Source organism: Limosilactobacillus sp. DJ3M12 (genome assembly GCF_947381695.1).
GTDB classification, from domain to species: domain Bacteria; phylum Bacillota; class Bacilli; order Lactobacillales; family Lactobacillaceae; genus Limosilactobacillus; species Limosilactobacillus kinnaridis.
Genome location: NZ_CANCWY010000011.1, coordinates 1 through 57,671 on the forward strand (window position 1 = coordinate 1; position 57,671 = coordinate 57,671).

The 57,671-nt window shown below is 38.4% G+C and carries 50 protein-coding genes, 2 tRNA genes and 6 pseudogenes (1 of these 58 running past the window's edge); 19 read left to right on the forward strand and 39 right to left on the reverse strand.

The window, feature by feature from the left end; all coding sequences use genetic code 11:
• Positions 1-286 precede the first annotated feature (286 nt).
• From QOS06_RS06735 to yycF, 12 genes are all read right to left on the reverse strand, one after another.
• Positions 287-1,459, reverse strand: a complete 1,173-nt coding sequence (locus QOS06_RS06735; protein WP_011953356.1) for an iron-containing alcohol dehydrogenase — start codon at positions 1,457-1,459, stop codon at positions 287-289.
• A gap of 218 nt (positions 1,460-1,677) precedes the next feature.
• Complete coding sequence (locus QOS06_RS06740; RefSeq protein ID WP_003669525.1) at positions 1,678-2,220, reverse strand: NADPH-dependent FMN reductase; 543 nt, start codon at positions 2,218-2,220, stop codon at positions 1,678-1,680.
• Positions 2,221-2,287: 67 nt separating this feature from the next.
• Complete coding sequence (locus QOS06_RS06745) at positions 2,288-2,506, reverse strand: hypothetical protein (protein ID WP_003669523.1); 219 nt, start codon at positions 2,504-2,506, stop codon at positions 2,288-2,290.
• A gap of 142 nt (positions 2,507-2,648) precedes the next feature.
• The gene (gene rlmH / locus QOS06_RS06750; RefSeq protein WP_011953354.1) at positions 2,649-3,128 is read right to left on the reverse strand and encodes a 23S rRNA (pseudouridine(1915)-N(3))-methyltransferase RlmH; all 480 of its coding nucleotides are present in this window, start codon (positions 3,126-3,128) and stop codon (positions 2,649-2,651) included.
• A gap of 468 nt (positions 3,129-3,596) precedes the next feature.
• Complete coding sequence (gene trpX / locus QOS06_RS06755) at positions 3,597-4,583, reverse strand: tryptophan ABC transporter substrate-binding protein (RefSeq protein WP_035159706.1); 987 nt, start codon at positions 4,581-4,583, stop codon at positions 3,597-3,599.
• Positions 4,584-4,891: 308 nt separating this feature from the next.
• A complete protein-coding gene (locus QOS06_RS06760; RefSeq protein ID WP_085679847.1) occupies positions 4,892-5,389 on the reverse strand; it encodes a phosphatidylglycerophosphatase A family protein in 498 nt (165 codons plus the stop codon).
• Between the two features lie 235 nt (positions 5,390-5,624).
• The gene (locus QOS06_RS06765; RefSeq protein ID WP_085679850.1) at positions 5,625-6,899 is read right to left on the reverse strand and encodes a S1C family serine protease; all 1,275 of its coding nucleotides are present in this window, start codon (positions 6,897-6,899) and stop codon (positions 5,625-5,627) included.
• Positions 6,900-6,999: 100 nt separating this feature from the next.
• Complete coding sequence (locus tag QOS06_RS06770) at positions 7,000-7,806, reverse strand: MBL fold metallo-hydrolase (RefSeq protein WP_003670229.1); 807 nt, start codon at positions 7,804-7,806, stop codon at positions 7,000-7,002.
• Positions 7,807-7,823: 17 nt separating this feature from the next.
• Positions 7,824-8,666: a two-component system regulatory protein YycI gene (locus QOS06_RS06775; RefSeq protein WP_003670228.1), complete on the reverse strand. Its 843-nt coding sequence runs from the start codon at positions 8,664-8,666 to the stop codon at positions 7,824-7,826.
• Between the two features lie 12 nt (positions 8,667-8,678).
• Entirely contained in the window at positions 8,679-9,974 is a 1,296-nt protein-coding gene (locus QOS06_RS06780; RefSeq protein WP_003670226.1) for a YycH family regulatory protein, read from the reverse strand.
• The gene (gene walK / locus QOS06_RS06785) at positions 9,952-11,817 is read right to left on the reverse strand and encodes a cell wall metabolism sensor histidine kinase WalK (protein WP_035159702.1); all 1,866 of its coding nucleotides are present in this window, start codon (positions 11,815-11,817) and stop codon (positions 9,952-9,954) included. The genes QOS06_RS06780 and walK overlap by 23 nt, the downstream gene beginning before the upstream one ends.
• A gap of 13 nt (positions 11,818-11,830) precedes the next feature.
• Entirely contained in the window at positions 11,831-12,538 is a 708-nt protein-coding gene (gene yycF / locus QOS06_RS06790) for a response regulator YycF (RefSeq protein ID WP_011953351.1), read from the reverse strand.
• A gap of 175 nt (positions 12,539-12,713) precedes the next feature.
• Here yycF and QOS06_RS06795 point away from each other — a divergent pair.
• Positions 12,714-12,786, forward strand: a tRNA-Lys gene (locus QOS06_RS06795).
• A gap of 94 nt (positions 12,787-12,880) precedes the next feature.
• Here QOS06_RS06795 and QOS06_RS06800 read toward each other — a convergent pair.
• Both QOS06_RS06800 and QOS06_RS06805 read right to left on the reverse strand, forming a co-directional pair.
• A complete protein-coding gene (locus tag QOS06_RS06800) occupies positions 12,881-14,602 on the reverse strand; it encodes an ABC transporter ATP-binding protein (RefSeq protein ID WP_013923911.1) in 1,722 nt (573 codons plus the stop codon).
• 87 nt (positions 14,603-14,689) lie between these two features.
• The gene (locus QOS06_RS06805; RefSeq protein WP_003670222.1) at positions 14,690-15,124 is read right to left on the reverse strand and encodes a MarR family winged helix-turn-helix transcriptional regulator; all 435 of its coding nucleotides are present in this window, start codon (positions 15,122-15,124) and stop codon (positions 14,690-14,692) included.
• 149 nt (positions 15,125-15,273) lie between these two features.
• Between QOS06_RS06805 and QOS06_RS06810 the strand changes: the two genes are divergently transcribed.
• Positions 15,274-15,346 (forward strand) — tRNA-Lys (locus tag QOS06_RS06810).
• A 42-nt stretch (positions 15,347-15,388) separates the two neighbouring features.
• Here QOS06_RS06810 and QOS06_RS06815 read toward each other — a convergent pair.
• From QOS06_RS06815 to dnaA, 19 genes and pseudogenes are all read right to left on the reverse strand, one after another.
• Positions 15,389-16,456, reverse strand: coding sequence for a Fic family protein (locus QOS06_RS06815; RefSeq protein WP_003670220.1), 1,068 nt, complete (start codon positions 16,454-16,456; stop codon positions 15,389-15,391).
• A 618-nt stretch (positions 16,457-17,074) separates the two neighbouring features.
• Entirely contained in the window at positions 17,075-17,959 is an 885-nt protein-coding gene (locus QOS06_RS06820) for a PPK2 family polyphosphate kinase (RefSeq protein ID WP_003670218.1), read from the reverse strand.
• Between the two features lie 99 nt (positions 17,960-18,058).
• On the reverse strand, positions 18,059-18,385 hold the full coding sequence (locus QOS06_RS06825; RefSeq protein ID WP_003670217.1) for a hypothetical protein: 327 nt from the start codon (positions 18,383-18,385) through the stop codon (positions 18,059-18,061).
• Between the two features lie 12 nt (positions 18,386-18,397).
• Complete coding sequence (locus tag QOS06_RS06830) at positions 18,398-19,600, reverse strand: MDR family MFS transporter (protein ID WP_003670216.1); 1,203 nt, start codon at positions 19,598-19,600, stop codon at positions 18,398-18,400.
• A gap of 121 nt (positions 19,601-19,721) precedes the next feature.
• Positions 19,722-21,113, reverse strand: a complete 1,392-nt coding sequence (dnaB, locus tag QOS06_RS06835) for a replicative DNA helicase (protein ID WP_003670215.1) — start codon at positions 21,111-21,113, stop codon at positions 19,722-19,724.
• A gap of 33 nt (positions 21,114-21,146) precedes the next feature.
• The gene (rplI, locus tag QOS06_RS06840) at positions 21,147-21,599 is read right to left on the reverse strand and encodes a 50S ribosomal protein L9 (protein WP_003665243.1); all 453 of its coding nucleotides are present in this window, start codon (positions 21,597-21,599) and stop codon (positions 21,147-21,149) included.
• Positions 21,600-21,604: 5 nt separating this feature from the next.
• The gene (locus tag QOS06_RS06845) at positions 21,605-23,623 is read right to left on the reverse strand and encodes a DHH family phosphoesterase (RefSeq protein WP_283595684.1); all 2,019 of its coding nucleotides are present in this window, start codon (positions 23,621-23,623) and stop codon (positions 21,605-21,607) included.
• 97 nt (positions 23,624-23,720) lie between these two features.
• Positions 23,721-24,452, reverse strand: coding sequence for a sugar-binding transcriptional regulator (locus QOS06_RS06850; protein WP_324295225.1), 732 nt, complete (start codon positions 24,450-24,452; stop codon positions 23,721-23,723).
• On the reverse strand, positions 24,431-24,655 hold the full coding sequence (locus QOS06_RS06855) for a sigma factor-like helix-turn-helix DNA-binding protein (protein WP_229411678.1): 225 nt from the start codon (positions 24,653-24,655) through the stop codon (positions 24,431-24,433). The genes QOS06_RS06850 and QOS06_RS06855 overlap by 22 nt, the downstream gene beginning before the upstream one ends.
• Positions 24,656-24,754: 99 nt before the next feature.
• A pseudogene (deoC, locus tag QOS06_RS06860) lies at positions 24,755-25,408 on the reverse strand (deoxyribose-phosphate aldolase).
• A gap of 81 nt (positions 25,409-25,489) precedes the next feature.
• Positions 25,490-25,726: a 30S ribosomal protein S18 gene (gene rpsR / locus QOS06_RS06865; protein WP_003665240.1), complete on the reverse strand. Its 237-nt coding sequence runs from the start codon at positions 25,724-25,726 to the stop codon at positions 25,490-25,492.
• Between the two features lie 33 nt (positions 25,727-25,759).
• Entirely contained in the window at positions 25,760-26,323 is a 564-nt protein-coding gene (gene ssb, locus QOS06_RS06870; protein ID WP_085680870.1) for a single-stranded DNA-binding protein, read from the reverse strand.
• Positions 26,324-26,360: 37 nt separating this feature from the next.
• Positions 26,361-26,657 (reverse strand): 30S ribosomal protein S6, encoded by a 297-nt coding sequence (gene rpsF, locus QOS06_RS06875; RefSeq protein WP_003665235.1) that lies wholly within the window; start codon positions 26,655-26,657, stop codon positions 26,361-26,363.
• Between the two features lie 202 nt (positions 26,658-26,859).
• Positions 26,860-29,364, reverse strand: a complete 2,505-nt coding sequence (gene gyrA, locus QOS06_RS06880) for a DNA gyrase subunit A (protein ID WP_085680872.1) — start codon at positions 29,362-29,364, stop codon at positions 26,860-26,862.
• A 42-nt stretch (positions 29,365-29,406) separates the two neighbouring features.
• Complete coding sequence (gyrB, locus tag QOS06_RS06885; protein WP_502868065.1) at positions 29,407-31,326, reverse strand: DNA topoisomerase (ATP-hydrolyzing) subunit B; 1,920 nt, start codon at positions 31,324-31,326, stop codon at positions 29,407-29,409.
• A gap of 26 nt (positions 31,327-31,352) precedes the next feature.
• Entirely contained in the window at positions 31,353-32,477 is a 1,125-nt protein-coding gene (gene recF, locus QOS06_RS06890; protein WP_283595688.1) for a DNA replication/repair protein RecF, read from the reverse strand.
• 8 nt (positions 32,478-32,485) lie between these two features.
• On the reverse strand, positions 32,486-32,707 hold the full coding sequence (gene yaaA, locus QOS06_RS06895; RefSeq protein ID WP_003665230.1) for a S4 domain-containing protein YaaA: 222 nt from the start codon (positions 32,705-32,707) through the stop codon (positions 32,486-32,488).
• 248 nt (positions 32,708-32,955) lie between these two features.
• A complete protein-coding gene (gene dnaN, locus QOS06_RS06900) occupies positions 32,956-34,098 on the reverse strand; it encodes a DNA polymerase III subunit beta (RefSeq protein WP_085680874.1) in 1,143 nt (380 codons plus the stop codon).
• Between the two features lie 177 nt (positions 34,099-34,275).
• Entirely contained in the window at positions 34,276-35,598 is a 1,323-nt protein-coding gene (gene dnaA, locus QOS06_RS06905) for a chromosomal replication initiator protein DnaA (protein ID WP_085680876.1), read from the reverse strand.
• 495 nt (positions 35,599-36,093) lie between these two features.
• On the opposite strand from dnaA, the gene rpmH reads away from it, so the two are divergent.
• The 11 genes and pseudogenes from rpmH to QOS06_RS11115 all read left to right on the forward strand — a co-directional run bounded on the left by rpmH (position 36,094) and on the right by QOS06_RS11115 (position 48,421).
• On the forward strand, positions 36,094-36,228 hold the full coding sequence (gene rpmH / locus QOS06_RS06910) for a 50S ribosomal protein L34 (RefSeq protein WP_003665227.1): 135 nt from the start codon (positions 36,094-36,096) through the stop codon (positions 36,226-36,228).
• Between the two features lie 138 nt (positions 36,229-36,366).
• Complete coding sequence (gene rnpA, locus QOS06_RS06915) at positions 36,367-36,720, forward strand: ribonuclease P protein component (protein ID WP_003665224.1); 354 nt, start codon at positions 36,367-36,369, stop codon at positions 36,718-36,720.
• Positions 36,721-36,723: 3 nt separating this feature from the next.
• Positions 36,724-37,557: a membrane protein insertase YidC gene (yidC, locus tag QOS06_RS06920; RefSeq protein WP_004562481.1), complete on the forward strand. Its 834-nt coding sequence runs from the start codon at positions 36,724-36,726 to the stop codon at positions 37,555-37,557.
• Positions 37,558-37,652: 95 nt separating this feature from the next.
• Entirely contained in the window at positions 37,653-38,420 is a 768-nt protein-coding gene (gene jag, locus QOS06_RS06925) for an RNA-binding cell elongation regulator Jag/EloR (RefSeq protein WP_085680878.1), read from the forward strand.
• Between the two features lie 156 nt (positions 38,421-38,576).
• Positions 38,577-39,965: a tRNA uridine-5-carboxymethylaminomethyl(34) synthesis GTPase MnmE gene (gene mnmE / locus QOS06_RS06930; RefSeq protein WP_035159695.1), complete on the forward strand. Its 1,389-nt coding sequence runs from the start codon at positions 38,577-38,579 to the stop codon at positions 39,963-39,965.
• An 11-nt stretch (positions 39,966-39,976) separates the two neighbouring features.
• Positions 39,977-41,920, forward strand: coding sequence for a tRNA uridine-5-carboxymethylaminomethyl(34) synthesis enzyme MnmG (gene mnmG, locus QOS06_RS06935; RefSeq protein WP_085680880.1), 1,944 nt, complete (start codon positions 39,977-39,979; stop codon positions 41,918-41,920).
• Between the two features lie 198 nt (positions 41,921-42,118).
• The gene (gene asnB / locus QOS06_RS06940; RefSeq protein ID WP_035159694.1) at positions 42,119-44,038 is read left to right on the forward strand and encodes an asparagine synthase (glutamine-hydrolyzing); all 1,920 of its coding nucleotides are present in this window, start codon (positions 42,119-42,121) and stop codon (positions 44,036-44,038) included.
• A 138-nt stretch (positions 44,039-44,176) separates the two neighbouring features.
• Positions 44,177-45,727 (forward strand): UDP-N-acetylmuramoyl-L-alanyl-D-glutamate--2,6-diaminopimelate ligase, encoded by a 1,551-nt coding sequence (locus tag QOS06_RS06945; RefSeq protein WP_078009496.1) that lies wholly within the window; start codon positions 44,177-44,179, stop codon positions 45,725-45,727.
• Positions 45,728-45,744: 17 nt separating this feature from the next.
• Positions 45,745-46,989, forward strand: coding sequence for a carboxylate--amine ligase (locus QOS06_RS06950; RefSeq protein WP_078009497.1), 1,245 nt, complete (start codon positions 45,745-45,747; stop codon positions 46,987-46,989).
• Positions 46,990-47,280: 291 nt separating this feature from the next.
• Entirely contained in the window at positions 47,281-47,886 is a 606-nt protein-coding gene (lepB, locus tag QOS06_RS06955; protein ID WP_078009498.1) for a signal peptidase I, read from the forward strand.
• A 37-nt stretch (positions 47,887-47,923) separates the two neighbouring features.
• Positions 47,924-48,421 (forward strand): annotated as a pseudogene (locus QOS06_RS11115) (GNAT family N-acetyltransferase).
• Between the two features lie 66 nt (positions 48,422-48,487).
• On the opposite strand, the pseudogene QOS06_RS06970 reads toward QOS06_RS11115, so the two are convergent.
• Positions 48,488-49,442, reverse strand: a pseudogene (locus QOS06_RS06970) (IS30 family transposase).
• Positions 49,443-49,532: 90 nt separating this feature from the next.
• On the opposite strand from QOS06_RS06970, the pseudogene QOS06_RS06975 reads away from it, so the two are divergent.
• Both QOS06_RS06975 and QOS06_RS06980 read left to right on the forward strand, forming a co-directional pair.
• Positions 49,533-50,249: pseudogene (locus tag QOS06_RS06975) on the forward strand (IS3 family transposase); the annotation flags it as partial.
• Between the two features lie 42 nt (positions 50,250-50,291).
• Positions 50,292-51,554: pseudogene (locus QOS06_RS06980) on the forward strand (amidohydrolase); the annotation flags it as partial.
• Positions 51,555-51,641: 87 nt separating this feature from the next.
• On the opposite strand, the gene QOS06_RS06985 reads toward QOS06_RS06980, so the two are convergent.
• Both QOS06_RS06985 and QOS06_RS06990 read right to left on the reverse strand, forming a co-directional pair.
• The gene (locus QOS06_RS06985; protein ID WP_349496569.1) at positions 51,642-52,532 is read right to left on the reverse strand and encodes an aminotransferase class I/II-fold pyridoxal phosphate-dependent enzyme; all 891 of its coding nucleotides are present in this window, start codon (positions 52,530-52,532) and stop codon (positions 51,642-51,644) included.
• Positions 52,471-53,031, reverse strand: coding sequence for a GntR family transcriptional regulator (locus QOS06_RS06990; RefSeq protein WP_283595690.1), 561 nt, complete (start codon positions 53,029-53,031; stop codon positions 52,471-52,473). Before QOS06_RS06990 ends, QOS06_RS06985 begins: the two co-directional genes overlap by 62 nt.
• A 105-nt stretch (positions 53,032-53,136) precedes the next feature.
• On the opposite strand from QOS06_RS06990, the gene QOS06_RS06995 reads away from it, so the two are divergent.
• The 3 genes from QOS06_RS06995 to QOS06_RS07005 all read left to right on the forward strand — a co-directional run bounded on the left by QOS06_RS06995 (position 53,137) and on the right by QOS06_RS07005 (position 54,889).
• Positions 53,137-53,829: an AzlC family ABC transporter permease gene (locus QOS06_RS06995; RefSeq protein ID WP_229288566.1), complete on the forward strand. Its 693-nt coding sequence runs from the start codon at positions 53,137-53,139 to the stop codon at positions 53,827-53,829.
• Positions 53,816-54,139, forward strand: coding sequence for a branched-chain amino acid transporter permease (locus tag QOS06_RS07000; protein WP_003669460.1), 324 nt, complete (start codon positions 53,816-53,818; stop codon positions 54,137-54,139). Before QOS06_RS06995 ends, QOS06_RS07000 begins: the two co-directional genes overlap by 14 nt.
• A 96-nt stretch (positions 54,140-54,235) precedes the next feature.
• A complete protein-coding gene (locus tag QOS06_RS07005; protein WP_085649834.1) occupies positions 54,236-54,889 on the forward strand; it encodes a glucose-6-phosphate 1-dehydrogenase family protein in 654 nt (217 codons plus the stop codon).
• Positions 54,890-55,179: 290 nt separating this feature from the next.
• Here the strand turns inward: QOS06_RS07005 and QOS06_RS07010 are convergent, their stop codons facing one another.
• From QOS06_RS07010 to hpt, 3 genes and pseudogenes are all read right to left on the reverse strand, one after another.
• Positions 55,180-55,779, reverse strand: coding sequence for a GyrI-like domain-containing protein (locus tag QOS06_RS07010; protein WP_229411646.1), 600 nt, complete (start codon positions 55,777-55,779; stop codon positions 55,180-55,182).
• A gap of 52 nt (positions 55,780-55,831) precedes the next feature.
• Positions 55,832-56,423: pseudogene (locus QOS06_RS07015) on the reverse strand (MgtC/SapB family protein).
• A gap of 217 nt (positions 56,424-56,640) precedes the next feature.
• Positions 56,641-57,177 carry a hypoxanthine phosphoribosyltransferase gene (gene hpt, locus QOS06_RS07020; protein ID WP_191335161.1) on the reverse strand — a complete coding sequence of 179 codons (537 nt, stop codon included), beginning with the start codon at positions 57,175-57,177 and terminating at the stop codon, positions 56,641-56,643.
• A 213-nt stretch (positions 57,178-57,390) separates the two neighbouring features.
• Here hpt and QOS06_RS07025 point away from each other — a divergent pair, with 213 nt between their 5' ends.
• Positions 57,391-57,671, forward strand: partial view of a serine hydrolase domain-containing protein gene (locus tag QOS06_RS07025; protein WP_191335160.1) — the start only. Its footprint extends 739 nt past the window's final position; only the first 281 of its 1,020 coding nucleotides appear in the window; it begins with the start codon at positions 57,391-57,393; its stop codon lies off the right edge, out of view.

Sequence of the window (57,671 nt, forward strand, 5' to 3'; positions counted from 1 at the left end):
CAGCTCCATCAACCAATAATCAATTGGTCAGTATTATTTATTTGAGTCCAGTGGCTAACTTATTCTTGAAATTTAGGTTTTATTATAGTTTCAAAAGAATACGCTTGCAAGTAACTTTGTGAAAAAAATTCAAAATATTAAGAATTAAAAGTAGACAAAAAAAGAGGGGGACAGAATTAGCTTGGCTAGTTCATAGTCCCACCTCCGTAAGGTTGGCTGGCAGTTTAATACGTAAAACAGCAAAGAGACTGAGCTGATTTCCAGCCTCTTTGTGTTTATTTAATTATTAGTAGATGCCATCGTAAGCCTTTTGATAAAGCTTTACAATATCTTCAACAGTACCCTTACGTGGGTTAGAGAAGGCATTACCATCCTTGAGGGCATTCTTGGCCATCATTTCAAAGTCTTCTGGCTTAGCACCAATTTCCTTGATTGATGATGGAATACCAACAAGCCGGCACATTTCACGCATACCGTCAATTGACTTTTGAGCGGCTTCGTAAAGGGTAAGACCAGTAGTGTCAAAGCCCATTACCTTAGCCAATTCAGCAAACCGCTCTGGACATGCGATTAAGTTATATTCTTCAACAGTGGTCAAGAGCAAGGCACAGCAAACACCATGAGGAGCATCATATTGACCACCGAGTTGGTGAGCCATTGCGTGAACATAGCCTAAGTTGGCATTATTGAAGGCCATTCCGGCAAGCATTTCAGCTTCAACCATCTTAGTCCGTGCTTCAATATTGTGACCATTAGCAACTACTTCTGGTAAAGCAGTTTGAATTAATTGAATAGCTTCTTTACATTGACTATCAGTAATTGGGTTATGGTCAACAGAAACGTATGGTTCAATAGCCTGAACAAAAGCATCACAACCAGTAGCAGCGGTAATGTCTTTTGGAATATCAAGCATCAACATTGGATCGTTGAATGATACCAATGGAATGTTACGCCATGAAACAACAACAAACTTCAAATGAGTCTTTTCGTTAGTAATAACAGCGTGACGAGTTAATTCAGAACCAGTTCCGGCAGTAGTGTTAACAGCCATCAATGGTGGAAGTGGATTCTTCAATGTTTCAATTCCGGCAAGCTTGGAAATGTCATCACCGTTAGTTAAAACAATACCGATACCCTTACCACAGTCGTGAGCAGAACCCCCACCAACAGTAATAATTGAGTCACAGTTTTCATCTTGGTACATCTTTTTACCAGCTTGAACATTCCGGATCTTAGGGTTAGGTTCAGCGCCAGTAAATACGGCATAGTCAACGCCAGCCTTTTCCAATGAAGCAACGGTTTGCTTTACAGGACCATTGTCAATCTTGGATAAACCTTCAGTAGTAACAATCAATGGTTTGTGCATATTGAGCATCTTTGCACGATCACCAATTTTAGCAATAACACCAGGACCAAAGAAGTTCACACTTGGCATTAAGAAATCAAATTGTCTATTCATTAAAAATACCCTCCTCATGGCATTTGAATACGATTCCATTATCATGCAAGCGTTTTAGTTTTGCAATAGAAACATTTTGATTTTTTATTCATTATCGCCCAATTTGTAATAATAATCTTGCCTAATCTGCTACAATATCACGATGTTTGTCATAATATTCACAAATTGAATCAATTTTATATTAATGTCCCACAATAATTTGCTACTTTAATCACAAATTAGCTTAATTCATTTTCAAAGGCAGTCTTTAATAACGCTGCTTGCGTATTATAAGTATTCAACTTCCGATCAGCGGTTGAAGTTGAATCATCTGGCAGCAAGTTAACTTGTAGATCAACAGGAAGCGCCGCCATCTTTAAGCCGGTTACGACCAATTTCATTGCAATTTGTGCTTGCGAGCCGCCATGTCCACCGAATGTTACTAAACTAACCGGCTTTCCTTGCCATTCTTTACCTAAGTAATCAATCGCATTTTTCAAAACTGCTGGATAGCCCCAATTGTATTGCGGAAAAACTAACACAAAACCATCATAGCTTTGTACTAACTCACTCCATTTACGCGTTTTTTCGTGAACATATAAACCCAAATAAGGAATTTTAGGTTCATCCATCATCGGTAAATTAACTTCTTTTAGGTCGATGATGTCAAATTGAACCTTTGTACTTTTCTTTAATTGAACTTTTAACCAGTTTGCTACTTGCATGCTCCGCCGATTTGGACGAACGCTGCCGACTATAATCCCAACTTTTTTCATTATCATTGCCTCCTTTTAATATCTTCATTTTAATAGCTTTTTTGAAAAGTTAAAAGAAAAACGAGGACCTGAGCTAATCCCAGTATCCTCGTTTCTTATGATAAAATGACCAATCAATTTTATATTTTGGTCGCTTGACTTGCCACCAAGTTCGTAACTGTTTTGCCCGAAACTGGTACCGTTCAAATTCATCATACTCAATTCTTTTTTCATTAGGCAATGTCAGCCGTGCTTCATTTACTATCATTGCACTTGCTTTTCCTTGCATCACTAAAATGCATATTCCTGCCATTACCCCTAAAAGAATTACTTGGTAACCTCGTATGCCTATTTTAAATCAAATCCTTTAATTCTTATGCCATTACACTTCATATTTACACTATACCATCGCTAACAACGATAAATAATAATCTAACCAAAACTCAGGAAATTCTTTATTTATGATATGGGAGACCATTGATGATGGTAAAAGCTCGATAAATTTGTTCGCTTAAAACTAAACGCATTAATTGATGAGGTAAGGTAAAACGTCCAAACGAAATTTGGGCATCTGCCCGTTTTAATACTGCTGGACTTAACCCTAATGAACCGCCGATCACAAAAGTAATATCACTGTGACCATAAGTTGTTAATTTATTGATTTCTTTTGCAAACTCTTCAGAAGAACGTTCTTTACCTTTAATCGCTAAAGCATATACATATTCGCGATCTTTGATTTTATCAAGAATCCGTTCCCCTTCCTTTGCCATTACTTCATCCATTTCTGCTTGGCTTAAAGATTCAGGTGCTTTTTCATCAGGAACCTCAACAATTTCAAATTTACAATAACGTCCAAGTCGTTTAGCATATTCAGCAATTCCCGCTTTAAAATACTTTTCTTTTAACTTACCCACACCAATAATTTTTATATTCAAGATATCCACTACCTTCCACAGTTTATCCACAAAGTTATCCACAGGCCAGTGTAGATTTTTTTACTTTTCCCGAATGTTCGGTTAATTTTTTGTTGAAAAAGCGTTTTCTTAAAAATTACTTATCCACAGTTATCTACAGGAACAATTGTTCAGTAATGATTCCGTAATACCTTGGGCCCGTAAGCGTTGTTACAGGGATTATACAAAGAATTCCACTTATCCACAAATACACATTCAACTTGTGGATAAGTTTTGAACAATAAATTTTATTGATATACCAACATTTATAAAATTACTTTAAATTTACTGTTAGTTATCCACTGACTTATCCACAAGCAATTTCACATTATTATTTTAACGTATTTCTAACGATTTACAACACAATCTGTGGTAAGTATACAACAGAATGTTACCTAGCGAATGTTATCTTCTTCAATTTTTCTTATTATTCGGAATTTTCCCACTATCTTACTTAAAGACTGTTCCATGTTGTTCTGCTTCTCGTTGAAAATCTGCTGGAACTTTTATTCCTAACTTACGTGCTTGCTTTAAATTAAGAACCGGTTCTCCATGATGGTAATTATTAACTGCCATCTGTCCTGGCTTTTCACCTTTTAAAATACGTGCTGTTATTTTTCCGGCTGCTTTTCCTTGCCCGTATTGGCTAAGACTAATAGAAGCTACTCCACCATCTTTTACCATTGTATCAGCACTAGGGAAAACAGGCTTATTGACCGCATCCGCATTTTTCACCAATACTCCCATTGATCCGGCAATTGTATTGTCACTAGGAACAATGACCGCGTCTACTTTACTCAACATTGTTTGTGAAGTCTGATTAAGTTCATTAGCATTCGCAATTGTATAAGTTTTTAAGTTTACATGTAATTTATGCGCTGCTTTTACCATTGTTCGATACTGACTTTCAGAAGAGGTATCGCTCGATGTGTAGATTACTCCCAGGGTCTTTATGTTTGGTATAAATTTCTTTACTAAGGCAATCTGCTGTTCACTCGGATTTACATCATGAACCCCTGTAACGTTTCCTTCTGGGTGTTTTTCATTCTTTACTAAGCCGGCACCAACCGGATCACCAATTCCGCCCATCACAATTGGAATATCCTTGGTAGCATTAGCAAGTGCTTGGCAAGCTGGGGTGGTAATACCAACGATTACTTTCGCATGATCATTCACTAATTTATTCGCCATAGTATTTAAGTTTCCCTGATCACCATTCGCATTCTGGTATTCAATTTTGATATTCTTGCCGTTTCGGTATCCTTCTTCTGCTAATCCAGCAACGAGTCCCTTTTGAATCTGATCTAATGCTGGATGATGCATCATCGTTAAAATTCCTACCACTGGCTTTGTAGTCTGTTGATGAAGCCTTAAAAGTCCAAAATAACCACCAATCACAACAATTCCAATAATAATATAGCCCATAATTCGTTTCATCCCTATCTCCACCTTTCAAAATAAAAAGGAGCTCCACGTTTCGGAACTCCCACTATTTATCCAGTGAAATAGAAAAAGCCCGTACGTGGAATCCGTACAGGCCCTTATTTGTACATGATAAAGCAGCCGGTACAGATATAATCTGTGAATAAACCCAGGTCATATCTGTACTACAGCTATCCCTGAGTTACCGGCTTTGCCAACTATGATTTAATTGTAAAGTTTGATAACTCATTTGCTTTACTCCTCTAAACGAATTACGTTCATTTTAATGATAAATCATTTAAAAGTCAATGAGATTTTCTTAATCAAGCGTACTGGTGGGCAATCTTTCCACAAACAGCCGCCACAATCGCCGCGAGAATATCATCAATAAATGTATTTACATGAACCTTATCGTGGTCAAATTTGGCAATAATCCCACTCTTAACCCGGTCAAAATAACCAAAGTTTGTCGTCCCAATTGTTCCATAAATATTAGCAATTTGTAAAGCTAGGGTTTCATCTACCCCAAACACCCCAGCATCATTTCTTATAATACCTGCTAAAGGTTCATCTACTTTTCCTTCTTCGGTTAACCGATCAAGTTCAAGGGCTACCATTGCACTATTTAATAATTCACGCTTATGCATCGTATCAATTAAAAATTTTTGACATATTTCCAACGTCAAATCTGGTTCAAAGCCCTTTTGCGTCTCATACACAATCTTCGCAAGCTCGTCTAAGTTTACTCCGCGTTCTTCTAAACGATGTACTACAAATTCAAATGCCTTTGTATCTGGGTATTTAAACCGTGGATTATTCATTTTACCCACCATCCTTTATATTGATAACTAATATTATACCCCTTTTAATTAAGAGGCTTTTAATGAAAGGAAGCGAGACAGAAGTTAAGTTACTTTCATAAAAAGCACATACGCAGTACAACAATGGTCTCCAACATCCGGCAAAACCGAACGTTGGAGCTTGCGGGGGCTCCCAGAGGCTAGCTTCGCGTCGAAAAACGAAGCCACAAGTGACTTCTGTCTCGCTCCCAATCCACTAATTATTATCTTGTTGTGAGTCATCAGTTGATGTTGTATCAGCACTCTTTGTTAAATGCAAAGTTGCGGTGTGTTGTTGACCATCACGGTAGTAAGTGACTTTAGCGTTTTGTCCAACTTTGTATTTATATAAGGCCGCCTTTAATGAACCCGCATCTGTAACTTGAGTGTCACCAAGCTTTGTAATGACATCATACTTTTTCAATCCAGCAGTATCAGCAACTGAACCACTATTCACATCCATAATCACTACCCCTTTGCTTACGCTTGTTGGTAGTTTTAAGACTGATTGCTGTTGATCAGAAGTAATATTACCAAGATCCACCATACTAATTCCGAGTGATGGACGAGTTATTTTACCATTCTTAATCAACTGGTTAATAATTGTCACAACTTCATTACTTGGAATGGCAAAACCAATTCCTTCAACTGAAGAGCCTTGTGTATCAGAAGCAAGTTTCATTGAATTAATTCCGATAACTTGACCTGCCATATTAATTAATGGACCACCTGAATTACCGGAGTTAATAGCGGCATCTGTTTGGATAACCGATGTCAAAGTTCCATCAGTCCCGGCTTTTAATGTCCGATCTTTGGCAGAAATAATCCCTTTTGTTACTGTATTAGCATATTCACTTCCCATTGGTGAACCAATTGCTAGCACATCCTGACCAGGAACAATCGAATTAGAGTTACCAAAGGATGCAACTGTCTTAACATTTGTAGCGTTAATCTTCAATACAGCTAAGTCAGTTGCAGAATCAGCACCAACTAAATCAGCATTAACTTTTTTACCATTGCTTAAAATTACTTGGAGCGCGTTTGAACCTTTGACAACGTGGTTATTAGTTACAACATAAGCCGAATTTCCACTCTTCTTATAAATAACTCCTGACCCTTCACTAGCGGTTTCTAATTTATTATCACTAGAAGAATCACTGTTGCTTCCGTTACTACTGCCATAACCAAAAATTCCTAGCGTCCCACTTGATTGCTGAACTTTTTGTTTATTAATAACACTAACAACGGCTCCTTGAACGGACTTATAAGCTTGGGACGCTTCCCCGTTTAAGTCAGCCTTATTCTTATTAACCTTCGTACCACCAGACTTATTAGAGCCAGCTGGAACTCGTGTACTTGTTACTTCTTCATGATGTTGTACCAGGTTATTAATTCCTAAGGCGATTCCACCACCGATAAGACCAGCAAATAAGCCGACAATAATTACACCTAGCCACAATCGATCTTTAAAAGCTTGTTTTATCCTATTCACCAATTAAACCCTCCACTAAGTTAAAGAATTACTATCTTCAAATTACAATTTAAATATGAAAAATCATTGAATAAAGTCGATAAAAACCGTGATCTCTTTATTATAACGTCATTAACTTGCTTGGTTCTTCTGGTTCAGCATCTTGCAATTTAAAATCATGATCGACGCCAAAGTCATGCTGCTCCATCAAACTTGCAACTGTTAAGTGGGCGAGCGAACGCATGTTATTATGTTGACTACGGTGACCAAGGAAAATCTCTTTGGTTCGCCGCCCAACAACACTCATCAATGCATCGGCACCTTCTTCATTGGAAAGGTGACCCTCATCCCCTAATATCCGCTGTTTTAATGGCCATGAATAAGGACCCATCCGCAACATTTCTGTATCATGATTGCATTCCATTACGTAGGCATCTGCATTTCGGATGGTTCCCTCAACTCGATCAGAAACATAACCAGTATCCGTAATAATACAGAAGGTCTTATTATTGTGGTGAACTTGGTAAAATTGCGGTTGCGCAGCATCATGAGATACCGCAAAACTTTCAATATCCATGTCTCCCAAGTCCTTAACAGTATTTGGTGCAATAATATGCTTTTGTGCTAATGGGATTTTACCAACTTTATTGGCCATTGCCTGCCAGGTTCCTTCATTGGCATAAACATCCATCCCATAGCGACGTGCCAAGACACCAACACCATGCGTATGATCACTGTGTTCATGCGTTACAAAAATCGCATCGACATCCTTTAATGATCGATCAATCTTCTTCATTAAATTTTCAATCCGCTTCCCACTTAAACCAGCATCAATCAAGATCCGGTGGTTGCGCGTTTCCAAATAAGTTACATTTCCAGTACTCCCGCTCGCAAGTATACTATAACGTAATGGATCCGTTTCTGTCACTTAAAGTTCCTCCTCAATTACTTATCATTTAACGAGTTCGTATTCACACTATCTGGCGTTTCCTTCATAACTGTACTATTAAATGCGTTAACTTGTAATTGTTGAATTGCTCCTGAGTTTTTAGTTTTGATTTCAACAGTCCACGTTGGCACATAGACTGCTTTATCATCAGTAGTAGTGTTAAGGAGCTTAGAATAACTGAGCACCGACCACCTAATGCGGGAGTTATTAGGAATTTGATTATGTTTATACAACCAGGTAATTGCTCGGCGCTGACTAATCGTATTTGACCGTTGCCGGAGAATTTCAACATCTTGCAAGTAAGTCTGCGTATAACCTGTTATCTCATAGTCAGAGTTTATCCGAAAACGAATTTGCCCATCATTTGAAAATAGCGGCTTTCCTTCTAGCATTTGCGTATAAACAAGGGTATTTTTGTCCGATAATTCCTTGTTATAGCGATAATGATTTCCTAAACTTACCATCTTTTTATTTTTTAATAGACGGTCGACACGCCGAATCTCATTATTTTTAGTTGTTTTAATTGGCTTATCAAACTCACTAGTTAGTGTTCCTGAAGAAAGACGAAAATTTTGATTACGTAATTTCCCGGCTTCTTGCTCTAGGACTCCGCTATCAGAGGATTTCTTTCCAGCAATATAATATCCGGTTTGCTGCTTATTAGAAAGCTCGCCATAACTAATCGAGTCATTGCGCATTTCTTTTAACACTGTTGATTGGCGATTTTGCTGACCATTAGAAACGGTAAATCTAGTTTCTAAGATTAATGAACTTCCAACAAAGATATCAAAAAGCAAAAAGGCAAGGATAAAGATCCATTGAATACGTTTAAAATTCATTCTTTAACCCTCCTACTTTTCTAACTCGGTATATTCAACCCAGTGGCCGCGATACTTAATGAAATACGTTGGCACTAACTTTACAACATGACTATCTTTATCAGTTTTCCAAATATACCCGACACGTAAGTCCTTGATGTCACGCATCCGGTTGGTTGCATGTAATTGATTAATCACATCTGCACTTGATGGAAGCTTGACCATCTGGTGATCAATTGGCAATGGCACTCGAAGACTATAAAGACTTAGCCAGAAGCGTTCATTCCCGCTACTTGTAGATTCAAGCGTTACTTCTCCATAACCATCACTATTGAAAATTGGAAAGCTATTAACATAAGCCCGATAGTTTAACCGACGACCATGCTCACTCACCTCATCATAGCGCAAATTATCAAGCGGAATTCCAATTGTCGTCAACTTATTATAGAAGTGTGGGAAAATCTGGCTTGTTGATTCCCGATCGTCCTTACTAAGGTAATTTTCGTATTTAAGCGTTCCATCTTGGTGATTAAATATCAGCCGACGATTGGTTCCATCCGTATAGGTAGTCTCGTTGCCATTCCGATTTGCCGTAATTGTTGTGTGTTGGTTAGTACTCATTAGACTAGCACTAAGGGTATCGATGTTTTGCGCAGTGATTTGATATCCTAATGCTGGTAACTCAAAGGACCGGGGATACATCATTACTGCTACTCCGTTAATAGTTTTATGGTCAACTGGGATTCGATCCATTGACTTTAAGAGTTGCCGAATATGGTTAAATTTTCCCTGCTCTACCCGTACTCGGTACACACTATAATGGTGGTCACCAAGTAAGTAAATCTCATGTTGCCCGTTTAGCGGGATAACAATATGGTTAATCTGATTAACCCGGTCAGTATCAATTGACTGGGAAAATGTTTCGTTGAAGACTGAGCTCGGTACCTCATCCGGATATGTCAGCATTAACGAGTTCCGCCGTCGCAAATAACTCAAATAAACATCACTGTTATTTTGTTTGACAACATTTGTCCGGCCTAATTTCCAATCCTCTAACTCTTTTTTTACGCTCAGAATTAAATTAGCTTTAGGGCTATAAAGTTGATTCTGAGTTCCTTTTTCATTTGTCTCAACTGCTTTAGTTGGGAGATAAACATCGCCCCTTGATTGCGGTGTATATTGTTGTGATTGGTTATTATTGAAATTTTCGTGTCGTGCTCCCTCAAAAGGAAATGGGTTGGTCCAGACAATCCATGAAATGAATAAACTAAGAAGCACAACAACCGTTAAGGCGATTGCTTGCCAATTACTTTTCAGCTTCTTCATCATCCCAGTCTTCCTCCTCATAAGGTACATATGGCAAGGAAATATAGAATGTTGAACCCTTGCCTTCTACACTATCAACCCAAATTTGTCCACCAAGCATATTGATAACTTCCTTGGAAATAGCTAGTCCCAGACCTGTTCCCCCTTGCTTCCGGCTTCTTGCCTTATCAACGCGGAAGAATCGATCAAAGATACGTCCAAGATCTTTTCGTGGAATCCCTAAACCTTGGTCAGAAATACTTAAAATAACATGATTATGCGTCTCCAGTAAGCGGGTTGTAATTACACCACCATCTGGAGAATACTTAATCGCGTTATTCATAATATTATCAATTACCTGGGTAAACTTATCGGTATCAATTTCAACCCATAAATCTTTCTTAGTAAAGTATCGTTCAATGGTATATTTTTTCTTTTTTGGATCTTCTTCTTTTTTAATAATCATATCGAAACGATCCAAGATATAGTTAAATAACTCATTGATATTTACGTATTCCAGATTGAGCTTCGTTGTCCCTGCATCCATCCGTGATAGACTCAACAGGTCATTGATCATCCGAATCATCCGGTCTGTCTCATCCTGAACAACCTTTAAGAACTTAGGGGCAATTTCTTTATCCTGCCAAGCACCATCACTTAATGCTTCGACATAGCTTCGAACACTTGTTAATGGAGTCCGCAACTCATGTGAGACGTTTGAAACGAATTGCTTCCGTTCGCGTTCTTCTTTTTGCTGGCTCGTTACATCATGAAGGACACAGACAAGCCCACTGACAAAGCCAGATTCGCGTTGAATTGGTGAGAAGTAGGCGTTTAAGATCAAATTATTGCCAGAGTTTGACATATCAATAATCATCTCACGCTGTTCACCATTTACTAGTTGACGAACGGTATAGTCATGACGAATATCCAACACATCAATAATTGACTTACCAATTAAATCATCTTCATTTTCGACACCTAGTAACTGTAACGCCATATTATTTACAATGGTCACATTTCCTCGACGATCAGTGGCTAAAACCCCATCAGACATATGGGATAAAATGCTATCAAGCCGTCGTCGTTCAGAATCGCTTGACTCCTGTGCCTCTTCAACCCGGACAGAAAGATTATTAACTGCCCCTGCTAATTGTCCTAACTCGTCATTTCCCAATACTTTTACTTGACCAGAATAGTCTCCCCGGGCAATTCGTAATGTTTGTTTCCTCATTTCTTCAATTGGGCGGGTAATTTCCTGGGAAATAATAATTGCCAAGATCAAACTCAAGACAATAGTAATCATCGCCGCAGATAGGTATACCAAAGTAATATTATTAATATTAGCGTAGACACTTTCTAGACTAGCCCGCAGGTAAACAGCTCCCACAACGTTATTGTTACTATTATCCACAAGGGGAATAACATTAACATAGTAGCGCGTGTGATTTGAATTATCGTATAAATTTTCGGTATGCGACCTATTATTTAATAAGGTTGCTTTGATTGCTTGGTCCGTTGTTTTCTGACCGATTGCACTCCGATTATCAGCGTTGCTTGTTCCCCGCACAATACTCTTACTATCAACCACCCGGATTTCAGAAATATTATTATTATTAACTTCTGAAAGGATTTGGTTAATTTGTTTGTTTGCTTTTTTAGTATTTGATCGTGATAGCTGCTCTGCTAAAGAATTATCAACGTAAGACGGTAATTCAATGGTTTGCTTAAACGTATTAAGGTTCTGATGCTCTAATTGACGCACAAAAACCGCCCCAACACATTCAAGTGTTAACATCAAAATTAACACGAATACGAGAGCGATTTTAAAACGAATCGATTGATAAAATTTTAACTTGCTGTTCACAATGGTTCAGCCTCTAATTCTGATCAGGATTTGCTAGGTAATAGCCAACACCACGCCGGGTAATTAACCATTGGGGGTGACTCGGGTTATCTTCAATCTTTTCACGAAGCCGTCGAACGGTCACATCAACTGTCCGAACATCCCCAAAATAGTCATAACCCCATACAGTCTGAAGAAGATGTTCGCGGTTAATAACTTGTCCAATATGTTGAGCTAGATAGTGTAAAAGTTCAAACTCACGATGCGTTAAATTGATATTTTCGCCTCGCTTAGTTACGGTATAGGCTTCAGGATGAATCGTAAGGTCGCCAATTTGAATATCGGTATTATTTTCTTCTTCTGCCGGTGCCTTCAGAGTTGCTTGCCGTCGTAAATTAGCCTTTACTCGTGCTACTAGTTCGCGGTTAGAGAACGGCTTAGTAACATAATCATCGGCCCCAAGCTCAAGCCCCAGCACCTTATCTAGTTCCGAATCTTTAGCAGTTACCATAATAATCGGCATGGTATGCTTAGCCCGAACCCGCTTGGCCACTTCAAGTCCATCGATCTTCGGCAGCATTAGGTCAAGAATAATTAAATCAGGATTTTCTGCTTCTACTTGTTCTAAAGCTGCTTCGCCATCATAGGCTACGACAACTTCATATCCTTCTTTTTCAAGATTAAATTTGATGATATCAGAAATTGGTTTTTCATCATCAACAACTAAAATTTTCTTTGCCATATCAATGATTCCCTCCATTGGGTTAATTGATTAATTACTTTAAATCTGCTATATATCAGTGCCTCTATTATAGCACAGGGAAAAGTTCCATAAATATTTTCTAAAAACTTATGAAAAATATTTGACATTTGATCAATAACAGGTTAAAATGTTTAAGTATTCTGTTAAAGGATATGGGCAGTTAGCTCAGCTGGCAGAGCAACGGACTCTTAATCCGTGGGTCCAGGGTTCGATCCCCTGACTGCCCATCAGAGGTTTACAGCGATTGAGATTTTATCTCAGTCGCTTTTTTCATACTTAAAATAAAGACTGCGAAAATCTTATCTTTTCGCAGTCTTTATTTTATTTAAACTGATCCTTAACATACTGTGCATATAGTGGTGTTGTCTTTAATAATTCTTGATGGGTTCCTGCGCCGGATACTGTTCCATTTTCGATAAAGTAGATTTTATCGGCATCGACAATCGTACTTAAGCGATGCGCAATTACTAGTGTCGTTCTTCCTTGCATTAAGTCTCCCAATGCTTTTTGAACCATCGCCTCTGATTCAGCGTCCAAGCTAGCAGTGGCTTCATCAAGCATTAAGATTTTTGGATCGCGGAGAAAAGCTCGCGCAATCGCTATTCGTTGCCGTTGTCCCCCAGAAAGTTTGATCCCTCGTTCACCAATTTCAGTTTCTAACTGATCTTCCATTTCACTGACAAAGCCATCTGCATAAGCCATTCTTAACGCGTCCCAAAGTTCCTCATCTGAGGCTTCTCTCCGTAATCCATAAGTTAAATTATCACGAATAGTTCCTGGCATTACCGCGGCATCTTGGCTTACGAGACCAATTTGTTCACGCCACTTGGCTAAGTCTACATTTTCGATATTCTCTTCACCGATCAAAATTTCCCCACCTGTTGGCTGATAGAAGCGTTCAATCAACGAGAAAATAGTTGACTTTCCTCCACCAGATGGGCCGGCAAAAGCTACCACTGCATTAGGTTTAGTTTCAAAACTAACATCTCGTAAGACTGGCTTACCTTCCTCATATGCAAAATCAACATTCTCAAATTTCAATGGTGCACTCGCAATATCTTTTTCTGCTTTATCAGCAGCAAATTCTTCTGGTTCAGTTAAGATTTGTTGGATACGTTCCGTGGCTCCGCTAGTCTTTGCCATATTATTAAAGAGCTGACTAATTACAACAATAGGACTAATAATCTGGAAAAGATACATTAAAAATGAAACTAAGGCGCCCATTGTCATTGCACCATTCATAACGCGAATTGCTCCGTAACCAAGAATCCCAAGAAACATTATCATCATGAGCATGTTTGTAATTGGTTGCGTTACTGAGTTAATCAACGCTTCTTTTCTTCCGACATGATATAAATTGTCGATACGACGATTTCCCTTTGCCAGTTCATGTTCTTCACCGTTTGAAGACTTAACTAATCGGACCTCACCCAATACATCGGTGGAATCACTAGCAAATTTTGCTAATTCATCTTGCCGAACCCGACCAATCTTACGCGACTGATTCATCACTGGTAGCATGACTAAAATCACTAAAGGAACTGCCACAAACATCAACAATGTCATCCGCCAATCCATTGCTAACATAATAACCAGTGCACCAACGAATTGTAAAAGCGATGTCATTGCATTTGGTAATGTTGAAGCAAGCAAATCCTTCACCTGTGACGTATCATTAACTAATCGTGAACTGATTTCGCCTGTTTTAACATCATCAAAATATTTTACAGGCATTTTAAGTAGTTTTTGCCATAATTGTTTCCGTAATTTAGAAACAACATTTTCACCAAAAATTCCTAATAATAACCCTGATAACGCACTTGTGATTAATCCTGCTATAAAAATTACAACTGTTAAAATTGCCAACGTTAGACTAATACTCTTAAAATTATTAATTAACTTTTGCGCTAGTTGAGGAACAAATAGGTTAGCACCCATGGAGATAAAACCTAGTAAGATTCCCACAAAAAGCTTAATATACTGCGGATGTAATTGATTTATTAAACTAAAGAAACTTCGAAAACTAAATTTATTTCTGCTCAAAGCATAAGCCTCCTAACAGTTAAATATCTAACTTTTAATGATGATGAATATTTAAACACATAGATACCTAACTGTCAAGAGCCTAACTTATTTTTTTAGATTGCTATTAATATTAGTCATCCCTTTAACTATTGCATCAATATCTCTTTCATCGAGGCGGCTAATAATCTGCAAATAAGCTTTATCAAATATTTCTTTAACCTCATTAGTCTTTTCTTCACCCTTTTTGGTAAGAAAAATACGCTTAATTCGTGCTGACTCTTGATCCGCCTTCCGGATAATATACCCGTCGCGTTCAAGATTTTTCACCATACTAGTAACACTAGCATTCCGTAAATGGAAATGGTCACCTAATTCTCGTTGAATAAGCCCAGCGTGTTTTTCTATATAAAAAAGCGTATGTGCTTGCTGTGGAGTTATATCTAATTCAGGGGCAAGTTCAGTATAAAAATGCTTCATGTTAATCATATAGTTCCGCAATAAACAGTTCATTTGCTCAAATTTATCCTTTTTTAATGTCATAAAATTACTCCCAATTTTAATTTTATTGTTAATTATAACAGTTAGGCACCTAATTAAAATATGGATTTGAAAATTTATTAAATAAATTCAGAAAAACACTTGCGAAAATGATCGGAAGTTGATATTATTATTTATGTTGTCAAAGACATGGGCAGTTAGCTCAGCTGGCAGAGCAACGGACTCTTAATCCGTGGGTCCAGGGTTCGATCCCCTGACTGCCCATCATATAAAAAAGATCACCGAGTAATCGGTGGTCTTTTTTTGTTATAAAATTGTAATTACATGTTGTTTAGGACGCTTAGAAACAATTTCAATTGCGCCAAGTGCTTCTAGTTCTTCAATGGCTGCCTTAGTCTTTGTCATTGGATAATGGCGATTACTCTTCTTCAAAGTTTCAATAATATCATTATCTTTAATTCCTAAATCTAACTGGTTAGTAAATAGCTTTGATTGTGCAAGAAGATATAGAACATTACAATACAAACTATCAGACGTTGCAGCTAATTGATGATGGTGTTCATTGACCCACTGACTAATAATTTCATTGGCTTTATCAAGCTTTTCACGAGATTGACTCAAAATCTTAATTACTTTTTCTTGCTGACTAACAAGTATCATTAATAATTTTTGAATAAAAAATGTTAAATCAGCTCTATTTTCCGCACTATCGGCATCCTTAAATACCTTATAGTATTGCTGAACATTATTATGAATTGCAGTAGCCACAGAAAAGCCAGTAAAGCGATCAAATTTGTTAGCAATATATGACGACAAAAGATAACGCCCCATTCGACCGTTACCATCAAGAAATGGATGGGTATTTTCAAAGAAAAAGTGAGTTACAAGGGCTTTATATATTGAAGGAGTATCATCATTATTCATATATTCAATTAAAGCTGTAAGGGCAACCTTGATTGCAGTTTCCGTGGTTGGTGGTCGATGAACTGTTTTAATGCCATCCCCGATCGAAAGCACTTCGCTATTAGGAAGCTTATCACGAAATATTTTTCCATTGGGCAGTCGATCTTCATTAAGTTCGCCTTTTAACAAGGAATCATAGATTTTTCTATAGTCTTGAAGAACATTGATTTCAACTTTTTTTCCTAATTGTGTGCGCTGGTACATTTTTATAGTTGAACCAAGCCTTTTCTTTGATATATGATCATCACCATTTATTGGGTGGTTATTTTCCTGAATAACAGTACTAATTTCAACACGACTCGTTTTTACACCTTCAATATCATTAGTGTAGAAAATTTCAGAGAGTAATAATGAATTCAAAAATTGATTAATCGCAACTTGGGGAAGCGTTACAGAGATATCCTTAATCATATTAGAATTACGCCTAAGCTGATCCGCCAGGTTTTGAATTTCCGGTAATGGAAGATAGAAAATTGGATATTTACTTGTCTGTGCACCATCGCGATAGTTAAGAAGAGGAAACAGAGTTGTCTTCTAGCTTGTATATCCGTTCAGTCGACTCTGATATTCACTTTCAATTGCTACCGGGTCATTCGTCTTATCTTCAATAAAATACTTATATTTAGATAATGGTATGTATTTCATTATTTATCTTCCCTCCTTAAAGCTAAAAAGCTATTTTTTAGTGTTATTATACTAAAATACTAACATAATAACCCTTGAAGATTGATTTTCAGGGGTTATTATCATTAGAAATTCATATATAAATACTAAAAATCAATTTTTGGGCATTTATAAACTTAAACATATATTTGAAAACTGCTTTTTTGAATGAATAATCTAATTTAACTAATAACGATGAGTAAATTAATAATTTGGTGAACAGTTCAACGCAAAGAATTTGGCCTTACCCGACAAAAACTTTAACATTCTAATACTTTATTCTACATTAGCAATCTACTTCTTTACTCACAAGTACATCTTTAAACCACGTAAATAAAAAGGACGTCATTCGGACGTCCTTTTTATTTACTTATCTTCTGCTATTAGTTCTTTTCGTGCTTGGCGTAAACTCATTTCTTGTTCTGGCGAAACCTCGGGATAAGCTAATGGCAAACTATTAATCTTCTTTGTCAAAATATTAGATACAATTAAACGCGAATACCACTTATCATCAGCCGGAATAACATACCATGGATTTTCCTTTGTGGCGGTAGCATTAATCACCTTTTCATATACCTTTTGGTAATCGTCCCAATATTGACGTTCGCGAATATCAGCTGCAGAAAACTTCCAATTCTTTTCTGGTGTATCAATCCGTGCTAAGAAACGCTTCTTCTGTTCTTCCTTTGATACATGGAGGAAGAATTTTACAATTAAGTAACCGTTCCGCGTTAGATAACTTTCGTACTGACGAATATCTTCGTAACGACTATCAAAGAATTTGTTATTAACATCATGAACAGACTCAATCCCTGGAATATTAGATTGCAAAATTAAAGCAGGGTGAACGCGTGAAACAAGAACGTCCTCATAATAAGATCGATTGAAAACACCAATATCACCACGCATTGGCAATTCACGATTGATTCGCCAGAGATAATCATGACGTAATTCGCGGCCTGTTGGTTGTTTAAAATTGGCCACCTTAAACCCAACTGGATTTACGCCCGCAAAAATATGCGAAATCATACTATCTTTTCCTGCCGCGTCCATTGCTTGAAATACTACTAAAACACCATAATGACGCCGCGCATACATCATCTTTTGCGCATTCTTGATTGACTTTACATTTTTCTTGATCTTCTTTTTAATCTTCTTAAGATCATCAGCAGAATCTTTTACCTTAGTTGGTGCCGTCTTAATATCAAAGTCTTTTCCTGTGTAACAATATTTCTTGGTTTTCATCAACATTCACCTCATTGCTTTTAATTTGATTTTAATTACCATCATAGCAAATCTCTCAAGTTTTGGTTAATAAAAACGGATTTAAAAAAAGAACCATGAACAATTCTAGTTCACAGCTCCATTATTTATAATATTCTTTTCTGTTGGCTGGTATTTACTATGTTTTAATTTACCAATTTGGTGCTCTCGACCATCATTAACAATAAATTCATCAACAGCACCACAATGCTCACAAACTACCACAATTTGATACCGTTGCGAGTCATCATTATTCGTATCCATCCAATTTCTTTCCGCAATTACTAACGGCTGTTCATGGCACTGATAACAAGAAATCCCTAGTTTACATTCTTCCCTAAAAGGATCTCCTGTTTTTCCTACCATTCCATAACGGTCCTCACCATGGACATTATCAAAATTATTGTAAAACATCTAATCACTTCTTTAATATTCAACTGCTTTTGCACGTTTTATCTTAATAACAAAGACTACTATTATTTCCATTACAAAAATTGAAATCGCACAAATAATAAAGAGGATATGATAAGAGGTCGCTTCAATCATCAATCCACCAAATAGCGGACCAATTGCCTTTCCTAAAGAAGAAAATGCGTTCAGAATTCCCTGATACTTTCCCTTAACAGCAACCGGTGAAAGGCTGTTTACAATGGCAGGCATTGTTGGCAGAGCAGTGGCTTCACCGATTGTCAGAACGACCATTGCCGCAACAAACCAGCTATATGAGTGAGCGTAAAGTAATAAGACAAATGAGAAACCAATTGTAAACATCCCAATAAATACTTGCGCATATGGCCGATTAACCCAGCGATTAAGCCAAGTAATTCCTAATTGGAAAACAACAATTAAAATCCCATTTAATGTCCACAAAAGACTATATTTTGTCATCGAGATTCCTTGATCAGTCATGAAAACTGATAGGTTACTTGCCCATTGTTCATACATTGTCCAGATTACAACTAAGGCAATGAAGAAGATCCAGTTAATCCATAAGTTAGCTTGAGGCATCTTAATATTAACTGTCTTGTTCTCTTCTTCAGCTTCCATATCTTCGGTCTTTACAACTGTTTGTTGACTATCCTTAAAGAAAAAGATAACAACAAGTGAGAACATTGTATAAAGGATTGTGGTAATCAAAAACATTGGTGAAACATTGCCATCTGCATACTGATAAAGCGGGCCGACAATAGTAGTTCCAATCACCATTCCCAAGTTATTGGCAAAATACAACATATTAAAAACATAACGACCATCTCGACCTGAACGAGTCGCAAAAGAATTAACCATTGTAATGATCCAGCCATTAAAGAATCCAATAACTGTTAAAAGAATTCCATATATCGGCCAGCCATTGAAGAAAATCATAATAGCCATTACGATTGTCGCTAGCAGTGTCCCGCCAATCATTAATTTCCGCGGGTTAGCTCGGTCAAATAGCATTCCGCTAATATAACTTCCGACAACATTTGCTCCCGAATAAAAGAGTAAAACGATTCCCGATACAGTTAATGACTCATGCAACTGATCGTGAATATAAATTGTTGTTAATGGCCAGACAAAACTATTCCCAATACTTCCAAGGAACATTCCGAATAAAAGCCATTTTAATTCTACGCCTTGACGGTTCATTGTTTACGCCTCCTCAATTACTATCATACTGTTTATTTTTTTAAAAACATTTTTAATGTCTTAAGCGCACTAAAAGGGCTACCTCAGTTTTTACTGAAATGCCCTCTTAGAAATTTAGTTTTTAATTATTATCTTCAGGGATATAGGAAATCGAAGTGAACTTATTATAAGACTTTGCAAATAATAATTTAACTGTCCCCCGCGGACCACTACGATTCTTTTCAATGATGACTTCAACTTCACTAGCATTTGATCCATCGTCATCCTGATTATTTCCCGGGTTATTATTATCTTCCGAATCTTCATCGTGCTCATAATAGTCATCACGATAAAGGAAACTAACAATATCTGCATCCTGTTCAATCGATCCAGATTCACGAATATCAGATAAAACCGGGCGCTTGTCTTGTCGCTGTTCAACTCCCCGCGACAACTGTGATAGGGCAATAACTGGAACTTCTAATTCCTTTGCCAGTTTCTTTAGTTGTCGAGAAATTTCTGAAACTTCTTGTTGCCGGTTATCAGGATTACTCCCTTCAATCAACTGAAGGTAATCAATTACGATCAATCCTAAGTTGCCTTTTTCCTTTGCTAAGCGCCGACAACGTGCCCGAATTTCTGCTACCTTGATTCCTGGTGTATCGTCAATATAGATACTAGCGTTACTCAAGGCACCAGTTGCAATAAATAAACTTTGCCATTCATCCTGCGTAAGCTGTCCGGTCCGTAAGTGGTTAGCGTTAATATTTCCTTCAGCACAAAGCATCCGGTTTGCTAAAGACTCCGCACCCATTTCAAGACTGAAAATTGCGACCGTATTATCGGTTCTAGTTGCAACGTTTTGAGCAATATTCAAAACAAAGGCAGTCTTCCCAACAGCAGGTCGTGCCGCAATAATCACCAACTCATCTTTATGCAGACCAGTCGTCATCTCATCTAATTGAGCATATCCAGTTGAAAGTCCAGTAATCTCTGAATCTTGACTAGAGAGCTCACTGACATGATTAATTGACTCTTGTAAAACGTCACTAATACTTTTAAAACCAGTTTGACGACTATTTTCCGAAACTGACATAATTTCTTGCTCAGCCCGGTCAAGTTGATCTTCAATTTTATCATTTCCGGCATAGCTATCATTGATAATCTTGGTTGCAGTATTGATCAACCGTCGTGAAATCGCCTTATCATGAACAATCTTTGAGTAATAGACAACATTAGCAGCCGTCGGAACCGCTGTTGCAAGTTCAGCAATATAAGCAACGCCACCAATATTTTCCGTTTGATTATCCTGATCAAGGACATTTTTCATCGTTAACGGATCGATTGGCTGGTCCGCATCATTTAGTTGGACCATCTTTTCAAAAATAATTTGGTGAGCCTTCCGATAAAAATCTTGCGGCTCAAGATATTCCATCGCATCAGCCAACGCGTTTTTACTTAAAAAAGCAGCTCCAAGAACTGCTTTTTCTGCTTCAATATCGCGTGGCTCTTCTTGCACTGGTGCATTATCCATGACGATACCGCTCCTTAAATCTATTAATCCTCATTACTTTTCAGCAATGTGAACACGAATTTGAGCTTCGACTTCTGGATGAAGTTTGATTGGCACATTTACGTAGCCAAGCGCCTTAATTGGAGCCGCCAGCTCAATCTTTCGCTTATCAATTTTAAGGTCAAATTGTTTTTGTAAAGCAGTTGCAATTTGTTTTGTTGAAATTGAACCAAACATCCGGCCATCTGTACCGGCTTTTCCACTTAATTCAACAACTGTATTATCATCTTCAAGAATCTTCTTCATCCGCTTGGCATCAGCTAATTCTTCAGCAGCATGTTTTTCTTCAGCACGTTGTTGACCCTTTAGTTGGCTCATCGCCGCCTTAGTAGCTTGTTTTGCTAATCCACGCTTAATTAAGTAGTTTTGAGCATAGCCATCTGGAACTTCCTTAATTTGACCACGTTGACCACGGCCTCGTACATCTTGTGTAAAAATAACTTTCATTATGATCACTCCTCTGTATCGTCTTGCTCTTTATCAGGTTTAGTTAGAATATCAACTAACTCTTGCTTGACATGTGTAATATCTTTATCACTGATTTGTGTAGCAGCATTTGCAAGGTGACCGCCACCACCCATTTTTTCCATGATTACCTGGACGTTGACATTTCCCATTGAGCGTGCTGAAATTCCGATCTTGTTATCAGCACGTTCAAAAATTACAAATGAAGCTTCAATCCCACTCATTTGGAGCAACATATCAGCAGCCTGGGCAGCCGTGACAGGATCATAAACCTGTCCCTCTTCACCCGTACATAATGCTATTTTATCATTTATTTCCGCTCTTGAAATCAAATGATTACGCATCATGAAGGTTTCTGGATTTTCTTTCATAAATGATTGAATCATTAAACCATCGGCACCAGCAGAACGCAAGTAACTAGCTGCATCAAAAGTTCGCGTACCAGCACTCTTGGTGAATGATTTTGTATCAACCTGAATCCCTGTTAGCATTGCCGTTGCTTCAAGCTTGTTAAGTCCTTTTCCTTCACGTGGTTGGTACTCAAACATTTCCGTAATTAACTCACAAGTTGATGAGGCATATGGTTCGATATAAACAAGCAATGGATTTTCAGGAAAGTCCTCGCCGCGACGGTGGTGGTCAATGATAACAAGTCTGTTTTGCATTTTATCATATAATTCAGGAGCAATGGTAATTCCCCGCTTAGCATGGTCAACCATTACTAACAAACTGTTATTTGTCGCTTTTTCTAACGCTTCGACTGGTGAAATAATATGGTCCCTAATCGTCTGGTAATTATCAATCTCATGCATCAAACGTTGAATATCAGAGTGTGGATGTTCATCATCAATCACAATCCAACATTCTTTACCGTTCATTTCCGCAATCCGTCGAATCCCCAAACAGGCACCGATTGAATCCATATCTGGATTGGTGTGGCCCATCACAAATAATTGGTCTGATTGAGCCATTAATTCTTGTAATGCTTGACTAATCATCCGTGCTCGTACCCGGGTTCGTTTCTCCATCGGGTTGGTCTTTCCACCATAGAAACGTGCCTCCTGATCTTGAGCCCGAACAACAACTTGGTCTCCACCACGACCTAACGCGAGGTCAAGGTTATTTTGTGCTGTATCAGCAAGTTTTATCAGATCATTTTCGCCATAAGCAATTCCTACGCTAAGAGTAACTGGCGAATTTTGCTTGGATGTATTTTCACGGATAACATCAAGAATCTTGAATTTTTGTTTTTCAAGTTCTTTTAATGAAGCTTGATGTCCAATAATCAAGTAGTTATCATCATCAATGATCTTCATCAATAAGTGATTAGCAACTGCCCAATCGCTTATTTGTGAAGTTACGTAATTATGAAGATTAGAGACATCAGAATCACTCATTCCTTGAATCAACTCATCATAGTTATCTAGGTAAATATTACCAATGAAGATTTGTTCATCCTTATATTGTGCACTAATCTGTTCATATTTTGTAATATCTAATAAATAAACTACCTGTCCGTGATGCTGAACCAAAAATTCAAATTGATGGTCACGCCATGTCACTACTTGTGTTTGCTTATCATCTGCATGATCTTTTATTAATTCCGCTAATTTTACATCAACATCTGCAATCGGCTTCCCTACAACAATTTCAAGATTAAAATAACGCGCCATATATGGATTAATCCATTCAACCTCATGACGCTTATTTAACATAATCATTCCCATGGGCATTTCCAGTAATGCTTCTTGTTGCCCACGTTGGACTTTATACGTTAATTCATTTAAATATTCATGAGCATCGACTAATAATTTTCTTAACCGCCGAATACTAATAGCTCCACCAATAACTGCGATTACTAAAACAATTAGTCCAATAATCCAGTTATCCATAAACCCTAAAATAAGCCCAATGATTGTTAAAAGCACTATATAGCAGACATTCCAGCGGACGGCTGGGTGTTCAAAATAAAACTCCCAGTTCTCACGACTGAAAATTTTTCGCATGCTAGTCCTCCTAAAAATAGCTTTAAATTATTAATTGGATAAATCTATCATATCACATCAAATACTTAGTCAATAGATTATATCATCTAATGGGTAACTATAATAGGTGTTGAGCCACAAGTGAATCGGTTACTAATACATTTGCATATTTTCCAGCTAAGGCCGCTTTGATTGCTTTTAACTTATTCATTCCACCAGCGATAAGAACTGATTCCCGAGCTTGTTTTAGATCATCTAAAGCAATAGCAACTGTGCGATCATTTAACTGGTCATCAACGATTTTCCCGCGTTCATCAATAAAGCGAGAAACAAGGCCCCCGGCTGCTTTCTCTTGCAAGGTTTTAATTTGCTGATCATTAAAATAACCTAGTTCAAATAGCGTTGCATCTTGTTCCGTCGTTTCTACCGTAAAAAGTGCCACGCTTGTCCGCTTACCAGTATCTAAAATCTCGTTAATAAATTTATCTTTTATCACCATCTCTTTAATTTGCTTATTTTCGAAAATTAAAGGAAGCGGAAGAATCTGCGCCTGGGTATGGTAGCATTTATTAAAACATTTAGTAACCTCTACAACATAATTATTATGAGTAGAGTTCGCCACTGTTCCTTTCAAATAGACCACCTGAACATTTTTACGGTCATTTGGTATCAATTGACGTGCTACGCTGACCAGTGTCTTTCCCCAACTAACACCAATAACATCATTATCCTTAACTTTTTTATCAAGGTAACGAGCCGTGGCCTTACCTAAAGATGATAAAATTTCAGCCGTTTCATTGCTTTCTGGAATACTAATAATGACATCCTTTAGTTGATACTTTTTTTTAATTGGTGCTGCAGATCTTCAATATTGCTAAGGGGATCATTTATTGAAATTTTGACAATATTTTTCTCGCGTGCAAATTGAAGTAATCGAGAAATTGTTGGTCGCGATAAATTTAGTTTTTTTCCGATTTCTGCTTGGGTAGCGCCATCTAAATAGTAAAGTTTACTAACCTGGACGGCCTGTTTAATTTGTTGCTTACTATCCACTCGCAATCCCTCATTTATGTTTTATTATTAATCTATAATAACATTAAAATAGTTCAGAGGCTGATTTTCACCAACCGCTGAACTATTTTCGACATTATTCTATTCTTTACCAATAACTTGCATACTATGGCTAACGCCCAACCTTGTAGCTCCAGCATTAATCATTGCTTCTGCTTCTTCGGTTGTATGAATACCACCAGAAGCCTTTACTTCAGTGGGAGTTTCTTTAGTAGCTGCTGACATTAATTCAACATCATGAACTGCTGCTCCACGGGTTGAGAAACCTGTTGATGTTTTTACAAAGTCAGCACCTGCATCAGCAACAATCTTAGATGCCTTAGTGATTTCATCATCAGTTAGCAAAGCTGTTTTAATAATTACCTTTGCCACCTTATTGGCATTATGAGCAACTTTAACAACTGTCTTAATATCATCAGCTACTTTAGCATAATTTTTGCCTTTCATTTCGCCGATATTCATAACCATATCGACTTCATCAACACCATCTTTAATCGCTTACTCAGTTTCAAAAACTTTTGTTGCAGTTGTAGTGGCTCCAAGAGGAAAACCAATAACAGTTGCTGTTACTACATCAGTTTCTTCTAATGCTTTATGAGTTTTAGCAACCCAGTATGGATTAATCATAACAGTATGAAAATGATTATCAATTGCTTGCTTAATAACTTTTTCTACTTGTGCTTCTGTTGCTTCGGGACTTAGTAAAGTATGATCAATATATTTATTTAGTTTCATCTTAGAGTCACTCCTTTTCTATAATTTAAAAATTAAAGAGACCTATAAAAAGGTCTCTTTAATTAATATTACTAGTGGAAACTAGTCTTCTGCAACGAATGGCAAAAGACCCATGATCCGTGCACGCTTGATAGCGATAGTTAACTTACGTTGGTTTTTAGCACTGGTACCAGTAACCCGACGTGGTAAGATCTTACCACGTTCAGAAATGAACCGACGTAATAAATCAGTGTCTTTGTAATCGATGTATTCGATGTGGTTTGCGGCGATGAAGTCGACCTTACGACGACGACGTCCGCCCCGACGTTGTTGTGCCATGAAATTACCCTCCTATTCTGAGTAAAAATTTATTTAGAATGGTAATTCGTCATCAGCTAAATCAATGGATTGACCACCATCATCACTACTTCCAGGGAACTGGTTGCCAGCATTTTGATTGGGATCGAAACCATTGTCCATACTTGGTGACGGATTACTTTGAGGAGCATTATTTCCAGGTTGTGATTGACTGCCATATTGTGGAGCCTGAGCACCAAACGATTGTTGGTTATTGTTAAATGGCTGTTGAACGCCTGATTGGTTCACACCACCATTTTGACGAGGTTCTAACAATGCAAAGTTATCTACAACAACTTCGGTAACATATACACGGTTACCCTGTTGGTTTTCATAATTCCGGGTTTGAATACGCCCTTCAATTCCAACAAGTGAACCCTTATGCGTAAAGTTACTAAAGTTTTCAGCGGATTTACGCCAAATAACGCAATTGATAAAGTCAGCATCACGATCACCATTTTGGTTTCGGAATTGCCGATCAACAGCTAACGTAAATGAAACAACAGCCGTCCCGCTGGTTGTGTACCGCAACTCGGGATCTCTTGTTAAACGCCCAGTTAAGACTGCACGATTAAGCATAGATCTTTCTCCTCTCTTTACTTTATTGACAAATTAATTAAGCATCAAGCTTAACAATCATGTGACGTAGGATATCATCACTGAACTTAGCTAAACGATCAAATTCGTTTAAAGCTTGGTCTGAATCAGTAGTTAAGTTTACCACGTGGTAAGTACCTTCAGTGTACTTAGCGATTGGGTAAGCAAAACGACGAGTTGACCAATCCTTTGAGTCAGCGATAGTTGCACCATTGTCCGCCAAGATCTTGTCGAATCGGTCTACCAATTCGCTCTTTGCAGATTCTTCGATATCAGGACGAATGATGTAAGTAATTTCATATTTGCGTGTTTCCATGAATGTTACACCTCCTTATGGACTCTGGCTCTTCTCGCTATTTGAGAAGAACAAGGAAAGTAGACGTCATTACGTATACTCACAGACATAAAATATAGCATAAAATTCTATTTAAAACAAGGAACATCTAACAAGAAATCCTAAATGTTGCGGTCACTATAACTATATATACGTAAAATATCTACTTTCTCACTTTATTTTTTTAATTTTCTGTTGGTTGATTTTCTTCTTGTGAGGAATTATTAGTTACTTCTTCAGTCTCCTCATCGACTTCTTTATCCACCTTTGCAATCGTAGCAACACGGGCACCATTATCCATCTTAATTAAGTGAACACCAACCGCAGATCGTCCAGTTTGCGATACACTTTCAATGCCAAAACGAATAATTACTCCCTGGTCAGTCACTAACATGATATCTTCATCACCATTGACAGTCGTTAAACCAACCAGCGGGCCATTCTTTGCAGTAACATTAACTGTCTTAACTCCTAATCCGCCCCGGCCTTTGATTGGGTATTCAGAAGCAGGAGTTTGCTTTCCAAAACCATTTTCACTAATTACAAGTACCTTGCTATCAGAATTAAGAGGGGCAGCGCCAATTACGTAGTCTTCATCTCGTAAACGAATCCCACGAACTCCAGCCGCGCTTCGTCCCATTGACCGAACAACTGATGATTTAAAGCTAAGAGCATATCCATTATGAGTACCAATAATCATTGGCTGATCTTCACTAATAACTTCTACATCAATCAATTCATCGTTTTCATGGAGATTAAGCGCCTTTAATCCATTACTTCGAATATTCTTAAACTCTGTTACTGCTGTCCGTTTAACTGTTCCTAGCTTAGTAGTAAAGAAGAGGTATTTATCATCATCGTTAGTTTCATGTGAAACATTGATAACAGCGCTAATCTTCTCTTTATTATTAATTCCAAGCAGGTTAATAATTGGAATTCCCTGCGCAGCCCGACCATATTCAGGAACTTCATACCCTTTCATTGAGTATACTTTTCCTGAATTAGTAAAGAAGAGCAACATATCATGAGTTGAGCTAGAAATTAGTTGTTCAATAAAATCATCTTTATGAACTCCCATTCCCTTAACACCACGACCCCCACGATGCTGAGACTTAAATTCATCAACTGGAAGACGTTTAATGTATCCATTGTGGGTCAAGGCAACGATAATATCTTCTTCTTCAATTAAGTCTTCATCTTCAATATTGGTAATATCACCAACTTGAAGTTCAGTCCGCCGTTCATCTCCAAAACGTTTTTGAATTTCCATCAATTCGTCATAAATGATTTGATTGATCCGTTCACGATGAGCAAGAATATCCTTGTAATCAGCAATTGCTGCCATTAATTTTTGGTATTCATCCTCTATCTTTTCCCGTTCTAGACCGGTCAACCGAACTAACCGCATATCGAGGATAGCTTGAGCCTGTCGATCTGATAAACCATAATTATTCATCAACTCATTTTTCGCTACTTCACTTGTTTGTGAATTACGAATAATATTAATTATCTCATCAATATGGTCTAAAGCGATCCGCAATCCGGCAACAATGTGCGCACGATTCTGGGCTTTCTTTAATTCAAATTCCGTTCGCCGCCGTACAACTGATTCCTGGTGTTCCAGATAATATTGCAAGATTTGTTTCAAGCTTAAAATCTTTGGAGCCCCATTAACAATTGCTAGCATATTGAAGTTAAAAGTTGTTTGCATCAAGGTCATCTTGTAAAGATTATTCAAGATAACTTCAGCACTGGCATCACGACGAACATCAATTACGATTCGCATTCCGTCACGGTCAGTTTCATCGTTAACATCAGTAATTCCATCAATATCTTTATTCCGAGCTAATTCAGCAATTCGTTCAATTAACTTTGCCTTATTAACCATGTATGGAATTTCGTGAACAATGATCCGTTGCTTACCATTCTTCTGTTCTTCAATATCAACTTTTGCTCGAACAATAATAGTTCCCCGACCGGTTTCATAAGCTTTACGAATACCGGACTTACCCATTACTACTCCACCAGTTGGAAAGTCGGGACCAGGAATAGCCTTCATTAGTCCTTCCGTTGTAATATCAGGGTTATTCATTAACATATGCAGGCCATTAATCACCTCACCTAAATTATGGGTTGGAATATTAGTAGCCATCCCCACGGCAATCCCTGAGGCACCGTTAACTAATAAATTAGGAAAACGAGCTGGTAATACATCCGGTTCTTTTTCAGTACCATCATAGTTATCATGGAAATCAACGGTATTTTTATTGATATCCCGAAGCATTTCAACTGCAATTTTGCTCATCTTTGCTTCAGTATAACGCATGGCGGCCGCTCCATCACCATCAACTGACCCGAAGTTACCGTGACCATCAACAAGCATGTAACGATAACTAAAGTCTTGAGCCATCCGCACAAGTCCTTCATAAATTGAAGAGTCACCATGTGGGTGGAACTTACCCATTACATCCCCGACAATCCGGGCTGACTTCTTGTAAGGCTTATCGGGAGTAACCCCTAATTCATTCATTCCATATAGAATCCGGCGTTGTACCGGTTTTAATCCATCACGGACGTCTGGAAGCGCACGTGAAACAATAACACTCATTGCATAATCCAAGAATGAGTTTTTCATCTGACTCGTAAGATTTACATCCGTGATCCGATTAGGCATATCTTGTTCAGCCAATGTCGTTCCTCCTTTTTTGCGTTAGCAGTAAACAACAGTTAATTACAGGTCAAGGTTTTCAACGAACTTAGCATTTTGCTCAATAAAGTCGCGCCGTGGTCCGACCTTGGTTCCCATTAGCATTGGGAAAATCTTATCAGCCTGTTCTGCGTCGTCTAGTTTTACTCGTAATAGGTGCCGATTTTCTGGGTCCATTGTTGTTTCCCATAATTGCTCAGCATCCATTTCACCTAGCCCTTTGTAACGCTGAATAACTGGCTTAGGACTTGGCTGCAGTGAGCTTACAACCTGCTCTAGTTCTTCATCAGAGTCAATGTATTTTACAAATTTACCTTGCCGAACTTGATATAGCGGCGGTTGGGCAATATAAACATACCCATGCGTAATCATTGGTTTCATAAAGCGGTAGAACAAGGTTAACAGTAATGTCCGAATGTGGGCACCATCGACATCCGCATCAGTCATGATAATCAATTTATGGTAATTAGCCTTTGTAATATCAAAGTCATCCCCAAAACCTGTTCCAAGAGCGGTAAATAGAGAACGAATTTCGTCATTAGCTAGAACTCGATCAAGGGTTGCTTTTTCAACATTCAAGATCTTTCCTCGAATTGGAAGGATTGCCTGGGTGAGTCGCGAACGTCCCTGCTTTGCTGATCCACCGGCAGAATCCCCTTCGACAATAAATAATTCTGAAATTTCAGGATCCTTACTGGTGTTATCAGCTAACTTACCTGGCAAATTGCTAATTTCAAGACCACTCTTTTTACGAGTAACTTCCCGTGCCCGTTTAGCAGCCACTCTTGCTTTGGAAGCGAGTTGACCTTTTTCAATAATTTGCCGCGCTTCGTCTGGGTGTTCTAATAAGAATCGGTTAAATGTTGCCGCAAAGACATGGTCAGTCGCTGTTCGTGCATCTGAATTTCCTAACTTAGTCTTAGTCTGTCCCTCGAATTGCGGATCAGGGTGCTTAATGGAGATAACAGCAGTTAAACCTTCCCGTACGTCATCTCCTGATAAGGTCTCATTCGACTTTAAAACACCTGCTTTGTGGCCGTAGTCATTAATAACGCGTGTAAGAGCCATCTTAAATCCGGTCTCATGAGTTCCACCTTCATAAGTATGAATATTGTTAGTAAAAGTTAGTAAGTTGCTACGATATGAATCTGTATATTGTAAGGAAACTTCAACAGTAATATCATTTTCTTTACCTTCCACGTAAATTGGTGGATCAAATAAAACATTTTGATCTTCATTAAGGTATTCAACATAATGACGAATACCACCTTCATAATGGAATTCTTTCCGTTCATGATCTGTTTGTCGTAAGTCTTCGATCGTGATTTTAAGTCCCTTATTTAAGAAAGCTAATTCTCTTAAACGATCAGTTAAAGTTTTAATATTGTAAGTCGTTGTTTCACGGAAAATTTCTGGATCCGGCTTAAAGTGAACGGTTGTACCATGCTCAGTTTCTGGAAGTCCTTCTTCAATTACCTTCATTGCAGACTTAACATGACCATGATCAAAATCCATGTAGTAACGTTTACCTTGACGAGCAACTTTAACATCTAATTCAGTAGATAAGGCATTTACAACAGAAGCCCCTACCCCGTGAAGACCTCCAGAAACCTTATATCCGCCGCCGCCAAATTTTCCTCCGGCGTGCAGAACAGTAAAGACCGTTTCTAAGGCTGACTTTCCAGTTTCTTTTTGCGTATCAACTGGAATTCCCCGACCATTATCCTTAACAGTAATACTGTTATCTGGATTAACTACAACATTAATTTCATCACAGAATCCTGCTAAGGCTTCATCAATTCCGTTATCGACAATTTCCCAAACAAGGTGATGAAGTCCCTGGGCTGAAGTGGAACCAATGTACATTCCGGGACGCTTTCGAACTGCATCCAATCCCTTTAAAACCTGAATTTGACTAGCATCGTATTCGCTAGCCAATTCCATCTTGGTTTCTTTTTGTTGTTCGTTGCTCACTTTACTTCCTCCTTATTCAAAGTGCCGTGCTCAATTTCAAAAATCGTGGGTTCATTAATTAGCTGGCGAGCAACATCACTCAGACTGGTTGTCGTCAAAAATGTTTGAACTTTATTCTGAATGGCTGTTAACAGGTGTGTTTGTCGAATCGTATCTAGTTCCGATAACACATCGTCCAATAATAATAATGGATACTCGCCTGTTTGCTCTTTCATCAAATCAATCTCTGCTAGTTTTACTGATAGTGCTGTCGTTCGCTGTTGTCCTTGCGATCCAAAAGCCTGTACATTTTTATCATTTACCAGAAAGCGGATATCATCACGATGGGGGCCGTAAATTGTTGTCCCCTGCTCAATTTCACGCTGTTCGTTGTCTTGATATAATTTAAAAAGGGCCTGATAAGCCTCTTCAGCAGTAGTCTCATCATTAACCTTTAATTGATTAATGTATTCAAGCTGTAATGATTCCTTATTCAGTGAAATCTCTTGATGTAAATCAGCTGCCCATCCTTCAAGGTGCTTTAAAAAATGTTGACGGGCAATAATTACTTCCGCACCAAAAGCAGCAAGCTGATCAGATAGGACTCCTAAAAGGACGCGATCAGTTTGTTGCTTATATTTTAGTTGCTTTAAATATTTGTTTTTTTGTCGTAAGAGTGTGCGGTATTGGCCTGCATTGTAGAGGTACTTGCTACTCATCTGGCTAAATTCTCGATCCATAAAGTGGCGCCGTAAAGCTGGGGACCCTTTTACCAACGACAAGTCCTCAGGAGCAAATAATATTGCATTTAGTTGACCAACATACTGTGATAATCGCGCTTGTTCTAAATGATTTACCTTTGCCTTTTTTCCTTTACTTGAGAATTGTAATTCAAGTGGAATCTTGCCAATACTTTTCTCTACTGTGCCACTTATTAGAGCTGATTTTTCTTGCCAATTAATAAGTTCATGGTCATTACTTGTTCGATGACTCTTGGTCAGGGAAAGAACATAGATTGCCTCTAGCATATTCGTTTTACCCTGTGCATTATGACCAATTAAAACGTTCACTCCAGGGTTGAAGTGAACGGTTAGATCCTGATAATTTCGAAAGTGATGTAAATGCAATTCCGTCAGAATCATGCTTATCCCTACTTACTCTTAATAACAAGTAATTGGTGGTCAGGAATTTGAATCTTATCTTCGGGATATAATTTGCGTCCTCGCCGATCATCTGGCTCATCATTTACTAATACAGTATTTTCTTTTAGAAACCATTTAGCTGCTCCGCCAGTAGGAATAATCCCCTCTTCTTTGAGTAACTGGCCGAGTGTAATAAATGGACTATCAATCAACACTGACTTTTCTTCCATTTTTTTCACCTACTTTTGTAATTCTATTATACCACATTATTTGATCTAATTTTGCGTTATTAGCCTTTCTGAGCGCATTAACTTATTTTAGCCTTTTTTATCAAAATTCGGTTAAATTTGCTCTATGGTCAAAAATCTGAATATAAACTAGCAATACTAATAAAATTTAATCTATGGCAAATAAAAAAGAGGTTACAAAACAAAACGTTCTGTAGTCTCTTTTTTATAAAACTTATATAAGACCTTTCTTAGAATGTCCGTACTGGTGTAATTAAGTGGACAAAGTTTTCTTGATCTTCTGTTGGCACCAAGGTAAATGGTCGCAACGGTGAAGTAAATGAAATCTTGATCGTTGCCTGACCAAAAGAACGCAAAGCATCTTTCATGTAGTTAGGATTGAACGAGATTTCAAGATCATTACCATCAAGAGCAGACGTGACTACCTTTTCTTCAACGGTACCGATATCTGGAGAATCACCACTAATTCGGACAAGACTTTCTGATGGCTTTAGACTTAACTTAACCACATCATTACGGCTTTCATGAGATAAAAGCGAAGCACGCTCAATTGATGATAGAAATGTCCCAGCTTCTAGTTCAACTGTTGTATCAGCAGTTTGTGGAATTAACTGGCTTGTTTCCGGATAGTTCCCTTCTAGTAATCGCGAATAGAAATGAGTATTACCAAAAATAAACAATACTTGATTTTCGGTTACTTGCATTTGTACATCTTCATGGACATCGCTAATCATTCCAGAAAGTTCTTCCATGCTCTTTCCAGGAATAATCACATCAAAATCTATGCTGTTATCGATGTTTTCGAGGACCACTTTCCGTTGTGCAAGTCGATGACTATCTGTTGCAACAGCTGTTAGGACGCCATCTTTTAACGTCATATGCACCCCGGCAAGGATTGGGCGACTTTCTTGCTTAGATACCGCAATAACAGTTTGACGAATTACTTCTTTAAGGATGTCGTTAGGAAGGGTTACTGATTTATTAGTTTCAATTTCTGGTAAATGAGGAAAGTTTTCAGCATCTTGGCCATTAATTTGAAACTTAGCTGAACCGGAAGTAATATCTGCTTGAAAACCACTTGTAACTTCAATAGTTACTTTTTTGTCTGGCAGCTTTTTAACAATATCACTGAAGAAGCGGGCTGGTAATACAATAGCGCCAGTGGCTTCAATTATTAAATCGTTCTCAGCATCATTAGCATTAATAACACTTTCAATAGTGATGTCAGAATTGCTACCAGTTAACACAATGTTGTCTTCGTTTACGACCATCTTTAATCCAGTAAGAATTGGAATTGTGGTTTTAGATGAAATGGCACGTAAGACATTATTTAGTTGACTAATGAATGCAGATCGGTTAATTGTAAAATTCATATGTTTCAGTCCTTTTGTGTGTAAGTATATAAATATATTTAATAGTTTAAAATGTAGTCGTAGTAGTAGGGCCTGTTAATACTGTGGAAAACTATTTAAACACCTTTTATTGCGAGTTATCCACCTGTTGATAACTTGTGGATAAGTTTGAGGATAATTATTATACTTATCCACAGCTTATGATCGTAGTTTAGCTTTTAATTTTGTAATATCGTTTTGTAAGTCAGTATCCTTTTTTAGTTCTGCCTCGATTTTATCGATAGCATGTAAAACGGTGGTATGGTCTTTGCCGCCGAATTCGTTGCCGATTTTTGGCAACGAGGAATCGGTGAGTTCTCGAGAAAGATACATAGCGATTTGGCGAGGCATAACAATTTGTTTAACTCGCTTTTTACCAAGGATATCTCCTTGAGTTATATTATAAAAATCAGCGACTTGTTTTTGAATTGTAGCGATTGATATTTCGTTTTTGGCTACGCGGTGAAGTCCCTTTAATGCTTGAGATGCTAAGCTTGGCGTGATTCGCTCACCGCTTAAATTAGCAAATGCTTGAACCTTTGTTAAGGCTCCTTCTAGTTCACGAATGTTTGTATCGATTTGGCCAGCGATATAATTAAGGGTGTCGTTTCCAATATCAATATGATCTTCCTCAACTTTACTCCGCAAGATGGCAATTCTTGTCTCTAAGTCAGGAGGAGTAATTTCGACAGTAAGTCCCCATCTGAAACGTGATACAAGCCGGTCTTGCAGTTCGGGAATCTCATTTGGAATCCGATCAGATGTCATAACAATTTGTTTTTTGCGATCATGAAGGGCATTAAAAGTATTGAAAAATTCTAGCTGTGTTCCCTCTTTGTTGGCTAAAAATTGAATATCATCAATTAATAGGAGATCAAGGTTACGATATTCTTCTCTTAATTGTTCAGTCGTATTATTACGAATAGCATTAATATAATCGTTGGTAAAATCCTCACTCGTCACATATTTGACACGCGAATTTGGATTAACTTGAAGCATATGGTTACCGATCGCTTCCATTAAGTGGGTTTTTCCTAAACCAACCCCCCCATAAATAAAGAGCGGGTTGTAAAGGCTGCCCGGACTTTCGGCAACGGCAAATGCTGCAGCGTGTGCCATTTTATTTCCTTCTCCAACAACGAATGTTCCAAAGTTATAATGAGGATTAAGAGGAGTGTCCATCTCAAAAGAAAGAGTTGGATCATCTTCTGTTTTTTTATTTGTATAGGTAAATTCTCCCTCTAAAATATAATGCGGCTCAATATTACGTCCCAATTCATGTTGAGCGAATTCTTTAAGCTGTGTATTTAAATTTTTGCGCCAAAAATCGCGGTGCACCGGAGTGGGCACCTCGATTTCCAGTTGATTTTGAGAGAGAGAAATTGCTTTTGCCGGAGCAATCAAAGTGTCAAAGGTAACCGGAGTGGTATCCTGACGAAATGAATTTTGGATCGCTTCCCACAGAGAATCGAGCTCAGTCAAAATAATTTCCTCCTAAAGTATTAAATTACAAACGGTATTTTATCATTACATGGGAAAGTTTTCCACAACCAAGTGGATAATAATAAAAAAGTTTACACAACACTGTGTGTAAATTAATAATATTGCTGTGAAAAATGGGGAAAAGGAGATTCCATTATCACTTATCCACAGAATTGTGTTGATATATGCTATTTATATAGCAGTAAACTAGAGAGTTATCAACACCTGAAAGGCCACTTGTGGATAACTTTATCAACAGGTGTGAATCTGGGGATAATCTCTGAAAAACATTGTTGATAACTTGTCCACAAATTATGAATTTACACAACGCTGTGGATTATTTTGCTAATTTTGTTAATAATCAAAAAAATTTAAATAAAAATTCGCCGTTTATTAATTTCGGTAAGTGTGTTATACTACCAAAGTATGTTTGAAGAGATCGTCTTTTAGACTCTAGAAACCAAACCACTCGAATTTAATAGGAGGTGCAATTGTATGAAGCGCACGTTTCAACCAAAGAAGCGTCACCGTGCACGTGTCCATGGCTTCCGTAAGCGCATGAGCACCAGTAACGGCCGTAAGGTATTAGCACGTCGGCGTCAAAAGGGCAGAAAAGTATTATCTGCATAACCACGGCCACTTTTATAGTGGCTTTTTTTATTGTGTGGGGCAGGGCAGTCAGCTTGACGAGCAATTTGAATCGTTAAAGTTGTCGTATGCCCGGCCCTATTTTTATATCTACTTAAATTAAGGCTGGGGATTATACAAATGAGAAAATCATATCGCGTAAAAAAGGAAAGTGAGTTTCAACGGGTTTTTGAAACCCATAATTCCGTGGCCAACCACAAATTTGTCGTATATCAAATGGAAAAGCCAGGACAAAAACATTTTCGTGTCGGTATTTCTGTTGGAAAAAAGATTGGAAATGCTGTGCATCGTAATTGGGTTAAGCGGCGTATTCGTCAAACATTATTAGAGGTGAAACCGCAATTACGGTCTGATGTTGATTTCTTGGTTATTGCTCGGTCAGCGGCAGATGGTTTATCAATGGCAGAAACAAAGAAAAACCTAGTGCACGTTTTAAAGCGAGCACATTTGTTAGATGAAAAAAGTGAGGATTAGGATTTGAATAAGAAAACAAAAAAATTCCTAAGCTTGGGAGCAATCATGAGCTTGACCCTATTTTTAGCTGCTTGCTCCAATAAGCCAATTACTAGTCATAGTACTGGTATCTGGGACCACTACATTATCTATAACTGTTCACAATTTATCATTTGGTTATCAAAGCACTTTGGCGGATATGGAATGGGGATCATTATCTTTACGATCATCATCCGGATCATCTTACTGCCATTGATGTTCTACCAAACAAAGACCATGATGAAGACGCAAGAACTTGCTCCTCAATTAAAGGCAATTCAGAAAAAGTACTCATCACGTGATCGCGAGTCAATGCAAAAGATGCAAATGGAGACGCAGAAGCTCTATAAAGAAGCAGGAGTTAATCCATGGGCTTCGATGCTTCCGTTGCTGGTTCAGCTACCAGTTATGTGGGCTCTTTATCAAGCAATCTGGCGGACCTCAGCCTTACGGAATGGAACTTTCTTGTGGCTTCAGTTAGGTCACCCGGACCCATACTACATTATGCCTATTCTAGCGGCATTATTTACATTTATTAGTTCATGGTTATCCATGGCTTCAATGCCCGAAAAAAACTCAATGACAACTACAATGACGTGGTTTATGCCGATTATGGTATTCTTCATGGCATTGGGATTCTCTTCAGCTATTACCTTATACTGGGTAGTAACAAATGCCTTCCAAGTTGTCCAAACGCTTATCATCCAGAATCCATTTAAGATTCGTCGTGAACGTGAAGAAAAGCAACGGGCTGAAAAAGCAAAACGTCGCAAGATTGAAAAAGCAAAACGTCGCGCTTACCAAAGTCGGCGGAAATAAGTTATTAAGGCTGTGACAAGTAAAGTTGTTGCGAGCCTTTTTATTTAGTAATAAATTTAAAGAATGGAAATTAATTAAATTCACGGGGGATAAAAATGGCAGTTTTTACTGGAACAACAATTGAAGAAGCAAAAGAAAAGGCCCGTACACAATTGAAGCCAACTGTTAATCAAACGATTGAATTTGCGGTTCTTCAACAGCCGCAGCACGGTTTTCTAGGAATTGGACGACGCCAAGCGCAAGTGGATGCAGTAATAAAAGATAAAGAAATTGCGATGCCCTCACTGGAAGAAAAAGATGAGCAACCGGCAAAAGAGCCAGAACAAAAGCCTGCAAGCTTAAATTCCGCTGAAGATGAGCTCGATCCTGCTGAAATCAAGCGGCGGCAACAAGCCAATCTTAAAAAGGTTCAAGCAACTAGTAAAGAATTGGTTGAGTATCTAAGGACAGTATTTAAGGAATTAGGTATTGCTGTTGAACCGCGAATTATTAATTTAGAAGCTCATGATCTCAAAATTAATCTCCAAACTGAGGAAAATGGACGGGTGATCGGTAAGCACGGTCGTCGGATCAACGCGATGGAACAGCTTAGTAATATATTCATGGATTATCATGGAGCGGCAAAAGTAAATGTTGAACTTGATACTTCCAATTATCGTGAACGGCGTCAAGAAGCAGTTCACAACCTAGCGCAAAAGGCGGCGATGGAAGTAGTTGCAAGTGGGAAAGCAGTTTTTATGGACCCGATGCCCGCCCGCGAACGGAAACAAATTCACCATGAACTTGAGAATAATCACCACGTAAAAACATACTCCCACGGTCGGGAACCTTACCGGAGTATCGTGATTGCGCCTAAGGACTAACTTACTTGTTGACAATTTCTGGTAATGATCTTAGAATATGAGCGGTTATAAATTTAATATTCGTTAAAGTAGTGAAAGTGCTTTGACCATGTTAGTGATATTTTTATTACTATGCATGGACTAGCACTTTTTTTGTTAGAAAGGAGTAAAGTAGCGATGGCAAATAGCGAGAATGATACGATTGCAGCAATTTCGACACCGGTTGGTGAAGGTGGAATTTCCATTATCCGAATTAGTGGAGATGATGCGGTGAAAGTTGCTCAACGGATCTACAAAGGAAAAGATCTCGCCAAAGTAGCAACTCATACCATTAACTATGGTCATATTGTTGACCCTGATACGGATCAGGAAGTTGATGAAGTGATGGTTTCAGTAATGCGTGCGCCTCACACTTATACGCGTGAAGACGTGATTGAAATTAACTGTCACGGGGGATTGTTAGCAACTAACCGTATTCTGCAATTGGTACTGAGCTTTGGCGCCCGGATGGCAGAACCAGGTGAATTTACTAAACGAGCCTTCTTAAATGGTCGTCTCGATTTATCCCAATCAGAAGCAGTAATGGATCTAATTCGTGCAAAGACAGATAAATCGATGAAGGTTGCATTAAACCAACTTGATGGTGATTTGTCGCGGTTAATTCGTAATTTGCGACAAGACATTTTGGATGTATTAGCACAGGTAGAGGTTAATATTGATTATCCAGAATATGATGCTGTTGAAGAAATGACGACGAAACTCTTAAAAGAAAAAGCAGAGGACATTCAACAACGAATCCAAGGCCTTCTTAAAACAGCTAAGCAAGGAAAGGTTTTGCGAGATGGTTTAGCAACGGCTATCATCGGGCAGCCAAATGTTGGTAAATCAAGCTTATTGAATTCCTTGCTTCACGAAGACAAGGCGATCGTTACAAACGTTGCTGGGACAACCCGGGACGTAATTGAAGAATATGTCAATGTCAACGGGGTGCCATTGAAGTTAATTGATACAGCAGGAATCCGCGATACAAATGACCAAGTTGAAAAGATCGGGGTAGAGCGGAGTCGCAAAGCTTTGGGCGCCGCTGACTTAGTACTTCTCTTGATTGATAGTTCAAATGAATTAACTGACGAGGATCGCCAATTACTTGAAGCAACCAAGGATAAGCAGCGGATCATCATCTTAAATAAGACGGATCTTCCACGCAAGGTTGATTTAGAGGAATTGAAATCACTAGCTGGCAAGAGTGCTGTTATTGAAACTTCAATCGTTAATCATGAAGGAATGGATCAACTTGGTGAACAGATTGGTCACATGTTCTTCAACAAGGGGATTGAAAGCAACCAGAATAATGTAATGGTTACAAATGCTCGGCACATTGGCTTACTTCACCAAGCTAATGATGCTTTAAGCGATGTCTTAAAAGGAATTAATGATGGAATGCCGGTAGACCTGGTTCAAATTGATATGACCCGGTGTTGGGAATTATTAGGTGAAATTACTGGGGATAGTTACCAAGATGAGTTGCTTGACCAGTTATTTAGTCAATTCTGTTTAGGAAAGTAGGGAATAGAAGAATGAAGAGTTCAGAAGCATTGCAAACATCTGATGCCGTTCAATACGAAGCGGGATCATACGATGTAATTGTTGTCGGGGCGGGTCATGCCGGAAGCGAGGCCGCCCTTGCCGCAGCCCGGATGGGAAATAAGACCTTGTTGGTAACAATTAATCTTGAAATGGTTGCTTTTATGCCATGTAACCCCTCTGTTGGTGGTCCGGCAAAAGGAATCGTGGTCCGCGAAATTGATGCTCTTGGTGGTGAAATGGGCCATAACATTGATAAGACCTATGTTCAAATGCGGATGTTAAATACCGGTAAGGGTCCCGCTGTCCGTGCATTACGAGCTCAAGCAGATAAACATGCTTATCACCGTGCAATGAAGCAGACAATTGAGGAAGAACCTAACCTTACTCTCCGTCAAGCAACTGTTGACCAGTTAATTGTTGAAGATGGTGTCTGCAAAGGTGTTATTACTAATACAGGAGCTCGTTACCACGCTAAGACGGTTGTACTAACTGTTGGAACTGCAGCGCGCGGAAAGATCATTATTGGTGAATTACAGTATGAATCTGGTCCAAATAACTCTAAGTCAGCGGTAAAACTTTCGGAAAACCTTGAAGAACTTGGCTTTGATCTTGAGCGTTTTAAGACGGGAACGCCACCACGGGTTAATGGAAAGACAATCGACTATAGTGTAACGGAAGAACAACCCGGGGATGAGGAACCACATCACTTTAGTTTTGATACTCCTGATAGTGCCTATATTCCAATTAGCGAACAATTATCTTGTTGGTTAACTTATACAAATGAAGGGACCCATGCCATTATTCGGGAAAATCTTAGCCGGGCTCCAATGTTCTCTGGTGTTATCAAGGGTGTTGGGCCACGCTACTGTCCTTCAATTGAAGATAAGATTGTTCGTTTTGCTGATAAACCGCGGCACCAAGTTTTCCTTGAACCAGAAGGCCGGGATACGGATGAATATTACCTTGACGGAATTTCGACATCAATGCCAGAAGAAATCCAACAAAAGATTGTACACTCAATTAAGGGGTTAGAAAATGCAGAAATGATGCGTCCTGGATATGCAATTGAATACGATGTAGTTGCGCCGTACCAACTTCACCCAACCTTGGAAACCAAGATCATTAAGAATCTCTATACTGCAGGCCAAACAAACGGTTCTTCAGGTTATGAAGAAGCAGCGGGGCAAGGATTAATTGCAGGGATTAATGCAGGATTACGGGCACAAGGCAAGGAACCATTTGTCCTTAAGCGTTCGGATGCATATATTGGTGTGATGATCGACGACCTAGTAACAAAGGGAACGAAAGAACCTTACCGTTTACTTACAAGTCGGGCAGAATATCGGCTAATTTTACGTCATGATAATGCTGATTTCCGGTTAATGGAAATGGGTCATAATGTTGGCCTAGTTAGTGATGAGCGGCTTGCTAAAATGGAAGAGAAGAAGCGCCAAGTCGCAGCTGAAATCAAACGATTAGAAGAAATTAAGCTCAAGCCAAGCGATGATAAGGTTAACGAATTTATTGAAGCACACGGGGATAATCGCTTAAAAGATGGAATTGCGGCAGCTGACCTCTTGAAGCGACCATACTTCGATTATCAAATGTTGGCCGAATTCATTCCAGCACCAGAACAGGAACTTGATCGTCATGTGATTGAGCAGGTTGAAATTCAATTGAAATATGCTGGTTACATCAAGAAAGAGGAAGTTAAGGTTGAACGGATGAAACGGATGGAAGCTAAACGGATTCCAGATGATATCGATTATGGTGATATTGATGGTCTAGCAACTGAAGGACGTCAAAAGCTTGAAAAGATTCGTCCAGAAACTTTAGCCCAAGCTTCACGAATTAGTGGAGTTAACCCCGCTGATATTGCAATCTTAAGTGTTTACGTCCGTCAGGGGAAGTTTTCCAAGAAGGATCGTAAATAAAATTTCCTGGGAAATAAAATCTGGAGAAACAGAGTAATGACTCCGCTCTCCAGATTTTATTATGATTTTCTTAAAGCAAATGGATAATATACTTAAGTTTGGCATTATATGGTATAATCTAGGTTCAAGTTTTAATAACGAATTTTAAATAACTATTTTGTGATCCGTGAATTTAAGAGAAAGAAGAGGAAATTTATAATGTGTGGGATTGTTGCATTTGTTGATAATGAAAAACCACAAATTAAAGACCAATTAATCCAAAAAATGAAGGACCGGATTATTCACCGGGGACCTGATGCGGAAGGTCAATATGTGGATGATGATGTAGCACTTGGCTTCCGGCGCTTGAGTTTTATTGATGTTAAGTCTGGTAATCAACCAATCTTTAATGAAGATAGCTCAAAAGCCATTGAATTCAACGGTGAAATTTACAATTTTGAAGAATTACGTGAAGAATTAATCAGTAAGGGTCACACATTTAAGACACATGCCGATACTGAAGTAATCTTGCACGGATATGAAGAATGGGGCAAGGATGTTGTTAACAAGCTGCGCGGAATGTTTGGCTTTGTTATCTGGGATTTTAAGACTAAAGAAATGTTCGGTGCCCGTGACCATTTTGGAATTAAACCATTGTATTACGCTAAAATGAACGGTACTTTCTTTGTTGGGTCTGAAATTAAGGCATTTCTTGATCATCCTAACTTTAAGAAGGAGCTTAATAAAGAAGCTCTTAAACCATACATGACATTCCAATACCCAGTTACTCAAGAAACTTTCTTTAAGGGTGTTTACCGTCTTCCAGAGGGGCATTACTTCACTTATAAAGACGGTCAGTTTGAAATGACCCAATACTGGGACGAAAACTTTGAGCCAGAAGACGAGACGTTTGATGAAGCTGTTAACAAGATTGACGAAGTTGTTAAGAATTCTGTTAAGGCACATACCTTTGCAGATAAAGGAATTAAGGTTGGCTCATTCCTTTCCGCAGGGGTTGATTCAAGTTTAGTAACGGCTTTGATGCGTCCAGATAATACGTTCTCAATCGGATTTGATAGTACTTACGATGAGACCAAACAAGCACGTGAATTAGCAGCTAAGATGGGCTTGAAGAATACTGATGAAAAGTTGACTAACGAAGAAGCTTTCCACGCATTCCCAATGATTCAATACTACCTAGATGAACCCGATTCTAACCCATCTGTTGTTCCTTTATACTTCTTGAACAAGTTAGCAAAGGATAACGGCTACAAGGCCCTTCTTTCAGGTGAAGGTGCCGATGAATTGTTTGCGGGATACATTGATTATGGTTTTAATACGAAAGTTAAATTTATCCGTTGGGTAACTGATCAATTAAAGAAGATGCCTCGTGAACGTCGGTATAAGTTTGCTAAGTGGTTAGATGGGAAACACTTCCACGGCCAAGAGCATATGTATCGCAACTTAGCGCCAGCACGGGATACTTTTATTGGTCAAGCATACATCTTTAGTCCTGAAGAAGCCGCTGACTACTTGCAACCAGAATTTGATTGCGGACCAAGTATTGCCGACATTCTTAATCCACTTTTTGATAAGATGGAAGATAAAGATATCGATGAAGTCGCAAAGAAGCAATATGTTGACTTACACCGTTTCATGCCTGGCGATATTTGTTTAAAGGCAGATAAGATGAGTATGGCTAACTCTGTTGAAATCCGGGTACCACTTCTTGACAAAGAGGTAATGAAAGTAGCTGAAACGACACCAACTAAGTACCTCTTTAACTATAAGGATACAAAGTGGGCATTCCGGATGGCTGCTAATCGGCATTTACCGGAAGAATGGGCTACGCGGCCTAAGATGGGCTTCCCAACTCCAGTCCGTGCATGGCTTCGAGAAAAGAAGTATTACCAAGAAGTACGTGAATTATTTGAACAAGACTTCGTAAAAGAGTTCTTTGATCAAGAAAAGCTTCTAAAACTTGCCGATGATAACTTCGAAGGCAAGGTGGATGGTCGTCGTAAGATTTGGACAATCTACACCTTCTTAACGTGGTATAAGTTATATTTCATTGATAACTTCAAACCTGATGAATCGGGAATTGACCGCGCACAAAAAGCGGCTACAACAGAAGTATAGAAAAATATTAAAGGAGGCTGGCGAAGGGTAGGACTCTTCTAAGTCTCCTTTTTTGTTAATTGATAACCCTTATTTATTTTTATGATAAAAAATGAAATAATATAGGGCAGATTAGATTGAAGGAGAGTCATTTGCAAGATGGAATTGCATATTACACCTGCTTTAGCATTATTGTGCGAGCACCATTTATTGGATCATGTTAGTAATTTGACTGATTTTACCGCAACTAGCGTGTCCTATGATTCACGGAAGGTAAAATCAGGAACTTTATTCTTTTGTAAAGGAAATTTTTTGCCTAAATACCTAGCATCCGCTAAAGAAAAAGGTGCGATTGCGTATGTGGCTGAAAAAGAATATCCAGAAGGCGAAGGATTGCCAGCTATTATCGTGAACGACGAACAAAAAGCAATGTCTTTACTGGGGGCAGCATTTTATGACTATCCACAAAATGATTTGTTCATTATTGCAATTACAGGAACAAAAGGCAAAACAACAACGGCTTATTTTGCTGACCATATTTTAGCCCAAAGTACTGCTAATCATATTGCCCTTTTTTCAACGCTTGATCGGATTTTAGGCAATAAGCCGGAAGATGAATTTAAATCTGATTTGACTACTCCTGAATCCTTAGACCTTTTCCATGATATGCGCGCTGCCGTTGATAATGGAATGACGCACTTAGTAATGGAAGTATCATCGCAAGCATACAAGAAAAACCGGATTTATGGTTTAAAGTATGATGTTGGAATTTTCTTAAACATCTCGCCAGATCATATCGGACGAAATGAGCACCCAACTTTTGCTGATTATCTTCACTGTAAGGAACAATTATTAGTAAATTCTGCTAAATGCTTAATCAATGCAGAAACTGAAAAGTTTACTGATGTTTATTACACTGCTAAGGCAACCACACAACCAGAAGACATTTTCTTATTTGCACGGCGAGGAGCAAACATCGAATTACCTGACAATGCCCAAATAGATTTTGAATATCGAAATGATTTAGAAGATCTTCATGAAAGTGAATTTGAGTTGACCGCCTTAACTGAGAAAGCAAAGCAGTTGAACTTAGATGGCCGTTATAAAACGAGTGTCCCTGGAGATTATAATGAAGGAAATGCGGTCGCTGCAATCATTGCCAGTGGGTTAGCTGGGGCGAGTGCTAACGATGCTGTAGAAACATTGAATCATGTTCACATCCGTGGTCGAATGGAAATGATTAACAGTAATACTCATGGAACAATTTATGTTGATTATGCCCATAATTACGCTAGCTTGAAGCGACTCTTGGCATTCTTAAAACGACAAACTAATGCTGGTAAAGTAACAGTTGTCTTAGGAGCAACCGGTGATAAAGGCATTTCGCGCCGTCCAGGGTTTGGAAAAGCTTTAACTGAAGAACAACCAGATGAGGTAATTTTGACGACTGATGATCCCGGGTTTGAAGATCCGATGACTATTGCCCGGGAAATAGATTCTTATATTGATCATGATAAGGTTAAACATATTCAATTTGAAATGGACCGCGAAACGGCGATCAAAAAGGCAATTGACGGTAGTGGAAATGATGATATTGTAGTCCTTGCAGGGAAGGGTGAAGATCCTTACCAGAAGATTAATGGTGAAGATGTCCCTTACCTAACTGATGTGAAGATTGCACGTGATTATATTAATGATTTAGAAAGATAAAGAGGAGTGGGAATCTAATGAGTGAACAACCTTTTGTTCCATTGATTCTAGGTAGTGATTTCAATGCTTACGGAATGGCGCGGTCGATGTATGAAAAATATGGGATTAAGTCGCAATTATATGCTCGCCAACCATTGGCACCAACCCGTTATTCAAAAATTGTCGAGTTGCATTATAATGAACAATTACAATCACCGGAAGTGTTTACGAAGGTATTAATTAAAGCGGCAGATGAGTTTGCTAAGCAAGGCAAGAAGACCGTTTTAATTAGTTGTGGAGATGACTATACTGAATTAGTTGCGAAAAATCGTAAAGAACTTTCGCAGCACATGTTCTGCCCGTATGCTGATTATGATGAAGTAGCAACATTAACGGATAAAGAGAAGTTCTACAATGTCTGCGAAAAGTATGGTTTGCCTTACCCTAAAACCGATATTTTAAAACCAGACCTTGATTATAAGAACTATAAATCACCATTTGAATTTCCAATTGCTTTGAAGGCTGCTGATGCGGTGCAATGGCATAAGGGAAACTTTGAAGGGTATGAAAAGGCTTATATTATTAAGACACCAGAAAGATTAGCGGAAGTTCTTGAGATTATCTATGAGCATAGTCCATACAATGGCGACCTCGTTTTACAAGAATTTATCCCTGGTGATGATAGTAATATGCGGACCATCAATTGTTACGTTGATAAAGATCATAAGGTAAAGATGATGTGTCTCGGTCACCCGCTACTTGAAGATTGCAATCCAGCAAATGTTGGTAATTACGTTGCGATTATGCCAGCATATGATCAACAAATCTATGACAATATCAAGAATTTCCTTGAAAGTATTGAATTTACTGGATTTGTTAACTTTGATTTGAAATATGACCGTCGTGATGGCCAATTCAAGGTATTTGACCTCAATCCTCGCCAAGGTCGTAGTAGTTTCTTCGTTTCATTAAATGGCTATCAACTTGCTACTTTCCCCGTTGAAGATTACGTTTTTGATAGCTTAAAAGATCAAGAGACGATTTATGGAAACAAAGATGAAAGCAACTATAAGTTATGGCTGGGGGTTTCAAAAAAGACCTTCCTTCAGTATGCTAAAAATAATGAAATTAAAAAGCAGGCTGAGAAGCTTATTAAAGAAGGCCGCTATGGAACAACTTTCCATTATGACAAGGACATGAATTTCATGCGGTGGTTAATGGAACAACGGATTAATCATAACTATCAAAAGAACTTCGAAAAGTACTTTGTCGAAAAGAAATAAAAATTAAAAGGGATTGTGACATAAGTTAAGTTACTTTCATAAAAAGCAAATACGCAGTACAACAATAGGCCTCTAACGTCCGGCAAAACCGAACCTTAGAGGCCTATTGTTGCTTGCGGGGCTCGAAAACGAAGTCACAAGTGCCTTCTGTCTCGCTCCCTTTTGAACCTTAATATCTTTTTGATGTTATTAAATGTGAAAATAATATATTATTTATTATAAATAACTTTTCAGGTTTTATTACTAGTTGTATGATTAATAACAGTTAAATAAAGAAATTGAGGAATTATAATGAAAGCATTTCGTGAAGCAATGAGTTGGATTATTCCCATTCTAATCGGGTTAATAATCGCATTAGTAATTAAGCAGTTTTTCTTCCAAATTGTTCGGGTTGATGGACCATCCATGCAACCAAACTTACAAAATAATGAACGAGTATTTTGTTTGAAAACTGCCAAAATCCATCATGGAAGTGTCGTTGTATTTGATGCTAATGGCATTGATCCGCAAGTATCAGTTAAAACCGATTATGTTAAGCGAGTAATTGGACTCCCTGGTGATACTGTTAGCTCTAAGAATGGAAACATTTATGTTAACGGCAAAAAGATTAATCAAGACTACATTAGCAAGAGTCAACGAACAACCGGAACTGGAAACTGGACACTGCGTAGTATCTCAGTTCAGAACAGTTGGTTAAAGAATAATGGTGCCACAAAAGTTCCGAAAGGTGAATACTTTGTTCTTGGGGATCACCGGAGCGTTTCCAACGATGGTCGTTACTGGGGATTTGTACCTAAGAGTAAGATTGATGGGGTTGTAAAAGTTCCATCATGGACTGGGACAAAGACGACTCGCGAAAACGTTAATAAAGAATGGCAGCACTTCTATGATAAGTAATAATTAGTGGGTAAAAATACTGTAGGGAAGCTTTGATATGGATTACCAAATTAGGTTAGCAACAATAAATGATCTACCAGCGATTGTCGATATATTTAATCAAGCAATTCCGCTGCAAGTCAACGATGAGAGTGCACCGATCAAAGTTGCTGATCGACGTGAATGATTTATGCAGTTTGACAATACTCATCCAATCTGGGTTGCAACAATGGATGACCAAGTAATCGCCTGGTGTGCTCTTGAGTATTTTTATCCGCATCCCGCCTATGATCATTCGGCACAGATAGCTATTTATATTTATGAAGATTATCGACAGCAACATCTTGGCCGTGATTTATTAACATATGCGCAAAAACAAATTGAAGATCATCTAGATATAAGAACCGTAATTGCATATATTTATATTGAAAATCAAGCAAGCTATCATCTTTTTACCTCCTGTGGGTACAAAGAATGAGGTAAATTACCACAGATTTCTGAAATAAATGGTCAAATGCGATCCCTTTATATGATGAACAGGCATTTTAATGAGTAACAAACTTTACGAGGTTGAGCAATTTTAAGCTCTAACCTCTTTTTTATCCCGAAATGTCAATTTAAGTTAGAAAAAAAGTAGTTGCTCATCAGTGACATACTTCATGAATACCTCGTAAGATGTTTGATAGCCCAATGACTTGCGAGGAATGTTGTTCCGGTAACTCATTATTTGAGCAACCTCTTCATCAGCTAGGTGGCGGAGATCGCGGCCTTTGTGGAGCCCATCGCGCCGCAGAAGGCCGTTGTTGTTCTCGTTTAACCCCCGTTGGTTAGGTGCCCCCACCTCGGCAAAGTAGGTCTGGAGGTCAAATTGGTTGGCAATTGCTCGCCAGTCAGCGAACTCCTTCCCATTGTCGAAGGTAATCGACTTGAAGAAGTGGGGTGGAAACTTTGCCAACCATTCCTGTAAGTGCTGGATCACACTGGTGGCCGTCTTACTATGGACGTTAAGAATCACTTCGACTTTGGAAGTCCGTTCTACCAAAGTCATAACGGCGCCCTGATGTCTTTTGCCCTGGACGGTGTCGGCTTCAAGGTGGCCGAATTCACGGTTAAAGTTGGGAAATTCGATAGCCCGTTGGTGAATGCTTTGGCCAAGTTGAACGGCCTTCCCCCGCCGTTCTACGTAACCATTGGGGCGACGCTTGCCTTTCATCGGCAAGGTCCGCACATCAAAATTGCCCCGCTCGAAAAGGCGGTAAAGCGTCCGCATACTACAGCTGAGTGGCCGTTCAGCGCGTCGCATAATCTGGCGTCCAGCCTTGAGCCACTTTGGCTTTGATATAAGTTACCTCATCAGTGGGCAATTGAATAGCCTTCCGACCGCAATGAGCCTTGTTTTCACGATAGTGTTGGTAATATTCTTGGAGCGTGTGGCCGGCGGCCAGAAAGCGATAAACTCGGTAGACGGTTTCTAAGCTCCGGTGCAAAAGTTTGGCGGCCCGGTAGGCTTTTACTCCTTGGTCACGAAAATTAGCGATCATCGTTAGTTCGTCTATGGTAAGATGATGGTAGGTCATTTGTGGTGTCCTTTCTTTTGATGTATGGGTATTCAAAAGTCTACCACAAATGGCTTTTTATTTTTCTAACTTAATTTTACAAACCGCGTGATTAAAGAAATTGAGAAAACTAATAAGCAAAGTATTGGATATGGGAAAATGACTCGTCTTATTAAGCGCGCAGGTCTTGGATATTTGGTCAACAAAAAACGAGTTATTAGAATTATGAAGGAACATGGGATTAAAGCTGACTATCGTCAAGCTAAAAGAAAACGCGACAAGGAACGTCAAACCTATCAAGCTGAAAATATACTTAATCGTCAATTTAAACAGGAAGCAGCTAATCAGGTTTGGGTAACTGATACAACAGAACTCGCCTACAATATTCATAATTATAAAGTTCGTTTACATGTGTTTCTTGATTTATATGGTCAATTTCCAATTAGCTGGCTAATTACCCCAACAGAAACTAGCGAGGGAGCAATTCAAGTATTCAAGAAAGCTCAGAAACAAGAAGGTGTATTAGCCCCACTTATTCATACTGATCGCGGAGCTGCTTATACTTCTAAGGCGTTCAATCAATATTTAACTAGCAATAATAGTCAACATAGCTATTCAGCTCCTGGCACACCAGCAGATAACGCAGTTATCGAGCACTGGTGGGCCGACTTTAAAGCAATTTGGCTAGCGCATTCATCTAAGCCACAAACACTTGATGAACTTCAAACACTAGTGGCTGAAGGAATTGAATACTTTACAAATACATTTATTTCAGCTAAAAGAAATGACCTTACTGCAACGGAATTTCGTTACGGCAAAGCCAATTAATTTTTATTATTTAGTGTGTAAACTTGACAGGGTACAGTACCGATTGAAGGGTGGGGGGGTGATGAGACAAAATTAGCAGATCATCGGAGTCCTAACCGTGATGATTTAGATGCTGTTTCAACAACGCAACCAATCTTTATTTATCGTTCTGACTGTCACTCTTCTGTCGGTAATTCTAAAGCCTTAGAGCTTTCAGGAATTGATGAAAATACGCCTGATCCGGTTGGTGGGAAAATTGAACGATTTGCTGATGGACGACCAACTGGTTTTATGCGCGAAATAGCTGCCTCACAACTTCTTATTCGGGCTAAATCGGCACAGAGCTATGAGAACGACGTAGCTAATATGGTTAATAGTTCCGAACACTATCTTAAAGAGGGAATTGTAGCAATTGGTGAAATGATGGGCCGGATGAAGCCATATACTTCTTTAAAACTATACCAAGATGCAGTTAAGCAAGGGTTTGGTCCGAAAGCCTCGATCTACTATGTCTTTGATGAAATTGATCCGCAGGTTGGACTGCAACCAAGCGGGGATGAAAAACTCCGCGTTGCTGGAATTAAAGTATTTATGGATGGGAGTATTTCTGGCGAAACGGCCTATAATACTGATCCTTATCCATCGGGAAAAATGGGAGTTAGTTTGACTTTAGTGGAAAAACTTCAGCGAGCAGTAAAGATGGCTCGTGATAATAAGCTTCAACTAGCTGTGCATGCGATGGGCGATAAAGCAATTCAAACAGTGATTGATGTAACAAAAGAGATAGCGCCATGGCTAACCACAATGCCATCGGTTCGTATTGAACATGCATCCTTAATGACTGATCAAATGTTTGCAGAGATTGCCAATAGTAAAATGAACTATGCGTTAGTCACGCAACCAATCTTTTTCTTTGCGGAAGATGAATCCTATCGTCATTATCTTTCACCAGCCCAGTTTAAATTAGCTTACCGCGTTAAAACAATGTTGAATTCTCAAGCAATGTTAGGCTTGAGTTCGGATGCCCCATGTACGCCATGGGCAGAACCTGATAGCCCGTTTTATAGTATTTATGCGGCTGTAACAAGAAAGGCCGCTAATGGTGATGTTGTTAACGCAGAAGAAGCAATTACGGTTCCACAAGCTATTCTTGGTTATACTCGGGATGGTGCAAAAATTGGTGGCTTTGATGAAAATGGTACGCTTGAAGTAGGAAAGGCCGCGGACTTTGTTATCTTAAATGATGATATCTTTACAGTTGCTCATAGTGAACTTAAAAATATCCACGTGAATGAAACTTGGATGGCAGGGAAGAGAGTTATGTAGTGAAATGGGATGATTTACGAGGCGGTTAGAAAATAAGCTAAACAAAAAAGTAAAGGTGATGCTAGGAAAAATTCTTAACATCACTTTTTAAATTAAATTAGCTTTCTGTAAAAACTCGCGTAATCTTTTTAGGCCTGTTTCTAACTCATTAAGTGACTTATTTGCGGACAATGAAACACGGAGAAAATGGTCATTTGAAGAAGCGTTAATTTGAAAACGATCAGAGCCAAAACAACGGATATTTATATTAGCAAGGGCTTGTTCGATCTTGGCTGTATTTTGAATACTTTTAAGCGGTAATCGACGAAAAAAGGCATAGTCGGTTAATTGGTTTGTAGGAGCAGTCGGGAAATATTGTTCAAAAAGGATATTAGCTTGTTTGGCAAGGTTGACTTTATTTTGAATTATTTGTTGGACGATATGCTCTTTTATTGCCATGGATGCAATTGCTGTATTGAGAGTTGACGTTTTGACTGTTGTGTTGAAGAAACCATTTTTAATTTGCTGGGCTAGCTGTGCTGGGAAAACTAGATAACCAACACGGAGTCCTGATGCAAGAACTTTTGACATACTGCAAACATAACAAGTCTGGTCTGGTAGTAATTCCATTATTTTGGGCGGCCGTTCTGGATTGAGTTTACTAAGAAAACTTAGGTAGTCATCTTCAATTATTTTCAGTCCGTATTCTTGCGCAATGGTTGCGATTTCTTTCCGGCGAGCCATCGAGAGAACAGCGCCAGTCGGGTTACTATATTCCGGCATGAGATACAGGCCAGCTAGATTGTTGTTTTGACAAGCGTGTTTTAATGCGTCAATATTCATCCCGCCTTGATCATTTTTTATCGCAACTAAATGGAGATTATTTAGTTGCGCGGTTGCAATCAGGTTGGCATAGGTAAATTCGTCGACAGCAATCTTATCGCCACTTGAAAATAAGTAATGTAAGTGAGTTTTCTCCTCCCGCTGTAATAAGGATATGCTGAGTAGGAGTTAATCTCACGCCAAGCCAGTCAAGATAATGCTGGAAAGCCTCCTTATCAATCGGACGCCCGGTTGGTGAGTCATAGGTTAGAAGTTGCGAGGCGCCTTGCTTGACGATGTTGCTAAGAATATTGTCAAGGAGGTGGTTTGTCTGTTCAAAGGAAGCAACAAAGCCAAGATCAATGGTACGGGTCAAAGGAGAATTGGCAGTTAACGGATCGATACCATTTGAGTTAACAAAGGTTCCTTTACCATGAATTCCATAAGTTAAACCAAGTTGCGCACTTAATTTGTAAGTACGAGTAACGGTGGTGAAATTAATGTCGAGATAATCGGCGAGTTCGCGTTGCGGGGGCAGTTTCGTTCCGGGTGTAAGAATTCCACGCTCAATTGCTGTTTTTAGTTGATTGAGCAAACTTTTATAAATTGGTCGCGTCAGCTTATTTTTGTCAGGATACCAGGTAAGCTGATGGTGGGAAAAATCATTAATAGGCATACTTTATCACTCCAATATTGTAATCCATACAATTAATTCCTTGTATGGATAAAATACTCCTGTTTAAAATAAGTTCAAGTTATTTTAAGGAGGGAGAATTCGTCCATGAGAAATGAAGTACGTTACGCTTTTCAAAAAACTAGTCCGGTAATGCTTGGCTTTCTATTTTTAGGCGCCGGCTATGGGATATATATGCATAAACTGGGCTTTAATTTTTTATATCCGTTATTAATGGCTGCGACCATTTTTGCTGGATCAGTCGAATTTGTAATTGGTAATCTTTTAGTCCAGAGTTTTCAGCCATTGACTGTTCTCATTTTAACTGCCCTTGTTAATTCACGACATATTTTTTATGGCATTACGATGTTAAAAAAATATTCCAATACAGGAAAGTTAAAGCCGATTCTTATTTTTGGAATGTGTGATGAGTCTTTTTCCTTAAATGCAACGTTAAAAGTACCAGATAGCCTTGATCGCTCATATGTTTATTTTTACATAACCGCATTCAACTATTTTAGTTGGGTAGCTGGGGCAGGTTTAGGTGGACTCCTTGGGGGGATGATTAACTTAAACTTAGCAGGCTTAGATTTTGTAATGACGGCACTTTTTATTGTGTTGTTTACAGAACAGTTGAAAAATGCCCGAACTCAGCGTGATGCTCTGATTGGTTTAGCATTTGCAATTATTTGTTTACTATTTTGCAACAAGAATGTTTTTCTATTAGTGACATTAGTAACACTTGTCGCACTGTTTTCATTAAATTACTTAATCACGAGGAGAAAAAATGACATTAACTGAACAAATTATTTCAATTTTAATCGCAGCAGTCGTCACGATGGCGACCCGCTTTATCCCATTCCTGATTTTTGATCAGTCAAAAGAATTATCACCTTACCTGGAAGAACTGGGGAAATTCCTTCCGGCAGCAATCATGGGAGTATTAGTAATCTATTGTTATCGGAATATTTCTTTTGCTGAGCCTAGTAAGGCATTATTAGAAATCGTTGCCGGCTTAGTAACATTATTTATTCACCTTTGGAAAAGAAATATGCCACTATCGATCTTGGTCGGAACTGGCTTTTATATGGTGATGCTGAATTTGTTTTAATGAAGCTATAAAGCTAAATTATGATTCGTGTAAATTAAGAGTCATAGTTTAGCTTTTTTAGTTATGATATTCTTGGATAAAAAGGGGCGAGCTAAAATGACAGCATTAACTGAAAGTATGTTTGTAATCTTTGACCAGCCAGAATTTTCCTTTAAGAAGATTAAGGAAAATCATTCACCAGAAGAAGTTGCAGACCTAAAAGAGAAGTTTAAAGCCGTTTGGCAAGTATGGAAGAAGGTAAATCAAACTGTCGCTAGTCAACTACCAACGGGCGAATTCGCGAAGGTTCACGTTGAGAGTTGGACGAACGGCTGGAACCTGCGTGATCATTACTGGGCCTCTTATCGTTTAGCATCGTTAGCAGACTATAATTCCTGTATTGGGGTGATGCTTGATAAAAAGCAGTTACAGGTCTACCTAATGTTTCAACATTATAAGAGTGAGCAACGACAAGGGACGCCGGATGAATACAATCAATTACTGGATAAAATACCGGAATGGGCTAATGATATTGATGCCACACGCTGGTACCTTTGGGATAAGGATGAGATGGAATTTTCTGATCATATGTCACTGACTAAATACATCAATAGTCGGGATGCTCAGCAGCAATTTAATTCTGATGCACGAAAGACCAGTTTTTTGCTTGGCAAATTTGCATTTCGTGGAAAAGACCAAGTTAATAATATGGAGGAATACATCAGTTCAGTTATTAGGCAACTTACCCCACTATATGAAGAATTGAAGTGAAAATATAACAGGGATGTTAAGTAGAAAAAATATTGAGGTGTTTTAGATGAAAGAGAATTCCCAACAATTACAACAAGATATTAAACATGATCGTTAAATGATTGAAGCATCATTTGATAGCAATAAGTTGTTTACGTCTAAAGAGATGAAAGAACAATTTGGAAAATTCGGCTGGGAAAAACATGAAGATTAAGTACAAGCTGAATGAAATAATTGATTTGTAGCATAAAAGGCACCAGAAGCTAGTTATAACTTCTGATGCCTTTTTTGTTTACCTATTAATAGTGTTTTTAATTGTTTTTTACCGGAATTCGTAATACTGTTTTTAGATTTTCAACCTTCGTCCGCCGGGGATCTGACAAATAAATTTCATGGTGATGCCGATCATCGTTAATATCTACTTGTAAACCCTGTTTCTCAATAAATTTATGTATTTTCTCGATCGTTGCCGGTTCATCATCGTATGACCCGATATGAAGTGCTTGCACACAGAGGCCTTCTTGCATTGACAGGAATTCTACGTTATGTAAATCAAGCTGCTTCTTTTCGCTAGCCTTTTGAATTGCCCAGTCAAAAACATCTTGAGTAACAAAGTCGGGAAGGCGAATCATTGCAATGAAATTGAACTTTTCTTTGTGAGCGTAGTCAATTCCAGTGATACCATCTTGCCACCATAGTCCTTCTAGTGGGGGAACAACAAAATTAAAATAATCTGGAATTTGGTAGGTGCCTTTTTTGCTCATTTTAATGGTATAAGCAACAGCATAGAGCTTTTCAATTGCTTTTTTATACTCACTATTTTCTTGATTAGGATCCCCATGTCCCCGCACAGCAAGATACTTCATCATTGGTACATTGATTAGGCTGGGATTCTTTCCGGGGACATACAATTCTTTCTACTCTTTTCTAAAATTATAAGCCATCTTGTCACTTCCTATGTTTTTATTCTAACTCAACTTTTTTAATGTTGCCCAGCTCAGTAAGGTCAGTAAAGATGTTTTCTGATTTGAAGCCAGATCTTAATTCACCATAAAGTTGACAGGAGATTTTTCCGTCTCCATAATCATAGATCGAGTATTTAAGCGGAACTTCAAAATATTTTTTGTTTAGCTGATTAATAAGTGCATGCAAATCATCAGTATTTCCTTCTAATTGAATAAAGCAGGAGAATCCTTTACCTTGTCTAAGTGCAAACTGATCTAGATATTTTCCAATAACTTCTGCTAAAAGAACGCAACAGGTACCGATAATCCCAATACTGTATAAACCACTACCATAGGCAAGACCGATTGCGCCGGTAACCCAAATTCCAGCCGCCGTAGTTAAGCCATCAATTATTTCATCGTGGCGATTAATGATTGTTCCAGCACCTAAAAAACCAATCCCGCTAACAACTTGAGCGGCAATCCGTGATGGGTCAACGTTCCAATTGCTATGGGTAACTTTCAGTAAATCAAAAAAGCCATACTTAGAAATAATCATGACCATTGCCGCCCCCCACCGCAATTAGGGCATGGGTCCGAATTCCAGCCATTTTAGCCTTACTTTTTCACTCAAACCCAATGATTCCACCACATAAGGCAGCCATGAGCATTCGTAAACACCAGTCAAGCCTAAGCAATGATTACCCCTCCTTTACCAAAAATCAATTATTATCAATTTTATTAGCCTAACTGTACTATATCGCGTTTAGATGTTTAAAGCCAAAAAGAAAGCTGAAAGAAATAACATTTTCTCTCAGCCTTTAACTATTATTCATATACGGAACGCTTTAACACACCGACAAATGGCAGGTTTCGGTAAAGGCCATTAAAGTCTAGGCCATATCCGACAATAAATTCGTTTGGAACTTTAAAACCAACGTAATCAGCTTCAACATTAACTTCACGACGGTCCGGTTTATCAAGTAAGGAACAAATCTCAATACTCTTCGCGCCACGATCAGCGAAAAGACCAGCAAGATACTTTAATGTATGACCAGTATCAATAATGTCTTCCATAATAATAACTGGTCGACCCTTAATATTGTGGGAAAGATCTTGAATTAATTTAACTTTTCCAGTGGATTTTGAACTTTCTTCGTAACTAGAGACGTCAACATAATCAACGTTTAACTTGAAATTAAGGCGCTTCATCATTTCGCTAGTGAAAATTATTGCCCCTGTCATTACGGAAACTAAAACTGGAAATTCATCTTGATATTTTTCAGTAAGTGTATTGGCAAGTTCATCTAAGCGTTGATTGACTTGATCTTGAGTATATAAAACTTTTTCGACGTCGTTATTCATTCTAGCTCTCCCTTGATAATGTTCGTTATTTACGAACTATTTTTGCGTTTTTTATTTATTGACGTTAGAATTTTAACATAAATCGAATGAATTTAAAGTGTTTTAGTAATAAAAATCAGATTTTATTCTACTTTGTAAGATGGGGGATAAAATTTGTATAATACAGATAGATATTTTTTCGAAAACGGATGCCTGGAAGGAATACTTATAATTATGAAAAAAGTTAACTTGTATATTTTTTTGACGCTTTGTTCCTTTGCTATCTTCTTATTGACCACGCCATCAAAGGTAAAGGCAGAAATAGTTGACAAACAAACGCAACACCAACTTCAAGATTATATGAAGGACCATCATATTAATGGGGTGATGCTAGTTAATGGCAAAGATTGGAAAACGATTGCTATTGAAAATAATGAAACCACGAATAAGGATCAGATCGTAAAGGCGGACCGACTATTTCCCACGGCATCGCTTCAAAAGATTGTAACGGGAAC

Coding starts and splice junctions, on each gene's coding strand:
- QOS06_RS06735 (WP_011953356.1), bottom strand. CDS start 1,459: ATGAATAGACAATTTGATTTCTTAATGCCAAGTGTGAACTTCTTTGGT.
- QOS06_RS06740 (WP_003669525.1), bottom strand. CDS start 2,220: ATGATAATGAAAAAAGTTGGGATTATAGTCGGCAGCGTTCGTCCAAAT.
- QOS06_RS06745 (WP_003669523.1), bottom strand. CDS start 2,506: ATGGCAGGAATATGCATTTTAGTGATGCAAGGAAAAGCAAGTGCAATG.
- trpX (WP_035159706.1), bottom strand. CDS start 4,583: ATGAAACGAATTATGGGCTATATTATTATTGGAATTGTTGTGATTGGT.
- QOS06_RS06760 (WP_085679847.1), bottom strand. CDS start 5,389: ATGAATAATCCACGGTTTAAATACCCAGATACAAAGGCATTTGAATTT.
- QOS06_RS06775 (WP_003670228.1), bottom strand. CDS start 8,666: ATGAATTTTAAACGTATTCAATGGATCTTTATCCTTGCCTTTTTGCTT.
- QOS06_RS06780 (WP_003670226.1), bottom strand. CDS start 9,974: ATGATGAAGAAGCTGAAAAGTAATTGGCAAGCAATCGCCTTAACGGTT.
- yycF (WP_011953351.1), bottom strand. CDS start 12,538: ATGGCAAAGAAAATTTTAGTTGTTGATGATGAAAAACCAATTTCTGAT.
- QOS06_RS06805 (WP_003670222.1), bottom strand. CDS start 15,124: ATGACATTAAAAAAGGATAAATTTGAGCAAATGAACTGTTTATTGCGG.
- QOS06_RS06815 (WP_003670220.1), bottom strand. CDS start 16,456: ATGATTAAGGATATCTCTGTAACGCTTCCCCAAGTTGCGATTAATCAA.
- QOS06_RS06820 (WP_003670218.1), bottom strand. CDS start 17,959: ATGTTGATGAAAACCAAGAAATATTGTTACACAGGAAAAGACTTTGAT.
- QOS06_RS06825 (WP_003670217.1), bottom strand. CDS start 18,385: ATGTTTTACAATAATTTTGATAATGTCCATGGTGAGGACCGTTATGGA.
- QOS06_RS06830 (WP_003670216.1), bottom strand. CDS start 19,600: ATGAACCGTCAAGGCGTAGAATTAAAATGGCTTTTATTCGGAATGTTC.
- dnaB (WP_003670215.1), bottom strand. CDS start 21,113: ATGGATAATGCACCAGTGCAAGAAGAGCCACGCGATATTGAAGCAGAA.
- rplI (WP_003665243.1), bottom strand. CDS start 21,599: ATGAAAGTTATTTTTACACAAGATGTACGAGGCCGTGGTCAACGTGGT.
- QOS06_RS06845 (WP_283595684.1), bottom strand. CDS start 23,623: ATGCGAAAAATTTTCAGTCGTGAGAACTGGGAGTTTTATTTTGAACAC.
- rpsR (WP_003665240.1), bottom strand. CDS start 25,726: ATGGCACAACAACGTCGGGGCGGACGTCGTCGTCGTAAGGTCGACTTC.
- ssb (WP_085680870.1), bottom strand. CDS start 26,323: ATGCTTAATCGTGCAGTCTTAACTGGGCGTTTAACAAGAGATCCCGAG.
- rpsF (WP_003665235.1), bottom strand. CDS start 26,657: ATGGAAACACGCAAATATGAAATTACTTACATCATTCGTCCTGATATC.
- gyrB (WP_502868065.1), bottom strand. CDS start 31,326: ATGGAATTGGCTAGCGAATACGATGCTAGTCAAATTCAGGTTTTAAAG.
- recF (WP_283595688.1), bottom strand. CDS start 32,477: ATGATTCTGACGGAATTGCATTTACATCACTTTCGAAATTATCAGGAT.
- yaaA (WP_003665230.1), bottom strand. CDS start 32,707: ATGGAAGAAAAGTCAGTGTTGATTGATAGTCCATTTATTACACTCGGC.
- dnaN (WP_085680874.1), bottom strand. CDS start 34,098: ATGAATTTTACAATTAACCGATCTGCATTCATTAGTCAACTAAATAAT.
- rpmH (WP_003665227.1), top strand. CDS start 36,094: ATGAAGCGCACGTTTCAACCAAAGAAGCGTCACCGTGCACGTGTCCAT.
- rnpA (WP_003665224.1), top strand. CDS start 36,367: ATGAGAAAATCATATCGCGTAAAAAAGGAAAGTGAGTTTCAACGGGTT.
- jag (WP_085680878.1), top strand. CDS start 37,653: ATGGCAGTTTTTACTGGAACAACAATTGAAGAAGCAAAAGAAAAGGCC.
- mnmE (WP_035159695.1), top strand. CDS start 38,577: ATGGCAAATAGCGAGAATGATACGATTGCAGCAATTTCGACACCGGTT.
- mnmG (WP_085680880.1), top strand. CDS start 39,977: ATGAAGAGTTCAGAAGCATTGCAAACATCTGATGCCGTTCAATACGAA.
- asnB (WP_035159694.1), top strand. CDS start 42,119: ATGTGTGGGATTGTTGCATTTGTTGATAATGAAAAACCACAAATTAAA.
- QOS06_RS06945 (WP_078009496.1), top strand. CDS start 44,177: ATGGAATTGCATATTACACCTGCTTTAGCATTATTGTGCGAGCACCAT.
- QOS06_RS06950 (WP_078009497.1), top strand. CDS start 45,745: ATGAGTGAACAACCTTTTGTTCCATTGATTCTAGGTAGTGATTTCAAT.
- lepB (WP_078009498.1), top strand. CDS start 47,281: ATGAAAGCATTTCGTGAAGCAATGAGTTGGATTATTCCCATTCTAATC.
- QOS06_RS06990 (WP_283595690.1), bottom strand. CDS start 53,031: ATGCCTATTAATGATTTTTCCCACCATCAGCTTACCTGGTATCCTGAC.
- QOS06_RS06995 (WP_229288566.1), top strand. CDS start 53,137: ATGAGAAATGAAGTACGTTACGCTTTTCAAAAAACTAGTCCGGTAATG.
- QOS06_RS07000 (WP_003669460.1), top strand. CDS start 53,816: ATGACATTAACTGAACAAATTATTTCAATTTTAATCGCAGCAGTCGTC.
- QOS06_RS07005 (WP_085649834.1), top strand. CDS start 54,236: ATGACAGCATTAACTGAAAGTATGTTTGTAATCTTTGACCAGCCAGAA.
- hpt (WP_191335161.1), bottom strand. CDS start 57,177: ATGAATAACGACGTCGAAAAAGTTTTATATACTCAAGATCAAGTCAAT.